Below are 56408 nucleotides of genomic sequence, written 5' to 3'. Positions count from 1 at the left end.
CGGCCGCCGCGAGCATCGGGCCGACCGACCAGGCCGGCGCCACGCCCACCACCAGGCACAGCAGCACCAGAAACTCGACCGGCACACGCATCCAGTGCGGCGGCTCGTGCGGCGGCTTGGGCACGTCGGGGCCGCAGGGCGGACCGAAGAACACGTCGAACACGAAGCGCGCCGAATACGCCACGCTGAAGATGCCCGCAAGGGTCGCGATGACCGGCAGGCTGAAGTCGATCCAGGGCGTGGCCTGGATGAACACCGTCTCGGCGAAGAACATTTCCTTCGAGAGAAAACCGTTGAGCAGCGGCACGCCGGCCATCGAGGCGCTGGCGATGATGGCCAGCGTGCCCGTGATGGGCATGAGCCGCATCAGGCCGCTGAGCTTACGGATGTCGCGCGTGCCGGTCTCGTGGTCGATGATGCCGGCCGCCATGAACAGCGAGGCCTTGAAGGTTGCGTGGTTCATGACGTGGAACACCGCCGCCACCGCCGCGAGCGGGCTGTTCAGGCCCAGCAGCAGCGTGATGAGGCCCAGGTGCGAGATGGTCGAGTAGGCCAGCAGCGCCTTCAGGTCGCGCTGGAACATGGCCGCGAAGCCGCCCAGCAGCAGCGTGATGGCGCCCGCGCCGCCGACCATCCAGAACCACTGCTCGGTGCCCGAGAGCACGGGCCACAGGCGCGCCATCAGAAACACACCCAGCTTCACCATGGTGGCCGAGTGCAGGTAGGCCGACACCGGCGTGGGCGCGGCCATGGCGCGCGGCAGCCAGAAGTGGAACGGGAACTGCGCGCTCTTGGTGAACGCGCCGAGCAGGATCAGCACCAGCGCCACCGGGTACAGCGCATGCGCGCGAATGATGTCGCCCGAGACCAGCACGATGTCGAGCTCGTAGCTGCCGACGATGCGGCCCAGCACGAGCACGCCGGCCAGCAGGCACAGCCCGCCCGCGCCGGTGACGGTGAGCGCCATGCGCGCACCGCGCCGCGCGTCGCGCCGGTGGTGCCAGTAGCCGATGAGCAAGAAGGAGAAGAGGCTGGTGAGCTCCCAGAACAGCACCATCTGGATGAGGTTGCCCGAGAGCACCACGCCCATCATCGCGCCCATGAACGCGAGGAAGAACGAGAAGAAGCGCGGCACCGGGTCGGAGGCCGACATGTAGTAGCGTGCATAGAGCACCACCAGCGCGCCGATGCCCAGCACCAGCATGCAGAACAGCCACGCGAAGCCGTCGAGGCGGAACACGAGGTTCAGGCCGAGGGCGGGAAGCCACTCGATTTCCTGACGCAGCACATTGCCGTGTGCAATCTGCGGAAAGAGCCATGCGACCTGGATGGCGCAGCCCAATGCCACGAGCCCTGCAAGGGTCGACTCCCGGTTGCGCGCGTTGGACGGCATCAACGCGGCCAGCACGCTGGCAAGAAAGGGGAGTGCGACGAGAAGGGCGAGGGGCATTGGGGGTCGATTCTATCGACCGACCCTCTGCGAAGCCCCTGTCTATAACCGCAGGAGGACGGGCAGTTTTTTCGCTGTCACGAAGCCAGCACGAGCTGCACGCTGCGGATGCCCAGCCAGGTCAGCACCAGCGAACCGCACAGGTGCAGCAGGCCGGTGCCCAGGGCCAGCACCGGCCGTCCGCCGAGCAGCAGCGCGACCACTTCGGCCGAGAAGCTCGAGAAGGTCGTGAGCCCGCCGAGGAAGCCGGTGATGAGCAGCAGCCGCCACACCGGGTCGAGCTGCGGCATCGCCTGGAAGACGGCCACGGCCACGCCGACGAAGTAGCCGCCGACCAGGTTGGCGGCCAGCGTGCCGTAGGGCACCGGGCCGCCGGTGTTGAGCCAGAGGCCGAGGCCCCAGCGGGCGAGGGCGCCGCAGGAGGCGCCGAGACAGATCGCAAGAGCCGGAAGCAGCATGGGCCTATTGTCTGCTGGTCGGTCGCCACCCCCGGGGATTCAAGGCGCCATCTGCTGCGGGAGCCACGTCACCAGCTGCGGCACGAAGTAGATGAGCAGCACCGCGGCCACCATCAGGAAGAACATCGGCAGCGTGACGCGTGCGATGTAGAGCAGGTCTTTCCCGGTCATGCCCTGCAGCACGAACAGGTTGAAGCCCACGGGCGGCGTGATCTGCGCCATCTCGACCACCAGCACGACGAAGATGCCGAACCACACCGGGTCGATGCCGGCCGCGGTGACGGTCGGCATGATCACGCCCATGGTGAGCACCACCATCGAGATGCCGTCCAGGAAGCAGCCCAGCACGATGTAGAACGCGGCGAGCATCAGGATCAGCTGGAACTTCGACAGCCCCAGCGAGCCGATCCACTCGGCCAGGTGACGTGGCAGCCCGATGTAGCCCATGGCCAGCGTGAGGAAGGCCGCGCCCGCGAGGATCAGCGCCATCATGCAGTACAGGCGCGTGGCGCCCAGCAGCGCTTCCTTGAAGCTGTGCCAGGTGAGCGAGCCCTGCGCGGCCGAGATGACCATGGCGCCGACCACGCCCACGGCCGCCGCCTCGGTGGCCGTGGCAATGCCGGCGTAGATGGAGCCCAGCACCGACAGGATCAGCAGCGCCACCGGGATCAGCGACATCGAAGCCCACAGCTTCTCGACGAAGGGCAGCTTCGCGTCGGCGGGCGGCACCTTGTCGGGGTTGCGCAGCGCCCAGACCACGATGTAGCCCGAGAACAGCAGCGCCAGCAGGATGCCGGGGATGACGCCCGCGATGAAGAGGCGTGCAATCGACACGTCGGCGCTCACCCCATACACGATCATGATGATCGAGGGCGGGATCAGCAGCCCGAGCGTGCCGGCGCCAGCCAGCGTGCCGATGACCATGTCGTCGGGGTAGCCGCGGCGCTTGAGCTCGGGCAGGCTCATCTTGCCGATGGTGGCGCAGGTGGCCGCGCTCGAGCCCGACACCGCCGCGAACACGGCGCAGCCCACCACGTTGGTGTGCAGCAGCCGGCCGGGCAGGGCCTGCATCCAGGGCGCGAGGCCTTTGAACATGTCCTGCGAGAGCCGCGTGCGGAACAGGATCTCGCCCATCCACACGAACAGCGGCAGCGCCGTGAGCGTCCAGCTCGAGGCCGATCCCCAGATGGTCACGGCCATGGCGTCGCCGGCGGCGCGCGACGAGAAGATCTGCATGGCGATCCACGCCACGCCGGAGAGCGTGAGGCCGATCCACACGCCGCTGCCCAGGATGAGGAACAGCGCGGCGATCAGCAGGCCGGCAATGGCGATGTCACTCATGGCGCAGCGCCTCCGTTTCGGCGGCCTTGGCCGGGCGGCCGCGCCACTCGATCACGAACTCGTCGAGCGACGCGATCGCGAAGACGATGGCGCCGAGCGCCATCGACAGCTGCGGAATCCACAGCGGCGTGGCGTCGTTGCCGGTGGAGATGTCGTGGTAGTCGAGCGATTGCCAGACCAGGCGCACGCTGTACCAGGCAAAGAGCAGGGCCAGCAGCGCTGCCGCGCCCATGGCCCAGCGTTCGAGCCAGCGCTGCGCCGCGGGCGGCAGGTTCTGCATCACCAGTGTCACGCGGATGTGCTCGCCGCGCTTGAGTGTGTGCGCCAGCGCCAGGAAGCCCGCGCCGGCCATCAGGTAGCCGGCGTAGGCGTCGATGCCGGGAATGTTGAAGTGCAGCTGCCGCCCGAGGATGGAGAGCAGCACCATCGCCAGCAGGCCGATCATGAAAAGCGCCGCCAGGGCGGCGGCGCTCAGGTAGAGAAAGTCCAGCGTCTTGCGCATCGGGTGCCGTGCGTGCGAAGCCGGGTCACATCTTCTTGTAGGCGTCGACGACGGCCTGGCCTTCGGGGCCGGCCTTCTCGGTCCACTCCTTGATCATGGTGTCGCCGACCTTCTTCATGTCGGCCTTGAGCTGCGCCGAGGGCACGTGCACCGTCATGCCGTTTTTCTTGAGCAGGTCGAGGTACTCGACGTTCTTCTTCTTCGAGGTGTCCCAGCCGCGCTTCTCGGCATCGGCCGCGGCCTTGAGCAGCGCCTGCTGCACGGGCTTGTCGAGCGCGTCGAAGGCCTTCTTGTTCATGAGCACCGCGTTCTTCGGCAGCCAGGCCTGGGTGTCGTAGAAGTTCTTGATGTACTCGTAGGTCTTGGTGTCGTAGCCGGTGGAGCCCGAAGACATGTACGACTCGATCACGCCCGTGGCCATGGCCTGCGACAGCTCGGCCTGCTGCACGGTGACGGGCTGCGCGCCGACGAGTTCGCCGATGCGTGCGGTGGCGGGGCTGTAGGCGCGCCACTTCACGCCCTTCAGGTCGGCGGCCGAGGCGATTTCCTTCTTCACGAAGATGCCTTGCGGCGGCCATGCCACGGCGTAGAGCAGCTGGATGCCCTGTTCGCCCAGCTTCTTCTCGAGCGCGGGCTTCTGTGCCTGGTAGAGCTTCCAGGCGGCGTCGTAGCTGTCGGCCAGGAAGGGGATGCCGTCGGCACCGAACATCTGCCATTCGTTCTGGTAGTTCACCAGCAGGATCTCGCCGAGCTGCGCCTGGCCGCCCTGCACGGCACGCTTGATCTCGGGCGCCTTGAACAGCGACGCGTTGGCATGCACCGTGATCTTGAGCTTGCCGCCGCTGCCCTTGTCCACATCGCTCGCGAACTGCGTGATGTTCTCGGTGTGGAAATTGGTCGTCGGGTAGGCGGTGGGCAGGTCCCACTTGGTTTGCGCGAAGGCGGCAGCGCCAAGGGTGAGGCCCGCCAGGGCAATGCCGAACTTGTGATTCATGGACGCGCTCCGGAATGTGGTTAAAGCTGGATGAAAGAAAAGCATACGTGCAAATTCCGGGCCATTCGCTGAGGCATTTCCCTGCCATGTGGTGTCGATGCGGCAGAAAGTGCGGACGTAAAAAAACCGCCTCGGGGGCGGTTTCTTCGTTTCAGCGTGGTGTCACTGCTTGGCGGGTTTCGCTTCGGCCACCTTGGCGGCCTTGCTTGCCTTGGCCGGGGCCGCCGCACCGTTGAAGCTCTGGCCGTTGACCGTCAGGCCCTCGGCCGACAGCTTGGCCGCGCTCTTTTCCTTCACGCCTTTCACGCGCTGCATGAGGTCGGGCCAGTCCTTGAACTCGCCTTCCTTGCGGGCGTCGAGGATGCGCTTGGACAGCGAGGGGCCGACGCCCTTGAGGCCGTCGAGGTCGGCGGCACTGCCCTTGTTGGCGTCGACGGCAGCGAACGAGATGGCCGCGAAGCACATGGCGAGCGTGGCGATGATTTTCTTGATCATGATGAAAACTCCCTCTTCAATTGTTGGTATGGCTAAGCCGACAGGAATATCGGCTTCGGCTCAACGAGAGGGCGAGTGCAGCAGTTGACGTGAAAACGGGGCCAAAGGCCCCGTGTGACGATTGTTCAGAACCGTGGTCAGAGTTCTTCCACGCGACGCGGCGGATAGCTGTCCCAGGCCTGGCAGCCGGGGCAGTGCCAGAAGTACTGGTGCGCCTCGAAGCCGCAGGCCGCGCAGCGGTAGCGCATGAGCGGACGGGTGGCCTGGTCGAGCGCGCGTTGCACCTGCGGGTGGAACTGCTCGTGCTCGAAGCGTTCGCCGGCCAGCCAGCGCGAGGCGGCGACCAGCGACGGCTGGTGCGCGAGGTGGGCGATGTAGCTGTCGCGCGGTGAGGGGGCTTCGGTGGGCGTGTCGGTCGCGTCCGATGGCGTGGCATCGGGCGTGCCGCCGAGCGCGATCATCGCTTCGAGCACGTCGATCGACGGCGACTCGGCATAGCGTCGTTGCAGCAGCGCCAGCGCCCCGCCTTCGCGCTGCGCGGCCACGGCCGCCTTCTGCAGCGCCGCGGCGTAGAGCGGCAGCGCCAGCGGCGCCGTGTCGCTGAGCCCTTCGAGCGTGTCGAAGGCCGCGGCGGCTTCGCCGTTGCGCAGTTGCAAGGTGGCGGTGTCGATGGCCGGCCGCGGGGCTTGCGGCGCCAGCGCGCGGGCCTGCGTGAGTAGGTCGCCGGCGCCCGTCGGGTCGCCCACTGCGACGCGTTCGTTGGCCTGCTCGCACAGGTGATGGGCGCGGCGCGTGGCGTAGCTGGCCTGGTCGGACTCGTCGAGCTTCTGCGCCACGTCGGCGGCTTGGGCCCATTCACGCGAGCGTTCGTAGATGGCCAGCAGCGAAAGACGCGCTTCGTTCTCGTAGCGCGTGCCTTCGAGTTTCTGCAGCGCGGCTTCGGCGCGGTCGAGCAGGCCGGCGCGCAGGAAGTCTTGCGCCAGCGCATGCTGTGCGCGCTCGCGGTCGACACGGCTCAGGTCGCCCCGGCCCAGCAGGTGCTCGTGCACGCGCACGGCGCGCTGGTACTCGCCGCGGCGGCGGAACAGGTTGCCGAGCGCGAAGTGCAGCTCCTGCGTGTCGGGGTCGTTCTGCACGGCCTCGATGAAGGCGTCGATGGCCTGGTCCTGCTGCTCGTTGAGCAGGAAGTTCAGGCCGCGAAAGTAGGCCTTGGGCGCCTGCCGGTTCTCGAGCTTGAGCTGGCGGATGTCGAAGCGCGATGCGAGCCAGCCCAGCACGAAGGCGACGGGCAGGCCGATCAGCAGCCAGCTGGGATCAAAGTCCATGTTGACGTACGGCGGGAAGGTCGGTGGCCGAGATGGACGGCACGGTCGCGGAGGCGGTGGCGGCAGCCAGCGGCGCGGGCGAAGGGGTTTCGGAAACCGCGGGCACTTGGGCTGCTGCGGCGCGGTGCTTCCACCAGCCGGGCAGCATGCCCAGCGCGCCGACCACGAGCCCGCCGGCAAAGGCCGCAAGCACGACGAGCACCAGCGGCGCACGCCAGTGGGTTCCGAAGAAGAAGTAGACGGTCGCGTCGTGCTGGTTGTTCAGCGCGAAGGCGAAGAGCGTAAAAAAAATGGCTGCCTTGAGCAGCCACAGGAGGTATTTCATAGCTGTTCCCGTTGCCGGTGGATTATTGCTCGCCCCCAGGCTGCGCGCACTTCGTGTCGCTTCGCCAACCCCCTACCGGGGGCGGGCCGGCCGCTTCGGGCGGCCGTGCGCGGCGGCCCCCTGGAAGGGGCCGGGGCGATTGTCACCGGAGTTGGCCTTGGGCTTCCTTGCCTGCATCGAGCTCGGCGGTCTTCGCGTCGACGGCTTCGCGCAGTGCCTTGCCCGGCTTGAAGTGCGGCACGCGCTTCTCGGGGATCTGCACGCTCTCACCCGAACGCGGGTTGCGGCCGATGCGCGGCGGACGGCGGTTGACCGAGAAGCTGCCGAAGCCACGGATCTCGATGCGGTGGCCGCGCACCAGCGCGTCGCTCATCGCGTCCAGGATGGTCTTGACGGCGTATTCGGCATCACGGTGCGTGAGCTGCGCGAAACGGGCGGCGAGTTCTTCGACGAGGTCTGAGCGGGTCATAGGCCAAACATAAACGAAAAACGTGGACGAAAAAAAAGACAGAGCGGCCCCGGGGGCCTGCCTCTGTCTTCGGACTCAGCTTACTTGTTGTCGCTGTTGTCGAGCTTGGCGCGCAGCAGGGCGCCCAGGCTGGTCGTGCCCGCGTTTTCGCGTGCCGACTGCTGGCTCAGGTTGGCCATGGCGCCTTGTTCGTCAACCATGTCCTTCTGCTTGATCGACAGCTGGATGTTGCGGGTCTTGCGATCCACATTCACCACGATGGCCGTGACTTCGTCGCCTTCCTTGAGCACGTTGCGGGCATCTTCAACGCGGTCGCGCGAGATTTCCGAAGCACGCAGGTAGCCGATGATGTCTTCGCCGAGGTCGATTTCAGCGCCGCGGGCGTCCACGGTCTTGACCTTGCCGGTCACGATCTGGCCCTTGTCGTTCACGGTGGTGAACGTGGTGAACGGATCGCTGTCGAGCTGCTTGATGCCCAGCGAGATGCGTTCGCGGTCGACGTCGACAGCCAGCACGATCGCTTCGACTTCCTGGCCCTTCTTGTAGTTGCGAACGGCGGTTTCGCCGGTTTCGTTCCACGAGAGGTCCGAGAGGTGCACCAGGCCGTCGATGCCGGCAGCCAGACCCACGAACACGCCGAAGTCGGTGATCGACTTGATCGGGCCCTTGACGCGGTCGCCACGCTTCGTGTTCTGAGCGAACTCTTGCCACGGGTTGGCCTTGCACTGCTTCATGCCCAGGCTGATGCGGCGCTTGTCTTCGTCGATTTCGAGAACCATGACTTCGACTTCGTCGCCCAGCGAGACGATCTTGTTCGGAGCGATGTTCTTGTTGGTCCAGTCCATTTCGGAGACGTGCACCAGGCCTTCGATGCCGGGTTCGAGTTCGACGAACGCGCCGTAGTCGGCAATGTTCGTGACCTTGCCGAACAGGCGGGTCGATTGTGGGTAGCGGCGCGAAACGCCCATCCACGGGTCGTCACCCATTTGCTTGAGACCCAGCGAGACACGGTTCTTTTCGGTGTCGAACTTGAGGATCTTGGCGGTGATTTCCTGGCCGGCCTGAACGACTTCGCTCGGGTGGCGAACACGGCGCCATGCCATGTCGGTGATGTGCAGCAGGCCGTCGATGCCGCCGAGGTCCACGAACGCACCGTATTCGGTGATGTTCTTGACCACGCCGCGGACAACAGCGCCTTCCTTCAGGGTTTCCATCAGCTTGGCGCGCTCTTCGCCCATGCTGGCTTCGACCACGGCACGGCGCGACAGCACGACGTTGTTGCGCTTGCGATCGAGCTTGATGACCTTGAATTCGAGGGTCTTGTTTTCGTACGGGGTCAGGTCCTTGATCGGACGCGTGTCGATCAGCGAGCCCGGCAGGAATGCGCGGATGCCGTTGACCAGAACGGTCAGACCGCCCTTGACCTTGCCGCTGGTGGTGCCGGTGACGAAGTCGCCCGATTCCAGGGCCTTCTCGAGGGCGAGCCACGAAGCCAGACGCTTGGCGGTGTCGCGCGAGAGGATGGTGTCGCCGTAGCCGTTTTCAACGCTGCCGATAGCAACGGAAACGAAATCGCCGGCCTGGACTTCGAGTTCGCCCTTGTCGTTCTTGAACTCTTCGATCGGCACATACGCTTCGGACTTCAGACCGGCGTTGACGACGACGTGGTTGTGTTCGACGCGCACGACTTCGGCCGTGATGACCTCGCCGCTGCGCATTTCGGAACGCTTCAGGGACTCTTCGAATAGGTCGGCAAAAGATTCAGACATTTATGGTTCCTTCCGTCAGGCAGGGTTGGCAGGCGCTCTTGCGAAATTGCGTGCGGCTGCTGGAGGTCTGTAGACGGCGGTTAGGTTGTGGGCGTGAGCCCGGTTGGTTGAACAACCAGCAGGCCAGTGCGCTGTCGCGCGGAAGGAGCCTGCTGGAGCGGTAGGCGCCACCCGGAACACCCGGGAGACGCAAGCCCTTCAAGCGGACTTGAAGGGCTGCACTTGCTGCCACCAGTTCAACACCGTGTCGATCGAGTGTTCGATGGACAGCTGGGAGTTGTCGAGGTGGCGAGCGTCCTGCGCCGGCTTCAGAGGGGCGACGCTGCGGGAAGAGTCCCGGGCGTCACGTGCTTCCAAGTCGGAGCGAAGACTGTCGAGTGTAGTCGAAATACCCTTTGAAATCAACTGCTTATGCCGCCGTTCGGCGCGCTGGGCGGCACCCGCCGTGAGGAACACCTTGAGCGCCGCGTCGAGGAAGATCACGGTGCCCATGTCGCGCCCGTCGGCCACGAGGCCGGGCAGGCGCCGGAAGCGATGTTGCAGGTCTTGCAGCGCCTCGCGCACGGCCGGCAGCGCGGAGACGCGCGAGGCGTCCATGCCGGCGGCTTCGGTGCGGATGTCGTCGCTGACGTCTTCTCCGGCCAGCAGCACCTTGCCCTCGGTGAACTGCAGGGGCAGGGCGGAGGCGAGGGCGGCAATCTGCGCCTCGTTCGCGGCGGTGGCCTCCAGGCCGGCGCGGCGGGCGGCCAGCCCGGTCACGCGGTAGAGCGAGCCCGAATCGAGGTAGTGGTAGCCCAGCAGGCGCGCCACCTCGGCGGCCAGCGTGCCCTTGCCCGAGGCGGTCGGGCCGTCGATGCAGATCACGGGCACATCAGCAGCCTCGGCCACCGAGAACAGGGTTTCGAAGTAGTCGGGGAAGGTCTTGGCGACGCAGTGCGGTTCGAGGATGCGCACCGGCACGCCGGCCGGATTGAAGGCCGCGAGCGAGAAGCACATGGCGACCCGGTGGTCGTCATAGGTGCGGATGCTGGCGGGCCGCCAGCCGGCGGCGGGCAGGGGGTGGACGCGGATGAAGTCCGGCCCGGCCTCGACCGTGGCGCCGAGCTTTTGCAGCTCGTTCGCCATGGCGTCGATGCGGTCGGTTTCCTTCACGCGCCAGCTCGCGATGTTGCGCAGCGTGCTGGGGCCGTCGGCGTACAGCGCCATGACGGCCAGCGTCATGGCGGCATCGGGGATGTGGTTCGCGTCGAGGTCGATGGCCTTGAGGGGCCAGGCGCCGCGGCGGATTTCGAGCCAGTTCGGGCCGCTGTCGACCAGCGCACCCATTTGCGCGGCGGCATCGATGAAACGGATGTCGCCCTGGATCGAAGCCGCGCCAACGCCTTCGATGCGGATGCCGCTCTGGCCCGAAACGCCCGTCGCGATGGCGCCAAGCGCTATGAAATAGCTAGCAGATGAGGCGTCCGCCTCGACGTGGATCTCGCCCGGCGAGCTGTAGCGGCTGCCGGCGGGGATGGTGAAGCGCTCCCAGCCGTCGCGCTGTACCGTGATGCCGAAGCGCGCCAGCAGGTTCAGCGTGATCTCGATGTAGGGCTTGGAAATCAGCTCGCCGACGACCTCGATCACGATGTCGTTGGCCGCCGCGAGCGGCAGCGCCAGCAGCAGGGCGGTCAGGAACTGGCTCGACACGTCGCCGCGTACGCGGATCGGCGCACCGAGCGCCAGCTCGTCGTGCGACACGGGGTGGATGCGCAGCGGCGGATAGCCAGGGTTGCCGAGGTAGTCGATGCGGCAGCCCAACTGCGTGAGCGCGTCGACCAGGTCGCCGATCGGGCGCTCGTGCATGCGCGGCACGCCGCTGAGCTCGAACTCGCCGCCGAGCAGCGACAGCGCTGCGGTCAACGGACGCATGGCCGTGCCGGCGTTGCCCAGGAACAGCGGCAGCAGCGTCGCGCCCAGCGCCGACGGCAACTGGCCGCCCAGGCCCGTGATGCACAGCGAACTGCCGGTCGGCTCGATGCCGCAGCCCAGCGCGCGCAGCGCGTCGAGCATCACGCGCGTGTCGTCGGAATCGAGCAGGTCGTGGATCGTGGTGGTGCCGCTGGCGAGCGCGGCCAGCAGCAGCACGCGGTTGGAAATGCTCTTGGAGCCCGGTAGCCGGACCGTGCCGGCGGCGCCTACGAGGGGCGGGAGGTCGAGGAAGGCAGTTGAGAACATGTCAGCTGTCCTGCTGGGCCAGAGCGTCAGTGCTCGAATTCGGCCGCCAGGCGGCGCGCGCCTTGCTGGCGGCGGCGATGGATTGCTCCAGGCCTTGCAGGTCGCCCGCGGTCATCAGCGCCTCGAGGTCTTCCAGCGCCTTGCGGAAGGCCTGCGACTGCTGCAGCACCTGCTCGCGATTGGCGAGCAGCACGTCGCGCCACATGACCGGGTCGCTGGCGGCGATGCGCGAGAAATCGCGAAAGCCCGGGCCCGCGAGGCTCAGGAAGCGGTCGCCCTGCGGCTGGCCGGTGAGGGCGTTGGTGTAGGCGAAGGCCAGAAGGTGCGGCAGGTGGCTCACGGCAGCGAAGGCGGCGTCATGCTCTTCGTACGTCATGGTGACGACGTTGGCGCCGATGCCGCTCCACACCTGCGACGCGCGTTGCACGTTCGAGCGCAGCGTGGTCTTGACGGGGGTCAGCACGACCTGGCGGCCAGTGAACAGCGAGGCTTCGGCATGCTCGATGCCGGAGACTTCCTTGCCGGCGATCGGATGGGCTGGCACGAAGTTCGCGAATTGCTTTTGCAGGCCGTTGCGCGCGGCTTCGATCACGTCGCCCTTGGTCGAGCCGACGTCCATCACCAGCGTGTCGGCCGAGATGCCGTGGCGAATGGCCTTGAAGGTGGCCTCCGACGCGGCCACCGGCACCGCCAGCAGCACGAGGTCGGCGCCCGACACCGCCAGCAGCGCCGACGGCGCCGCCACATCGATCACGCCGAGCTGGCGCGCGCGCTCAGTGGTGGAGGGCGACTTGCTGTAGCCGACCACGCGTTTCACCAGCTTCGCGCGTTTGAGCGCGAGCGCAAAGGAGCCGCCCATGAGGCCGCAGCCGATCAATCCCAGTTGCTCGAACATCGCGTCGGTCCGTTCGGCTCAGGCTTTGATCGGGTAGGCGCCGAGCACCTTGTAGAAGGCGCAGAGGCCACGCAGGTCGGCCAGCGCCGCCGCCACGTTGGGCTGCGAGGGGTGGCCGTCGAGGTCAATGTAGAAGTAGTACTCCCACTGGCCGGTGCGCGCGGGGCGCGACTCGAAGCGCGTCATCGACACGTTGTTGGCCTTCAACGGCACCAGCAGGTCGTGCACTGCGCCTGGCCGGTTCGGCACCGAGACGATGAGGCTCGTGCAGTCCTTGCCCGAGGCTGGTGGCATGGCCAGCGTTTGCGGCAGGCAGATCACCGAGAAGCGGGTGCGGTTGTACGAGTCGTCCTGGATGGCGTGCGCCACGATGTGCAGGCCGAAGCGGGTGGCGGCGCGTTCGCCGGCCAGCGCGGCCCAGGCCGGATTCGTGGCCGCGAGCCGCGCGCCCTCGGCGTTGCTCGACACGGCGCGCCGCTCGGCATTGGGCAGGTGCTTGGACAGCCAGGTCTGGCACTGCGCCAGTGCCTGCGGGTGGGCCAGCACGGCCTCGACGCCTTCGAGCGAGTTGCTGCTGCGCATCAGGTGATGACGTACCAGCAGGCTGACTTCGCCGACGACATGGGTGGGCGAGTGCAGGAACAGGTCGAGCGAGCGTGTGACCACGCCTTCGGTCGAGTTCTCGACGCCGACCACGCCGTACTGGGCGCTGCCCGCGGCCGTGGCGTGGAACACCTCGTCGAAGCTGGCGCAGTAGATGAGGTCGGCGGCGCCGCCGAAGTACTCAATGGCGGCCTGTTCGCAGAAGGTGCCTTCGGGGCCGAGCACGGCCACGCGCTGGGGCGATTCGAGGGCCAGGCAGGCCGACATGATCTCGCGCCAGATGGCCGCGACATGGAGGTCCTTGAGCGGACCGCCATTGCTGCTTTGCATCTTGTTGATGACCGCGGCCACGCGATCGGGGCGGAAGAACGGCGTGCCTTCGCGCTTCTTGACCTCGCCGACCAGCTCGGCCACATGGGCGCGCTCATTGAGCAGGCTCAGGAGCCGTTGGTCGAGCGAGTCGATCTGCACGCGCAGATCGGCCAGGCTTTCGGAATTGTCGGGGGAGGTGGGTGGTGTGGGGGCAGAGGCGGTCATCGGTGCGAGCAACAGGGCATGCGCCTACGCATGCGATCGCTCGAATTCTCTCATGTAGGCCACCAAGGCCTGCACCCCTGCCAGCGGCATGGCGTTGTAGATGCTCGCACGCATTCCGCCGACCGACTTGTGGCCCTTGAGTTGCAGCAGCCCGGCTTCGCGCGCACCGGTCAGAAAGGCTTCGTTGCGGCTTTCGTCGGCCAGGAAGAACGGCACGTTCATGCGCGAGCGGCAGCTTGCATCGATGCGGTTGGCGTAGAAGTCGGAGCCGTCGATGAAGCCGTACAGCAGCGTGGCCTTCTCGATGTTGCGCTGCTCCATGGCGGCGATGCCGGTGAGCGCGCCTTCGGTCTGCTGCAGCAACCACTGGAACGTGAGCCCCGCCATGTAGATGCCCCAGGTCGGCGGGGTGTTGTACATGGAGTGGTTGTCGGCCACGGTCTTGTAGTTGAACGCGCTCGGGCAGATCTCGAGTGCGTGGCCCAGCAGGTCGTCGCGCACGACCACGATGGTCAGGCCGGCGGGGCCGAGGTTCTTCTGGGCGCCGCCGAAGGCCAGGCCGACGCGGCTCCAGTCGACGCTGCGCGAAGCGACATGGGAAGAAAAATCGATGACCAGCGGCGCCTTGCTGCCGAGCGCGGCCAGGTCGGGGAGTTGCTGGAACTCGATGCCGTTGATGGTCTCGTTGCTGCACACGTGCACATACGAGGCATCGCCGGACAGCTGCCAGCTTGCGGGATCGGGCAGCTTGGTGTGTTGGTTGTCAGCGTTGCTCGCGGCCACGCGGGCCGTGCAGTAGCGCTGCGCTTCCTTGAGCGACTTGGCGCTCCAGCTGCCGGTGACAACGAAGTCGGCGGCAGCGCCGCGCGACAGGTTCAACGGCACGATGGCGTTCTCGCCAAGTCCGCCACCCTGCATGAACAGGATGTGAAAGTGCGAGGGGATGGCCAGCAGCGTGCGGATGTCGGCTTCGGCTTGGGTGCAGATGGCACCGAATTCCTTGCCGCGATGGCTCATCTCCATCACGCTCATGCCGCTGCCCTGCCAATCGAGCATCTCGGAGGCGGCGCGTTGCAGCACCGCCTCCGGCATGGCAGCCGGACCGGCCGAAAAGTTGTAGGGGCGCTTGCCGGCCGGCGTCTGCTGCTGGGTCACGGTGCTTTACTTTGTCTTGGCGGGAGCCTTGGCGGCGGGCGCCTTGGCGGGAGCTGCGGCGGCGCCGTCGGTCGGAGCTCCGAGGGCCTTGGCGACGTTGGTGTCGAGTGCGCGCATCTTGGGTTCGATGGTGGCGCGGGTGTCGGTCACCAGCTTTTCCGTCAGAGCGGTCTGCATCTTCGGGTTCAGTTCCTGGTACTTCTTGCTCAGGGGCGAGTTGATCCAGGCCAGCAGTTGCTTGAGCTCTTCTTCGGTGAAGTTCTGCTCGAGGATGGGCGTCAGGGCGCCAGGGGCGATCTGCACGGCCTTGTCGCGCACGACCGGGTAGGCGTCGTCGAAGTACTTCTTCAGTTCGGCGTCAGCGGCCTTGGCGGCGGATTCGCGCTTGGCTTCGGGCACTTGCGTCTGCAGGTACTGCGAACCGGCTTGCGCGATGGGGGCGCTCGACTGCTCGATCAGGCCGCGTGCCAGCGACTCGATGCCGGGGCGCTGGATCTCGATGAACTGCTTGATCAGCGTGGCCTTGTCCTGGGCCATGGCGGCCATGGACGAGCCGGCGAGAGCAGCGGTCAGGAGTGCGAGCTTGAGTTGTTTTTTCACTGAGGATTCTCCGTTGAAGATGTGGAAGTGTCGTCTGCGTCCGGCTCGCTTTCGCCGACCGCGTCGTTTTCGACGATGCGTTGAAGCCCGCTGAGTTTGGCGCCTTCGTCGAGCCCGATCAGCGTGACGCCTTGCGTCGCCCGACCCAGTTCGCGAATCTCGGCCACACGGGTGCGCACGAGCACACCCTTGTCGGTGATGAGCATGATCTCATCGTCCGCATGAACGAGCGTGGCGGCAACGACCTTGCCGTTGCGCTCACTCTGTTGAATCGCGATCATGCCTTTGGTTCCGCGGCCATGACGGGTGTATTCGGTAATGCTTGTACGTTTTCCGTAACCATTTTCGGTGGCGGTGAGCACGCTTTGCTGTTCGTCCTCGGCCACCAGCATGGCGATCACGCCCTGGCCCGGTTCCAGCGACATGCCGCGCACGCCGCGGGCGTTGCGGCCCAGCGGGCGGACGTCTTCTTCGTCGAAGCGCACGGCCTTGCCGTTGTCGCTGAAGAGCATCACGTCGTGCTTGCCGTCGGTGAGCGCCGCGCCGATGAGGTAGTCGCCTTCATCGAGGTTCACGGCAATGATGCCGCCCTTGCGCGGGTTGCTGAATTCGTCGAGCGCCGTCTTCTTGACCGTGCCCATGGAGGTCGACATGAACACGTACTGGTCGGCCGGAAAGTTGCGCTTCTCGCCGGTGAGGGCGAGGGCGACGTTGATCTTCTCGCCTTCCTGCAGCGGGAACATGTTGACGATGGGACGCCCGCGCGAACCGCGCGAACCCGCAGGCACTTCCCACACCTTGAGCCAGTACAACCGGCCGCGGTTGGAGAAGCACAGGATGTAGTCGTGCGTGTTGGCAATGAAGAGCTGGTCGATCCAGTCGTCTTCCTTCGTCGCCGTGGCCTGCTTGCCGCGGCCGCCGCGTTTTTGTGCGCGGTATTCGCCCAAGGGCTGGCTCTTGATGTAGCCGCTGTGCGAGAGCGTGACGACCATGTCGGTCGGCGTGATCAGGTCTTCGGTCGAGAGGTCGTAGGCGCTGTGCTCGACCAGGCTGCGGCGGGCGCCGAGCTTGCTTTGACCGAACTCCTGCTTGATCTCGCCGAGCTCGTCGCCAATGATGATGGAGACGCGTTCGGGCTTGGCCAGGATGTCGAGCAGGTCGTCGATCTCGGTCATGACTTCCTTGTACTCGGCGACGATCTTGTCTTGCTCGAGACCGGTCAGGCGCTGCAGACGCATCTGCAGGATTTCTTGCGCTTGCGTTTCCGACAGGCGATACAGGCCATCGCCGCCCATGCCGAACTCGCGCTCGAGGCCTTCGGGGCGGTAGTCGTCGGCGTTGATCACGCCGCCGTCGGCGCGCGAACGCGTGAGCATCTCGCGCACCAGCTTGCTGTCCCAGGCCCGGGTCATCAGCTCGGCCTTGGCGACTGGAGGGGTGGGCGATTCGCGGATGATGCGAATGAACTCGTCGATGTTGGCCAGCGCCACCGCCAAGCCTTCGAGCACGTGGCCGCGTTCGCGGGCCTTGCGCAGCGTGAAGACTGTGCGGCGCGTGACCACTTCGCGGCGGTGCTGCAGGAAGACCTGGATCAGGTCCTTCAGGTTGCACAGCTTGGGCTGGCCGTCGACCAGCGCCACCATGTTGATGCCGAAGGTGTCCTGCAGCTGCGTCTGCTTGTAGAGGTTGTTGAGCACCACCTCGGGCACTTCACCGCGCTTGAGCTCGATCACCAGGCGCATGCCCGACTTGTCGGACTCGTCCTGGATGTGGCTGATGCCTTCGATTTTTTTCTCGTGCACCAGCTCGGCCATGCGCTCCTGCAGCGTCTTCTTGTTGACCTGATAGGGCAGCTCGTCAACGATGATCGCCTGGCGCTGGCCGCGGTCGATGTCCTCGAAGTGGCACTTGGCGCGCATCACGACCTTGCCGCGGCCGGTGCGGTAGCCGTCCTTCACGCCGTTGATGCCGTAGATGATGCCGGCGGTGGGGAAGTCGGGCGCCGGCACGATCTCCATCAGCTCGTCGATGCTGGCTTCGGGGTTGCGAAGCAGGTGCAGGCAGGCATCGACCACTTCATTGAGGTTGTGCGGCGGGATATTCGTGGCCATGCCGACCGCAATACCGCCGGAGCCATTGACCAGCAAATTCGGCAGCTGGCTCGGTAAAACTTTCGGCTCTCTTTCAGAGCCGTCGTAATTGTCCTGAAAGTCGACAGTTTCCTTGTCGATATCGGCCAGCATTTCATGCGCAATTTTGGCCAGCCGGATTTCCGTATAACGCATTGCGGCCGCGTTGTCGCCGTCGACCGACCCGAAGTTGCCCTGGCCGTCGACCAGCATGTGGCGCATCGAGAAGTCCTGGGCCAGCCGGACGATGGTGTCGTAGACCGACTGGTCGCCGTGCGGGTGGTACTTACCGATCACGTCACCGACGATACGGGCCGACTTCTTGTACGGCCGGTTCCAGTCGTTGTTGAGCTCGTGCATCGCGTACAGCACGCGCCGGTGCACCGGCTTGAGGCCGTCGCGGGCGTCGGGAAGGGCCCGGCCAACGATCACGCTCATGGCGTAATCGAGGTAGCTGCTGCGCATTTCCTCTTCGAGACTGATGGGCAGGGTTTCTTTGGCGAAGGAGGTCATGAGCTAGAGGCTGGCGGCAGGAAGGCGAAATTTTACGCTGTGAGGGGTGTCGCACCGCCGCAACACAAGGGCTCTATTCCGCCTCCGTCCTACGCTTCGGGGGCGTCCAGCGGCCTGTTTGCCAAAGACCCTATGGCACAATCGTCTCAACGTTTTGGGTGGTGGTCACTTAAAGCGTCCTTGATTCGCAGCGCGGCTGCGGCTTTTTCCCCAAGAGGAGAACCATGAAGAAACTGAATAAAGTGGCGATGATGTTTGCAGTCGCTGCGCTCGCCACTGCCGCCGGCGCGCAGACCCGTGTCACCGCTGCGAACGGCGGTCCTACGATCGACAACTGGCAAAACGGCACCGGCGAACTCGTCTGGAAGAACGGCACGAACGAACTGTGCTGGCGCGATGCCAACTGGACGCCCGCAACGGCTGCCGCCGGTTGCGACGGTGCTCTGGTTCCGGCTGGCCCGGCTGCTGTGGCTCCTACGCCTGGCGCTCCGGTTGCTCCGCCTCCCGCACAAGTCGCTGCTTCGAAGGTCACCTTCGCTGCTGACGCCTTCTTCGACTTCGACAAGTCGGTTCTGAAGCCTGAAGGTCGCGCCAAGCTGACCGACCTGGTCGAGAAGATCCGTGGCGTGAACCTCGAAGTCATCATCGCTGTGGGTCACACCGACTCCATCGGTACCGACGCATACAACCAGCGTCTGTCGGTGCGTCGCGCCGAAGCCGTCAAGGCCTTCCTGGTCTCGAAGGGCATCGAACGCAACCGCGTCTACACCGAAGGCAAGGGCGAGAAGCAGCCAGTGGCTGACAACCGCACCAAGGAAGGCCGCGCCAAGAACCGTCGCGTGGAAATCGAAGTGGTTGGCACCCGCGCCAACTGATCGATCGATTCCATCGACGAATGAAAACCCCGCTTCGGCGGGGTTTTTTTATGCCTGACGAAATTGCAGTCGGGCCTGACGCAAGCCCATTGCTTTCGAGTCGGGCTTTGCTCGCTTCATAATTGCCGTATGACAGAACACGTGAATGCAGACCCGGCCGAACTGGCCAAGTTTTCAGAACTTGCACACCGGTGGTGGGATTTGGAGAGCGAATTCCGCCCGCTGCACGAAATCAATCCATTGCGACTCGATTGGATTGACGGTATTGCGCCTATTTCGGGCCAACGTGTAGTCGATATCGGCTGTGGCGGCGGCATCCTGGCCGATTCGATGGCGCGTAAGGGTGCCGACGTGCTCGGCATCGACCTGGCGACCAAGGCGCTCAAGGTCGCCCAACTGCATGCGCTTGAAGCTGGGACGCGTGGCGTCAAGTACCGCGAAGTCAGTGCCGAAGCGCTGGCGGCCGAGCAGCCCGGCAGCTTCGATGTCGTCACCTGCATGGAAATGCTGGAGCACGTGCCCGATCCGGCGTCGGTGATCCAGGCCTGCGCCACCTTGGTGAAACCAGGCGGCTGGGTATTCTTCTCGACCATCAATCGCAACCTGAAGTCCTTCATGTTGGCGATCGTGGGCGCCGAGTACGTCCTGGGCATGCTGCCGCGCGGCACGCACGAGTACCCCAAGCTGATCCGTCCCAGTGAGCTGGCCGGCTACTGCCGCGCTGCCCGCCTGGACCTGCGCCACACACGGGGCATGGAACACAACCCGCTGACCCGGCGCTACTGGCTCAGCGCCGACACCAGCGTCAACTACCTCTTCGCGACCCAGAGGCCCGCGCTGCCGGAGGCGCACCGATGATGGGGGGAGAAAAGATGCAGGCAGTCCTGTTCGATCTCGACGGTACGCTGATCGACAGCGCGCCCGATCTCGGCGCCGCCGCCGACAAGATGCGCACCGACCGCGGCCTGGCCCCGTACCCGCTGGAGCGCTACCGCCCGCTGGCCGGTGCCGGCGCGCGCGGCATGCTCGGCGTGGCGTTCGACATCACCCCTGACGCCCCCGAGTTCGACGCGCTGCGCGAGGAGTTCTACGTCGCCTACGAGCGCCGCATGCTGCTCAACACGCTCGTGTTCGACGGCGTGGCGCCGCTGATCGAGGCGATCCGCGAGCGCGGCCTGCGCTGGGGCGTGGTCACCAACAAGTCGGCCCGCTTCACCGACCCGCTGACCGGCGCGATGCCGCTCTTCGCGAGCGCGGGCGCCATCGTGAGCGGCGACACCACGCCGTTCTCCAAGCCGCACCCCGAGCCGCTGCACGAGGCGGCGCGCCGCCTTGGCGTGGCGTCCGAGGCTTGCATCTACGTGGGAGACGACGAGCGCGACATCGTCGCGGGCCGCGCCGCGGGCATGCGCACGGTCGCCGCCACCTACGGCTACATGGGCTCAGAGGCCGATTCGACCCTGTGGCGGGCCGATGCTTCAATCTCTTCACCCCTTGAGCTCTTGAAGTTACTCAATAGCGCCTAAAATGAGTCGCTTGGGGCTGCACTGGTTTCGACGTGGGTTCGGAGTCGCAGCGGGGCATGTCGAGCTGAATGCGCTCGTAAAACAGATTCAAACAAACTAACTGCAAACGACGAACGTTTCGCACTCGCTGCTTAATTGCCAGTGAGCTTTGCAACAGCAGGCCGATGGGCTGGGCAAGGGGGTCTGGAGCAATCCTGACCTCCCGGCTGCAAAGATAATTACATGGGCTGGCTCCGATCCGGGTACCTTGGGTCGGGGCGAGAAAATAGGGTGCTGGCGTCCGGTTTAGCGTGTGACTGCGCGACTCCGGAAGCGAGACTCAAATCAGATCACTAAACATGTAGAACTGCGCGATGAAGGCTTGCGGACGGGGGTTCAAATCCCCCCAGCTCCACCAACATGACGTCCAAGGGCGTTCACTGAAGTTCAGTGAACGCCCTTTTTCATTGGGAAACCGGTTGTCTATCGTGCGAGGACGGCCGACGATATTTGCTGGCAGCCAAGGCTGAATCGGGGAACAAGCCGGGGAACAGTCGGGGGGAAGGTCGCTGCGATGGGGTATCGTTCCCCGGTTGCTACTTATTTCCCGCCTCGGAGCCCTGTCCATGCTGACTGACAAGCACTGCAAGAACGCCGCCTGCCCGCCCGACAAGAAGCGAGCTCGCTTCACTGATGCGCTGGGCTTGTATCTGGAGGTTAGTCCGACCGGCTCGAAGCGATGGTTCTGGAAGACCTACTCGGACGGCAAAGAGGGGCGGATGGCCTTGGGTAGCTATCCGAGTACAAGTCTGGCTGACGCTCGCAAGGCTCGAGACGCAGCGAAGATGCAGAAGGCTGGAGGCATTGACCCAGTCCAGGCGCGCAAGCTTCAGAAGCTCAAGTTCAGTAATCCGACTGGGGACACGTTCAAGGTCGTGGCCTTGGAGTGGTATGCGAAGCAAGAAGACCAATGGAGTCTCGGTCACGCTGAGCGGCTGCGGCGACAGCTCGAGCGCGACTTGTTTCCTTGGTTGGGGGAGCGGCGATTGTGCGAAATCGAACCCGTGGAACTGCTTGCTACCCTGCGCAAGGTGGAGGAGCGCGGTGCCATTGAGACCGCCGATCGCGGCTTGATGTTGGCTCGTCAGGTCTGGTGCTACGGTGTAGCGACGGGCCGAGTAGAGCGCGACATCACTGTGGATCTGAAAGGCGCGCTGCAACCTTATCGAGGCCGTCATTTTGCGGCTATTACCGAGCCGGCCCGATTCGGCGAGCTGCTTCGGGCGATTCGGGTCTACAAGGGCGGACCCATTGTTCGCGCGGCGCTCCAACTCGCGCCCATGCTGTTTCAACGGCCGGGCGAGCTGCGTGCTGCTGCTTGGGCGGAAATTGACTTGGATGCGGCCCTCTGGACGATTCCTGCCGCCAGGATGAAGCGTGAAAAGGAAGGCAAGGAGCACGGAGGTCCTCACCTAGTGCCGCTGCCGACGCAGGCCGTGGCTGTGCTGCGTGACTTGCACCGATTGACCGGTCATGGGGTCCTTGTGTTCCCTGGTGAGCGCAGTCATGACCGTCCTATTTCTGAAAACTCCGTTCGCACTGCGCTCATCACAATGGGCTACACGCCGGAAATTCAGACTTGGCACGGCTTCAGGGCGACAGCCCGCACCATGCTGGCCGAGGTGTTGGAGGTCGATCCGCTGGTGATCGAGGCCCAACTGGCGCATGCAGTAAAAGACGCCAACGGCCGAGCCTACAACCGTACGCAGTACGTCAACCAGCGTAGGCAAATGATGCAGCGGTGGGCTGACTACCTCGACGCGTTGCGGGAGCAGAATTGCGCGGCTGCTGAGTCGATTGCGCCGCGTCCTCAGGACGCGGAAAACCGTGAGAGCATGGTGAGCTTAATGCGTGAGTTCCTGCGCGCAGCGGGTGAATTGGATGGTGTGCCTGATGCTGCTGCGGGGGGCATTCAGCCAAAGGAAAAGCGCATAGGTGGGGAGACGATGGCGGAACTCTTCGCTCAGGCGGTTGCTTCAGGTGCCGCTCGTTCGAGATAGCTTTTCAAGGCGCGCGGACGGACGCGTATGCGACGCTCCGGCATGGCTGCGATGGCACGCCATTCTTGATGACGGTCGCAACATCAAGGAGGCGTGATGCCGTGCTAGTCTCAACGTCCATTTTTAAAGCGCCCGAGGCCGAAGTTATCCAATGAACACCGAGAGTGACCAAAACGTTCCGGAAGAATTTCGTCGAATTGTGCACCGGGCTCACCGCCTGTTGGACACATTGGAGCGTGAGTATCTTGAAATCAAGCCGGAGCACGGAGCGACCGGTTTCAGAGAGCGAGTGTTCAACAGGATGAACGACTTGGCGATCACGAAGCCGGGCGAACTGATCCTCTCCACAGGTGAGGTTTGCATGGAAAAAGTCGCCGAGTTGATCAAGGTTGAGGGGGATGCCATCTCGTCCGATCTTTGGTGGATTTACGGCGCCTGCGCGAACGTTGTGGCGTCCTCCAGAGCCCTAAGTGCCAGCGACCTAGACCGTGCATGGGAATTCATGTGCGATGCGCATACCCCGACCGGCGCGATGTTGGTGACGAACCGAGCGGAAGAAGTACTTACCAAGCACGTCTTTGACGCTGTTAACAAAGAGAGGGCCGGCAATGGGGCCAAAGCTCGTCACCATAAGTCAGGAGTGATGAAGGCGAAGACCCATGAAATCGTGCGCAGCCGTAGTGATTGGGCCAGTCAGTCACGGGCGACACGAGCGGTCATCTCAAAGCTCAAAGCAGAGTATGGACAGGACGCGCTCAAGAATTTCGAGGAGACGGTCGGAGGCTGGATCAAGGCCATGCCAGATCGCCTTGATCTCATTCCGTCGCTCAAGGAGCGCCTGAGTCGGTCATCGCCAGGGATCGTCCCAGTTCAAGCCCAGAATTAACTCCTCGTGATCCCCTTCCACTGTAAATAGTGTGGGGTCTACTGAGCAGACAAGGGGTGGTCTGCCCAGCTGGGGGGAGATTACAGAAAAGGGTCCCGTTGAGAAACTTGATCCCGTCGCAACCAACCACTACCGACGGAGAACCAAGATGTCCAACACGAACCAAACGCCAATCCTGGCTGGTCAGAACTACCAACTCATCCGCAAGAAGCGCTTGCTTGAGAAGGTCCCCTTCTCGAAGAGCACGCTCCACGCAAAGATGGCGAAGGGCCGGTACCAGGATACTACCTTCCCCTTGCCGATTTACTTTCCCAACAGTCGCATCCCGTACTGGCGCGAGGCCGCGATCGACAGCTGGATCGCCTTGGCCGAGAGTCACTCCCGCCAAGGGAGTGAAGCTCTCGGCGAACTGGTGCACACGACTGCGCCGCTGTCCTCGTCGTTGACTGCGCCCCAAACGCAGCCCGAGAACCCGTCTGTGCAAACCACCACGCCGGACCGCGACGTTGTGCGCGGTGTGCTTTCCGCCACTGGCTTCGACGGCCGCCCGAAGCAGATCTCTGTCGTGATGCGCCGCAAGCGTGCAGCAATGCCCATCAACGCTGCGCCCGTCGCCCAGTCCCTGCCTGATACGCGGAATGACGAAGTGGCGGCAAGTCAAGTCCCGGATTACTGGACGTACACGTCCTGCATGGAAAAACCCGCGCCGGAGCAGCCGAAGCACGCACTCCCCATCCCGCGCGACGTGACCCCCGTGTATGCCGAGTACGCCGCGCCCCCCCGCACGCACCAGTTTGCACCGGAACATCCGTCTGTGCTGTCCATGTTCCCTACGGGCCGGATCTGAGTATTTCTCACTCGACGGCGAACTAAACCGCCAGCGGACAACTATCGGACACACGCCCGACGATGGTTGTCCGACGGCGGACTATATGCCGCCGGTGGAGCCAAAACGCCAGCACGTCGGTTAGTGCCGATTTGCGGGAGCGCTGCGCATTCGAGTCACGTTGATGCCGAGTCCATCGGCCTTGTCGTATTCGAACTGCGTCGTTACCACTAACACTATTGCAAACCCTCCTTCTCCCTGGGGGATACGAGATCTGAAGCCTCCTTCCATTGGAAGGATTCAACGTCCTCAAAGCAATTGTTAGGTCAATCTATTTTCACAGATCGCTGCCATTGAAGGCAGCGTGAACAGGTGTATTCCAAATGAACCAGCCCAAGCATGAAGCGCGTGATCAGATCACGCGCCCCTCCGAAGATGCGGATCTCAACAGCATGGCCAGGCTCGCTCTTCGCCAGCGAGCAATTGAATGGACCTCGAAGAACGATGAGCACCCCGAGCAGGGGCTCCAAGTCGGGCGTGCCAACGTCCACGACCGGATCATCTCGCTCCTGCATGAGTTGGCCAAAGAAGTCATGCGCCCCTCAGATCCGCCCTTCTTCGCGGAGCACGGAAAAACCAGCAGTTTCGTGCGCTGCACGCCGCTCGGTCAGCAGTTGCTGGACGCAGCGTGCGCTGATTTCTATCAGATCGAAGCGGACTACCCGCTGCACGACTTCTCCCCGGTCTACAAGGTCTTTGCGCGCCTGCGCCGCCTCATGCCTGGCTTTCCGTCCTCGTACTTCAACCGCTCGGTTTCGGTGCACGATGCCAATCAAACCGTGGTTCAAGCACTCTGGTTCGTGAAAGCATTGCGTCGAGCGCTTGGCCGTGAGTCGGTCAAGACGGCGAACGAAAATTTCCGCCGAGGTGCGATGGACAACTTCAAAGGCTTGAGCGACTCGGTGGGCTGGCTGGCCCAGCGTCGCAAGGACGTGATCGGCTTGCGCTTCGATTTGTACGAACGTGCAGCCGGGTCTGAGCCAGTCAAACTGGGCGACACGGCCAGCTTGGATGGTTTGGATGAGTTCATGGCCTGTCGCGAGCGCTTCCATCGTTCGCTCCATCGCCGCTTCGGGAAAAAGCTGTTGGGGTACTTCTGGGCACTCGAATACGGACGTGAGAGCAAATATCACGTGCACTACTTCGTCATGCTCGATCCTCGCGGGAACGAGGATCATGTGGGCCTGGTCGAGATGCTGGGCGAGAAGTGGGTGTCCCTGACCGAAGGACGTGGGTACATCTACAACGGCAACGCGCACGCCGATCACCAAACGTATCCCGTGCTCGGCCGCGTGAATCTGGATGACCCGCAGACGATCACAGGTTTGCAGTTCCTCATGAGCTACTTGACGCTCGCCGGACTGTTCGTGAAGCTGGACGTGAACAAGCGGTTCCGTACCTTCTCCAAGGGACGCTTTCCGAAGGGGCCGCCGCGCAAGGCAGGACGCCCAGCCGATCGCGTGGCTGGCTCACGACTGAAGATCACGGTCGCCGAAGCGCGCGCGAACTTCATGAAGTTCATCTAAGGACAAGCACCCATGTTCCCGTTCCCTCAGAACACGCATGGGGGCTTGCCCCCTCAGGAGCCCAAGGCAGGTAGCCGTTCGCATGCCTCCCGGGGCCGGCCGCCAGCGCAGGCCGTGCCTCGGTTAGCGAAGAGCCAGTCGCTGCGCCGGGCGCTCTCCGAGCGCATGTGTGATATCGAAATTCAGCCTGCCATGCCCTTCCGCGCTCCTGCACGAGGCTGGCAGCCTGCCTATGTGCCTCAAGGAGGCGTCATAACGCCTCCGGCGGCTCGCTCGTTTCCGCGCTGGGACACGATGGGCTACGGTGATCACCTGTTGCTGATCAAGGCCTTCGCGAAGGCCTGCATCGCCGCGAGCACTGCGACGGCGTCGGCCTTCGACCACACGGCACGCGGATGGAAGGCCAATCGCTTTGGAAAGTGCTTCATCGAAGTGGCACCTGTCATCGAATTCTGGAGCCGCGCTCGGCGTGACGACGCGCGTTTTGATCCGCAAGTGCAACTTGCAGTCGATGTGTTTCAACAGGTTGGCCTTTTGGAGGGGACGGCTATGGGGTCGCTGGGGCAGGTTGAGTGCTGGTTCGCCGAGGGCTACGCCGTCGCATCGGTCGCCGTCCGAGTGAATGCGTTTGTCGTTGAACTGCGCAAGCGTGGACAGCAAGTCAGCATGGGCCGGAAAATGCTGCGTCACGAAGACATGCATGCGGCTCGAGGGCGTGAGGTGCGCTCGTCCCTTTCGGGGGTGCTCAAACGCCACCCAAGCAGCTCTATTCTGCGATTCGAGCTGTGCATGGGCCGCAATTCCATGGCGAGTAAGCAAGACGAGTATGGTTTCATGCTGGACGCCAGCGCCCGCTACTTGCGCGATCTTCGCCAAGAGTTCGGTGCGGCCATCGTGTGCGACATCCGCAAGGCCGATCGCGGAAGCACGAGCGACTATCTTGTCCACGTCGTGCTTGCGATCGATGGTCCTAGCCCGCACGAACTGTTCGCGATGCGACAGACCCTCTCGGAGGGCTGGACGGCCCAGACGCAAGGGCTGGGATACCTGATCGACTGCAGCGCAGTCGAGATGTTCATGTACCGGGGCGCCGGCAGCCATTTCAGTCAACACGAGTCGAATTCAAGCCTGCTAGACAAGGCGGCCGTCTTCCTGGCTGACACTGATCGCATCATCCATGTTGGGTATGACGAGGGGCGCGATGGCCTGCTGATCGGAGCCCCTTGACGCCGTAGCTGAGCGACCTGTGCGGCAATCGTGTTCGTGTCTTAGTTCAGAAGCTGATTCCAGGCAAAAAAATAAAGGCGGCTGAATCGCAGAGGTTCAGCCGCCTTCTCATCACCCGTACTGGTCAAAACGCAGCGTCGATCCTGGCCTCTACGCCGCCGGCTTCGCGCTTTTGTACCTGTAAATGCGCGAGCCAGGATAGGCGCCAGGCACGGATTCGATCGGAAAGCGCTCGTCGAACAGGTCAGGCGCCTTCATCCCCAGCCCGTACTTGGTCATGTAGGTGAGGTATTCCGCCATGCGCTTCGGATCCATCAGGTACACCGGAATCGTGCCCTGAGATTTGACGTCGTCCACCATGAACGTGGAGCTGAGCAGCTCGGCATTTCCACCCTCTCGGTATCGAAACGATGTTTTCACCTTCACGTCGTGGCTCTTGTCGTAAAACACATCCACATCCTTGACCACGGCTGCATGCGTTTGGGCGGCCTCACGCTCGAACTTTTCACTCCACTGCGTTGCTTCGTCGATTTCACGCTGGGCGGCCTGGGCCGCCTCAGTGCTCTTTTGCCTTTCGACCTCAACGGTCGCGAGCAGCGCTTCCTTTTGCTGCGTCAGAGCGACAACGTCAGCTTGCCGTTTGGCCTCCCAGACGCCTGGGTCCGGAGGCGCGCTGGGGCGCGTTAACGGGGCCCCCGTCAAGGAGATCCACGGGCTCCAGGTTGCATTGGCGACACGCTCGATGCCGCGGTCCATCTCGGCCAGCTTCTGGGCGGCCTGGGCCGCGCTCTGCTCGGAACGACGCCCCGCTTCTGCCTGTGCGTTGCGTGCTCCGCGCAAATCAGTGGTGATCGAAATATTGGCCAGGCTCGCACGGGTCTTCAGCGCGGCGAGCTCCGCTTCCTTGGCCTTCCCGCGGAGATCTTCACTCAGCTTGACCGTGCACGTGTGCGTCACGATCGTGGCGTTGTTCACGATCTCGCTGGCCCAGTCTGTGCTCTTGCACTCCTTGATCTTGCCCAGCGTTTCGCCGACAGTGAATTCATCTCCGTGCAAGCGCGTGTCCTTGACGGCGGAAATCTTGCTGTCGCCGCAGGCTCCCAGGAAGGCCAAGGAGAGACTGAGGCCGATCAACTTGATGGCATTGAGGGGAATCATCTGAAAGTTTTTCTGTAAAAAATAGTTGTATGGGAGATGGATATGGAGAAAGCGGATGTGCTTCGCCGCTGTCTCGTCCGTCTTCGCCGTTGTTGTCCGTGCTCGCCTAGCAGCGATGCTTCGGGTTCCGCGGCCTACGCGGATCGGTACCAAGCACGACGCCCTCCTGGGTCATGCACACGCCATCGGCGCAGGCATAGCCCGGTGCTTTCAACACGGCGCGATCGGCGTCACCGATCTCGCAGCGCAGTTCGTCGAAGTCGAACTCTTTGTAGGTCTTCACGCGCTCGGTGGTCGTGTAGTACACGCCGCTGCCGCCTGCTTGGACCTGGATCGAATAGACCGGGTACTTGAGGTCGCGGCTCCAGCCCTGGATCTGAATCTCCATGGCCGACCGGTCGATCTGGTGCCTTACGGCATCGGGGTTGATGAGTGGATCGATGCCTTTGGCAAGCGCCAACGGTGTCAAGACGATCGCGGTGAGCACCGCGAAGGCGGTGCCGAGCATGGTTTTCATCAAAGGCCTTGAAGGAGGTGAATTTGAAGCGAAGCCGTCCGTGCAGCAGCGCCGGTCGGAGGCCATTCAACCGAGCTTGGTGTCGGCAGGCTTAGGCGCAATCAGCTGCGGGATATTCCAGTCGGGCGGGAAGGTATCGACCGGCATCCAACCGTTCTTCACATAGGAGCGCGCCGAGATCCGGTTCCCGAAGTGACCGACCAGACCGCAGGCGATGAGGATCCCCCAGGTCTGAGCCACCCAGTCTTCGGCCGGCTCGAGCACCAGCAAGATGGCGAGACCGACGACGAAGAAAGTCGCATACAGGAAGACTGCGCACAGCAGCGCCAGCGGCCACTGTCCACGCATCAGGAATGCGATCGGGCCGAAGAAGAAGAGCTGCCACGAGTAGCCGTGCTTGACGAAACGGGTTTGGTTGTTCTTGTGGAAATAGATGTTCATGACTTGGTTTTGAAAAATGGAGGCGGCTCTCTGGAGCCATAGAGCGGCATTGCTTTGCCTTCAGCGCCTGGTCTGCCTGGCTCAGTAGGGCGCCATCTCTCCTGTCGGGGGTGTGTCGTGGCCAAAAACGTGTTGAGCCTCCTCAGAGTCAAGAGAAAACGAGCCGATTTGCATCCTGTGTCAGAGCGGTCGGCTGGCCGACGAACGCGGCGCGGGGTTGTGGTGGAGACCGACCTCTCGTGTGCAGGCGTGCCAACATCGAAAAATTCTACGTTAAACGTAGAGACGGGGCCGCTTCTTGTTACGAATATCGTAGGAGTGCCTTCCCTTCGTCCCGCCCGTTCTGTTTTTGGAGCACGCCTTCGCATGGCGAGGCTTGCGGCGGGTTTGCCGCAGGATCGGCTAGGAGTGAAGGCCGGGTTGGACGAAGGGACTGCGAGCGCGCGCATCTCCCGCTACGAGAGCGGCATTCACGAGCCCAACATGGCATTCGCTCAACGATTGGCCTCCGAACTCAACGTGCCGGTCGCATATTTCTATGCTCCGGACGACGACTTGGCCAAGCTGATCTTGTGGTTTGGACAGCTGAACCAGAAGCAACGAAAGTCGCTCGTCGAGTGTGCGAGCAAGCTCTCGCAAGCGCAGTGAGCAGCTCCGTTCGGGAAATAGTCACTCGGCTTCAGCGATAAGCGTGCGATGCGCTCCAGCGGAAGTACCCGCAGAAATGCCACCCCAGCCCGAAGCCAAAGAAGATCCCGGTGGCTAGCACCAGCGCGAAGGCCCTCAAGTACTCGATCGGCCCGTAGAAAATTCCCATGGCGATGTCCTTTCTCTTTCTTCATGGTTGGTAGTTCAGGTTTTTGAGCCCCAAAAAGAACAAGCCCCGGCCCCTTCAAGGGGCCGGGGCTTGTGCTGTCGGGAGAAGGCCGTGGGAGCGAGAGGAGCCCCTGCGATGGGTGGATCGCCATTCAGCGCAGCTCGCGACGGACAGGGGCCTCGCGCCGCGGCTGAAGTCGTTTCACCCGCACCTCCTCTTCGGCGGCACGCCAAGCCGCTTCCCGTTGAAACGGATCGGTTTGCTTTCGCTTCAGCATCACGCGATCCACGTGCTGAAGAAACGCCTCGTCGAGCACGAGCGTCTCGCTATGGCAGGTAGTGACCGTTGCTGTGACTTCGTCCGGCAGTCTTTTCATGAGGGCCTCCCCTCGAAGAAAATCGTCTGCACGCGCCTGGCACCTGCCCCGTGGGCCGGGAAGCCCACGATGGCCACCCGATCGCGTTGCTGGCAGATGCCGCAGTTCAGGCAGTCGGTGTTGCCGACACTGGCAGGGCACACGATGACCAGCCGGCCTTCGGGCGTCCTGACCGCTTTCGTGGCCCCCACCGGCAGAACCACCACCACCGGCGCCACGCTCAGTGCCGCATAGGCATCGGCCTGCGTCAATGTCTGGGCGCTGAAATTTACCGTGAACCCGAGCTCGTTGGCGCTGCGAATGGCAGCCCGGTTGGCCAGCGTCGGCCGGTAGTGCGTATACGTGAACCCGCGCCGCCCACGATTGGCCATCGCCAGCCTTGTGAGCAGACGAGCGTCAATCGTTCCTGGTGCGCAAGGCGTCAGGTCTCCTGCCTGGTTGTGCCGCCACAGTGCCCCGCGCCGCAGCGTGCGAATCTGCGCCAACAGCTCATCGAAGGTGCTGCCTCGGACGCCGGCGGACACGGCGCGCCAATGCAACGCCAGCGGTCCGCTCTCCGCATAGCAGCCGTTGCGTTGAAACCCGCAATCCGGCGGACAGGAGTTCGCGCTTGTCGTCGTGACCGCCATCGGGCCGGTCTTGGCGTTGCGGCTGACGCGCGTGAAGTGATACGTGAAAGGTGCTGAGAGTGGTTCCGAGGATGCTGCCGACGCGGCGTGCGAGGTCGAAACACCGCGCGAGATCGTGGTGATCAAGTTGTTCTCCATCTAGGGGTAGGTGCTGCCATCGCGAGCACGAGGCGCGCTGCCTTCCCCCGCCCAGCCCCTTGGGCTCAGAGGGGCGTGGCGCGCGGAAGTGGATGGGCTTTGAGAGCCCAGGGAAACCCTGGCGGGTTTATTCGTCGAAGCGTTGCTTGAGCTTTTTCTGCACCTCGATGGCACAGCCATGCCAGGCGTGCCCGCTGACCAGGCTGGTATCCAGCGATTCGGGATCGGTGGCTGCCACCTTCTGCGCGAACTGAGTCAGCGCCTGCAGCACGAAGGCCTGGATCAACGCTCCATGCGCGCTGAACTCCATCAAGTCCACAACGAACTCGACGTTGGTCTGGGGGCGGGCTGGTTTCATGCCCGTACCTCCTGCTTCGTCGCCATCGTGATCGTTGGCGCCACAGCCGTCGCTGGCAACACCGTCGCCTGCCGCAACTGCCTGGCCTTCATCCGAAAGATCAGCCCGTCCTCGCGTTGCACCTCCCATCCACGGCGACCCAGGCTGTGCCGCAGCTCGTAGATGCATCCGTCGTACGACACGCGTAGGCCTTGGCGTGTCGCTGCTCGCTTGGCTGCTCGATTCGCATGAAACTCGCGCACCTTCTCGCGCCAGGGACCCGCGTAGGGCCCGACTGGGGGATCGGCACGATCGAGAAAGGCCAATGGGCAATCGAAGTAGTACGGACCACAGCTCTCGTCCATGTTCTTCACGGCTGCTTGGCCATTTCTGCAATCGATGAGGGTCAGGCCGATCCAGATCCGTCCGGCGTGTTCACCCGAGCGGGTCTGCGCAAGGAACCACAGGCGGTTGCCGATCGAGCGGTGAGCGAGCACCACGGCGAAGCCCTCCACGTTCTGCAGCTCGTCATGGACGGCCTGCTCATTGGAAGCTCGGTAGACGATGCTTCCCATATCAGTCGCTCCTGTTGGATGGGCGAAGCGTGGCGACCCTGGCAGAAAGTCGGCGGAAGGAGGGGCCGGGCGCAAGCCCGGCGTTGGTTGTCGTGAGATAGATGTGGTTAGGCATGAGGCAGACGTAAAAAAGCCCGCGCAAGGCGGGCTCGTGGGTTGAATAGGGAAATTCCGGACATGGCCGCCGGCCATTGGAGGTGGGCTGTCGCGCGCGTTGTCATGCAAGGGCGGGGGGCGGCACAATTGCTCCATGAAGACCGCTGAGATGCTGACCGACGAGGAGCTGGGAGCCCTTGCGAGTGAGTGGCGCAAGAAGGCGCTGCAGGGAGACTTCCACGCGCGCGGCATTGCTCACGAGTTCGAGACAGAGATGCGCCGCCGTGTTGGGGCACCGTCCACGAACTACGACACCTTGGACCTGCGGCCTCTGGACCTACGGACAGCAACGCAGCCCCGGTGGTGGCGGTTCTGGCGTGTCGAGGGATCACGGGCCTCGACCACGCACCGCGCTAGGGATTGAGGATCAAGGCGTGGCCTCTGCACCCTGAGCAGCCGGCGCCTGATCAAGCTCGACGCAATGCCAGAACTCACGTTCGGCGTCGACGAGCCGGGAGATCTCGACCTCGTCGCGTTCAACGCGATGAATCTGCAGATCCTGCCCGCAGATCAACGCCACGACATCGACGGCCTGGGCGCCGATCACGGCCAGTTGATGCAGCATCTGGATCAGAACGTAGGCAGGAAGACCTTCGACCCACAGCGCAGCCGCATCCATGCCGACGCATCGACATTCCAGAAGCTGGACCTCGGGAGCGCCGACCACTTCGCGGCCGGGATGGGCAAACATCCAAGGATGCTGCGGGTGCCGTAGCAAGGTGCTGGTGCGCCGCACCTGACGCCCAGTGCGCAACGTGTAGTGCGCTGCCACGATGGGGTCGAGCAGTCGGCTCCAGTAGGCAGCATCATCGGGCACCGGCACAGCTCCCGGCCTCGGCTGTAGCAGCTCTACGCGTTCGGTCTTCTCCATCCAGAGCCGAACCGGAGACTTGAAGGGATCGCGACCTACGGCCGCAGCGGCATCCTGACTTCCGATGCCAGCCTCGTACACGTTCGACCAGTGCTCGGACAATGGAGCATGCGCGCGACTGGCCTGGACCAGTCGCAACGCCGGGGCGCGCGAATGCGAGGGGGTTGTCGGGGCGCGCTGCGAACTGCCCGTATCAGGGGTCAGGTTCATCATGGTTTCTCCTTGATGGGTTGGAATCGATCTCCATCCAACAAAAAGCCCCGCTCTCTGAATGCAGAGGCGGGGCTTCGATGGGGGAGGGGGTGAGGTCAGAAGCGTGGTCAGCGGCGCGAGGCCGAGAAGGTCTGGTCACAGGCCAGGCAGCGGCGGTTGCGCAAGATCGCGTCGTCGACAGCCTCGCCCAGCGCCGCACCGACAGTGCAGCCGGCGATGGCTCCGCTCAGGCCGCCGAGGATGGCGCCGGCGACGATGCCAAGTGGCGTGCTGGCCGTCGCGGCCGTAGCCATTGCCATGCCGATCTCGGCGCCTGTGATGACGCCGGACAGGGCTCCGGAGATGCCGCCGGCCGCGCCTGCTACGGTGCCGATGGCAGCACCAGCCTTCTTTCCGGTGTCGCGGGGAATGGTCCGTCGCGACTTGCAGGCGGGGCAGGCGAAGTTAGATGACTGTGTGAGGGGTTCATGGTCGGGAAAAGGTTCATCTTCGAACGGAGTGGATGTGAAGTTGTGGTCCATGGGGCTCGGGATGCACAGGGGCATCCCCGGAAAGGACAGAACACACGTCTGGCAGGGCCTGACGGCACAAAGCCCAGCGCGGCGGAGACCGGGCTGGGCTTTGCTGGAGGCGGATGGACTCTCTACTGTCTATCCGGTGTAGTCATATGGGGCTGAAAATTTCTGGAATCGCTGCGACAGCCGCATTTGCAAGTCGAAGCGATGTCCGTTTCAGACTGATCTGAGTCATTCGCGGTTCAATCCGTGAACGACTGAATCCACGAACACCAGTCATTGAATGACGCCGACCTTGACCGACAGCTTGAATCGGGCAAGTGGCTTTCACTGCAAGCCAAGGCCGTACGCAAGCTGCGGCTGGAAAAGAGGACAGCGGTCAGCTGGGCTATTCGGCCTACGTACGAGAGCTCTTTGACATACAGTGTCAAGTCCGAGGGCGGGGGGCACAGCACTGATACTCACGCCTCAACCTAGGAGCGTGTTCCATGCCGCTGGACTACAAGCAATACCAAGAAGAGGTCACCGCTGATGTTGCAAAAATCATTGCTGACGCGAGTTGTCAGCCGATCTTGTTTATCGGTTCTGGATTCACGAAGCGCTACGCCAAAGGTCCGAACTGGGAAGAGCTGCTGGGTTTGCTGGCGAAGAACTGCCCGCTGATCGACAAGGATTTTGCTTACTACAAGCAGGCTCATGGAAATGACCTGACGAAAATCGGCACGGTCTTTTCGCAGCTCTACCACGAGTGGGCTTGGAACGCTGGCAAGAAGAACTTCCCTCAAGAATATTTTGCGGCGAACACGTCGAGCGACATCTTCATCAAGCATGCTGTCTCCGACATTCTTGCGACGCTCGGCCCTGACGCGAAAGGCTCGTACGGTTCGCCCGAACTGGACGCCGAAATCACCGCACTGAAGGCGATCAGTGCCCATGCCATCGTCACCACAAACTACGACGAGGTGATTGAGCCGCTGTTTCCCGACTATGAGCGGGTCATCAGCCAACAGATTCTGCGTAAGCCCTTCCTCGCCATCGGCGAAATCTTCAAAATTCATGGCTGCCGCTCGCTGCCTGACACCATCGTCATCAACGAAGCTGACTACCAACGCTTCGAGGAGGACCACAAGTACCTTAGCGCGAAGCTGCTGACGTATTTCATTGAGCACCCGCTGGTTTTCATCGGCTATCGAGCCAACGACCCGAACATCAAGAAGATCCTTTCCGACGTTGACCGCATGGTCAGAGCTCAGGAGTATGAGCTTGTGCCGAACATCTACATCCTCGAATGGGATGAGGCTCAGGACGAAAATTCCTACCCGCCGCGTGACAAGGTTTTGGCGGTCACCCCTGACCGCAATATCCGCATCAAGAGCATCACGGCGAAGTCGTTCGAGTGGGTGTTCAGAGCGTTCGGTCAAGCTGGCAATCTCGAAAAAATCGACACCAAGCTGCTTCGAGCCTTGATGGCCCGTGCTGTGAGCCTGGTTCGTTCCGACATCCCGAAGAAGCAAGTCGAGATCGATTTCAAGATGCTGGAACACGCCGTCGAGTCTGGCGAGAACTTCGCCAACCTGTTCGGCGTGACTTCGGTCGGTGACTCTTCGAAGATCAACCTCACACACAGGTATGTGATCACGGAGGTCTACAAGTTACTCGGCCTGAAGAGCTGGAAGAGCGTCAACGACCTTATCAAGCGGATCGAGGACGAGAAGGGCGTGAACATCAAGGGCTTCGACAACAAGTACCACGTGAATGTCAAGTTCGGGGTTGCCGAGACCAGCAAGTCGCACAAGTATTCCGACGCCTTCGTGGACCTCTTGAAGAAGCTCATCGCTGGCGAGGACTACAAGGTCGACACCGAGGAAATCAAGGTCGCGCCCGCCGCGAAATAGGCGTCCTGCGCCGTGTGAGGATTTGAGCACCCGTGCTACAGAGCGTTCTATAGTTTACGCAGCGAATTGACGAGGATTGTTCCGCGTCAGTCAGTCGGAGCCGACGCCCGGTCCTGAACCCCTCAAGCCTCACGCAGGCTTCGAGGCTCGCTTTCTCCGGAACACTGAGCATCTGCCAAGCCACAGGTCACGGAGGTCTGCGCCTAGCCGCTTCGTGCCATCTGGCGAGGGAAGACTGGTTGCAGTCGTTCGTTGCAGCGTGGCTGAAGGCTGCTGTTGGTACGAGACCGTGAGTTCAACCGCGTTCCGGGAACTTAACCCCGACCGTCGCAGCGAGCGCGATCCGGAGGACACATGAACTTGATGTGAGACCATCACGGGTATTCTTGGATCATGTCTCGGCGGAACGGGCAATGGCTATGGCGACGAAGAAATCCACGGCGACGCGCACGACGGTAACCCCGCGGAAGGCCATGCCGAAGCCCAAGGCGTCGCCCAATTCCCAGAGGATGGTCAAACCCCGAACGCGCCCGGCGGTAGACGCCGTCCGCGCCTCCCGCGACGGCCACGAGTTCCACGAAGCCTGGGTCGCTCGAAAGTGCCTGGGCTTGCTCTTGCCCGGGGCCGAGTTGGTCGGCATTGCGGTGGAAGGTTTTGCCAACGAGGACCAGCGCGGGGTCTCGAACGAAGGCAATGAGATCGCCGACGCGGTCCTGTACTTTGGAGGCCGGGCCAACCTGCAGCACGCCAAGCGTGTGGTCGTGGTCCAGGTGAAGTACTCCAAGGCGGCCGAGCACAAGCCGTTTCGGGCGGCGGATGCGAAGAAGACGATCGGCAAGTTTGCACGCACGTACCGCGCCTGCAAAACGTCGCTTGGGACCGACAAGGCGCGGGCAAAGTTGCGGTTCGAGTTGATCACCAACCGACCCATCGAGCCTGCGCTGCTCGAGGCCATCGGAGGTCTGGCGTCGCAAAGCCCGCTAAAGGGCGATGCGAGAACGCAGGCGAAGCAGGTGGCGGACGCCTGCAAGCTGACGGGCAAGGATCTTGCCGAGTTCGCAGCGCGGCTGGAAATGATTGGCCTGACCGGTGACCTGCGCGAGAACAAGCAGCAGCTCGCACTCACTCTGGTGGATTGGTCAGACGCGCGGGACCACATGGCCCGCCGCCGTCTAGCGGATATCCGGGAGATGGCACGCGACAAGGCCGGTTTGATCAAGCAGCACCGCAACGTCATCGTGCGCACCAACGTGCTGGCTGCATTGGGCCTGTCCGACGATAAGGACCTGCTCCCGGCGCCGGCGAGCTTTCCGCCGATCGGAACGGTGGTTGATCGCGTGCAGTTGGACGACACCGTCAATCGCATCCCGCGGCTCACCCGGCCGTTGGTCGTGCATGCCGAAGGCGGGTTCGGAAAGACGGTCTTCATGAACTCGCTGGCCGCCCGCCTGGATCATGAGCACGAGTCGATCCTGTTCGACTGCTTTGGCATGGGCCAATACCGGGCCTCCGACGATAGCAGGCACCTGCCAAGCCGCGGTCTGGTACATATCGCCAATGAGCTCGCCTGTCGAGGCTTGTGCGACCCCATGCTGCCCTCGACCAGCAACAGCGAAGACATCCTTCGCGCATTCCGCGTGCGCCTGGAGCAAGCCGTCGCGACCTTGCGCCGCGGCTCGGCGGACCGGCAACTGATCCTGCTGCTCGACGCGATCGATAACGCCAGCGAGATCGCTCGCGATCGCAATCAGGATTCGTTTCCCCGTCTGTTGCTGCAGAGCTTAGAGCACGGCGGAGCAATCGCCGGCCTGCAGGTGGTCGTCAGTGCCCGAACGCACCGGCGGCTCGCCGCAACCGGCGAGATCTACGCCGAGGAGCTCGAATTGGCGCCGTTCGTCGAGCGAGAGGCAAGTGCGTTCTTGCGGACTCGCGTGGACAAGCTGACCGAGACGATGGTCCAGGTGGGCCAGGCACGGTCCAAGGGCAATGCTCGTGTGCTGGAACACTTGGCCACGGAACCTGGCCTGCTGGCGCCGAGCGAGATCGACAAGCCGATCGCGCTGGACGATCTGATCCAGCACCGCATTGACCAGGCCTTGGTGGAGGCACGTAAGCTGGGCAATGCCGATCGCAGCATCCGCGCTTTCCTGGCGGGTCTGGCCACCTTGCCGCCGCCCGTGCCGCTCAAGGAATTCGCACAAGTCAACGGCATGGCCGAAGGTGCGGTCGTCAGCTTCGCGGCGGACCTGTCGCCGTTACTGGAGCAGACCAAGCATGGCCTGATGTTCCGCGATGAGCCCACCGAAACCCTCATTCGGCGCAACTACGCTTGCGACGCGGCGCCGCTGCGTGAGCTGGCGACGAATCTGTTCGCCATGCAGGGCGATTCGGTCTATGCCGCCACAACGCTTCCCGACCTGCTGCTGCAGTTGGAGGATGGCGAGAAGCTTTTCCAGCTGGCCTTCGACGAGCGGCTGCCTGCGAGCATCACCGGCACCGTGGGCCAGCAGACAATTCGCCATGCGCGACTTCGCGCCGCCGTGGCGTACGCCGTTCGCGTCAACGACCTCGACCACCTCGTGCCGTTGCTGGTCGAGTTATCAACCTTTGCCGCGATGGACCAGCGAGGAACGACGTATCTGCTGGACTATCCCGATCTCGTGGTCGCCTCGGCCGATCCGGATTCGCTTCGGCGCATCTTCGAGGCACGAACCCTGTGGCCCGGCTCTCGCCACGCCCGCCTGGCGATCGCGCATGGGCTGATGGGTGATACCGCCGAGGCAATCTGGCACGCCCGGTGGGTCGATGAATGGCTGCAGCACTACTTCGAGCAGAAGAGCGAAGCACATGACCGCGCGCACCCAACGGTGCTGGATTTGGCGGCGCTCCCGTTATGCTATCTGCTCAAGGGCGACGGCAAGGCGGCGGCTCGAGACCTATCAGGATGGGTCAGCGCCGAGCACGGGTACAGCATCGCGAAGGCGATGTTCCAGCTGGCGCGCCGGCCCGGGGCCACGCCCTTGCTGGAACCCGAGGTGATGCGGGCCTGTGTCGATGCGCTGGCGTCGATCGGGCCGATCGCCGCGGCAATTCGTTATACCGCCGGCAACCCGGAGCAGCAACGCTCCCAGCTCGAGTCGCTCGCCGCAGCATGCACGGCGAACGGGCCGGTGAAGCTTCGGGATCACTACCGGCCCGACGAACGCCCGTTGGTACAGGGCATGGTGGAAGCCGCGGCAAAGGCGGTGAGGTTGGGGATGCCCGCACAGGCCACCGCGATCCTCGCGGCGCTGCCCTTGTCGCCGCCGGGCCTGCACGTGTTCATGGACTCGTCGTACTGGATCGGTGAGGTCGCCACGTACATTGCGCGGCAGGGCATCGCCTGCTGCGCGTCCGGCACACCGATTGGTCCCCGCGACCTTCTGCCTCGCGAACTGGCCGAGCACGCTGCGACCTTGGCCGCGAATCTGCCGGACGCGGAGTTCCTCACAGCCCTCAAGGAGGCACTGGATGCGGACTACCAGGCGAAGGCCCAGGCCGCCCGAGACGCGAAGGAAGATGCGCGCCACGAGTACAGCCACCACGCATCGGCCGTGCAATTCCTCAAGGAGCGAATGCCGCACTGGCTCGATATCGCGCGTGACTTCACAAAGGCTGTCGTCGGTTCCGGTGCCGCGGCACCTAGCTTGGCGCCACTGACGGGCCGCTGGATCACGCTGCGCAATACCGACGATTACTACTCTGGCGGCCGCTCCGCGCAACGGCAGCGCAACACGGTCTGCGAGCGCTTGCTGGCGTTCGCTCTTGCGGCGAGCGACGCATTTTCCGCGAGCGAAGTCGCCGCACACATCGAAGCAGCCAGCGAACCGGACGCCGCCACGCCCGTGTCGAGCCTGATCGGGCTCGTCGCCTTGCTGGCGTCTCGGCCGGCGTTCCATGCCATGGCCGGCACGCTCGCTATTAGGGTGAGCGCGGCCACAGAGAGGGAGCAAGATGTCACCGATCGCGCCGCACACTTCGCGCGACTCGGGCAGGCGATCGCGTTGGCCAGCCCCGCCGAAGCGGTCGTGTACTTCCGCAAGGGGCTCGAGCAGATGGACGCGATCGGCTCGGGCGACTACCGCTTCGTTGAGGGGCTGATGCACTTCGCCGGCGCGTTGATCAGCGAAGGTCTCGGCCAGCACGAGAGTCACACCTTGTCCAACATCTGCGAGCTCAACTTCGGCGAGGAGCAGAAGTTCGACTGGGGTTCCTACGGCGCCGCGATGAGCCGGGTATCTGGTGTGGCCGGGCTCGCGAGACTAGCGCGGTGGCAGGACCGCGGGCGAATCTCGTTGGACTACACGCTGTTGCCGTACGTGCGGGCCTTGCTGGAGGACGACAAGCTCGACGCCGAGCTCGCCCTGACGCTTCTGCGACTGTCGAATCCAGCCGAGCTCTACGTGTGCGGGACCAAGCAGCTAGTCGCCACGCTCGAATCCAAGCCGTCTGCACGCGTGCCTGTCGTGGCCACTGAGCTGGTCGCGCAATACTTGCAGAACAACCCTGGTTCACTGGGCTCGGAAACGCCCCGCGCACTCGCCCGCTTTGCCGGCGCGGTGCTGGGCCAGGACGCATGGCAGCGGCAGTACCTGGATGCGGTGGTGGATCGGATAGACGTCAAGCGCGATGACCACAACAGGCGCGCCAACTGGCGCGCGCCTGGAGCCGAAGCCGCGCCTCGAACCTGGGAGGACGAGCAGACCGAGGCGAAGGCGCACGTACTGCAGCTCGCCGCGGGCATCGATCCGCTCGATGAGGTCGCGGTGGGGCGCGTCCTCGATGTGGCCCACACGCAGCACCGGAACATGCGCTTCTCGGGCGATGTCCTCGATGCGCTGCGAGCGAAGGTGGCATTCAAGGAATGGCCTGACTATCTCGCCCTGATTGCGCGGCTCGAGATGTTGGACCTGTACGAGAAAGAACGGGAGCTGCGCACCTGCAAGGAGCAATGGATCGGCTCCTCGCTCGCCGTAGCCGAAGCGCTCAAGGCATGCGCACCGGTCATTGCACGGGTGAATGCACGCGAATACATCTCCTACGACTACCTGTCGGGCTCACACGTCCGCGCCCTCGAGGATATCTGTGGTGTGGCGCGCCGTGACGTGCTGATGTTTCTCATCCACGAATTCACCCGTCCCAAGATGCCGGTGCCGGCCTCGGTGTGGCTCAACTTCGCTGCGGAGTTCAACGGGAAGACGTCGCACGGCGTGGGCGAGGCGGCGCTGACCCGCCTGCTGCAGAGCGGACCGGCGAAGCTTGCGTCCAACACGGAGGACGGGGCCTGGCAGGACGCGATGACCTTTACTGGGGATGTGGTCGAGGCCGTCGCAGGAATGACCTGGTTCCAGCTTGGTTCGCCCATCACCCGGCAGCGCTGGTTCGCCGCCCATAGCCTGCGCACAGCGGTCCGCCTGGAACGCGCCGAGGTGCTGGATGGGATCGTTGCAAAGTATCGGCGTCGCGACGCATTTCCCTTCCAGGCGCCGGAGTTGCCGTTCTTCTACCAGCACGCCCAGCTCTGGTTGTTGATCGCAATGGCACGCATCGCACTAGAGGCACCCGAGACCGTCGCTCGGCATGCCGATTTCCTCGAAACGATCGCCTTGGACGCCGTCGACCGCCATGTGCTTCGGCGGCATTTTGCGGCGCAGGCCCTGCTGGCCTGTGTGAATGCAGGTGAGGTGCGTCTGTCGAAGGCACGGGTCCAGAAGCTGCAGCGCGTCAATCGATCGAGCTTCTCGGCCCGCAAGGATAAGGACTACTACGGGAGTGACTTCTCCCCCACGCGCCCCAAGGGCATGGCCGAACCCCAGCCCGAACTGCATCTGGACTACGACTTCAGCAAGGACGACGTTGCGCAACTGGCGAGCCTGTTCCGACGGCCGCATTGGAAAACGGTGGATGCTCTCGTCGCCAAGGTGCGTGAACACGACGCCGATATCGAGTTCATGAGCGATCGCAAAGGGCGGTCGCGACCGGGGCGTGACCACTACACGCGCGGCATCGACGCCGAGTACCAAGCTCACGGCGAGCAGCTGGCTTGGCACGCCTTGTTCTCGGTGGCCGGCGATCTGCTCGCCGCGCACCCGGTGGTCTGGCGCTGCTACGAGCAGGAAGATCCGTGGGAGGACTGGCTCTCGCGCGAGATCGTGACGCATCCGGCGGGCTTGTGGCTCGCGGACGGCATAGACCGCCAACCCCTGGACTCCTGGGTCTCCTTGATGGCCATGGGCGACACTGCGATGGACCTCACCGCGGATCCGGCCGCGCTGCAGTCGTTGCTCGGTATCGGCGATTCGGTGGGAGACTGGCTCACTGTCGATGGCAGTTGGCACTCCAACGAGAACGTCGAGATCCGGGTGATGTCGGCGCTGGCGCCGCGGGACCAGAGCGCCGCATTGGCAAAGGAGGTGGCCGCTCAGGGCCCCTTCCAAGCCTATGTGCCGCAGCTGCAGATGTACGAAGACGACGGGGTGGCCTCGACGCGCGATGCGCCCTACCTACCGTGGATCGTGCGCAAGGAGGCCTATGCACATCTGGACGAGACCGACGCCCTGGGCGCCGACGGCGCGGTGCAGCGCCCGCGCTTGAGCCAGGACGCCACCGCGTTCGCAAAGCTGCGAACTGCCGATGCGTTCGACCGAACGTGGGAAAACGCCGCCGGCGAGACCGTGGTGCGGGCCGACGCGTGGATCGAATCCGGCCGACATGAGGAAGGTGCGAGCGAAGGCTCACGCCTGTGGTGCCGCACTGACGTCTTGCGTGCGTACCTGGAGGCCCGCGACGTCGACCTGATGTGGCTGGTGCGCCTGCGCCGCCGCGACGCAGGCTACGGCAGAGAGCGCAGCCGCTACTGGCATACCACCGCTGTCATCCGGATGAGTGCCGCGCTCGAGGTGAGTTACACCCCGGGCCGGTCGAACGAAATGGAAGAATCGGTGTTCTAGCGTGCTTCCGACGCGGTAGCGCGTATCAGCGCGCAGCAACGAAGTAGGGCCGTGGGAATGACCGGATAGCGCTGGCCTCCAGTCAATCCCATCCGCGGGGCTGAACGACCGCAAACGCTGCAAAGCGGCCTTGGCTTCTACTGTTGGATTTCGTCGGCCATTGACTCTGGATTGGACTGAACCCGATCGACTGGACCAATGGGGTCATCAGAACTAAACCGCCTGCTGAGCGAATTGGGATTCGAATTCGTTGGGTGCACGGTAGCCGAGCGCCGAGTGCGGCACGGCAACGCAAAGCATCGACACGCTTTGGCAGCACGCGCTCCAGATCAGCCTCAAGCGGTAGCCGGAGCAGTTGATGGCACAACAAGATGGCCCCAAAGGCTCTGAAATCGAACTTGAAGCGATCAGGCCCTTGCAACCTTCTGGGCGCGCCACCGCCACCCCGAGATCTCAGGCATGTCCTCGCCCTTCGTGGTGATGTAAGCCCGATGCGCCAGCAACCGGTCGCGCAGGTACTGCTGCACATGCGCGGCGCTGTTGGTCATGCGTGGCACGCGGTCGATCGCATCGGCGGCGAGGTGGAAGCGGTCGAGATGGTTCAGCACCGTCATGTCGAAGGGGGTGGTGGTGGTGCCTTCTTCCTGGTAGCCGTGCACATGGAAGCCCCGGTGGTTGGCACGCTTGTACGTCAGTCGGTGGATCAACGCCGGATAGCCGTGGAACGCGAAGATCACCGGCTTGTCGATCGTGAAGATCGAATCGAACACCGCGTCCGCCAGGCCATGCGGATGCGCTGACGGCGATTCCAGCGCCATCAGGTCGACCACGTTCACGACCCGCACCTTGAGATCGGGCAGGTGCGTGCGCAGCAGATCGACCGCCGCCATGGTTTCGAGCGTGGGCACGTCGCCGGCGCAAGCCATCACCACATCGGGCGCGACACCGGCATCGTTGCTGGCCCAGTCCCAGATGCCCAGGCCGACACTGCAATGCCGCACGGCGGCCTCGATGTCGAGCCACTGCGGCGCAGGTGCCTTGCCGGCGACGATCACATTCACGTAGTCGCGGCTGCGCAGGCAATGGTCTGCCACCGACAGCAGCGTGTTCGCGTCCGGCGGCAGATAGACCCGCACCACCTCGGCCTTCTTGTTGACCACATGGTCGATGAAGCCCGGGTCCTGGTGGCTGAAGCCGTTGTGATCCTGCTGCCAGACATGGCTGGTCAAGAGGTAGTTGAGCGAGGCGATCGGGCGCCGCCAGCCGATCTTGCGCGTCACTTTCAACCATTTGGCGTGCTGGTTGAACATCGAATCGATGATGTGGATGAAGGCTTCGTAGCACGAGAAGAAGCCGTGGCGCCCGGTCAGCAAATAGCCCTCGAGCCAGCCCTGGCAGAGGTGTTCACTGAGCACTTCCATCACGCGGCCGTCGGGTGCAACGTGGTCGTCGGTCGGCTCGACGCGTGCCGTCGAAGTTCGGTTGGTCACTTCGAAGAGCGCACCCAGACGGTTCGACACGGTCTCGTCCGGGCCCATCACCCGGAAGTTTTGTTGTTCGTCGTTGCGCCACATCACGTCGCGCACAAAACCGCCGAGCACGCGTGTGGCTTCGCCTTGCAAGGCGCCGGGAGACTCGACTGCCACGGCATGGTCGCGGAAGTCCGGCAGCTTGAGATCGCGAAGTAAGGCGCCGCCGTTGGCGTGCGGGTTTGCGCTCATGCGGCGCAGGCCCCGCGGCGCGATGGCCGCGATATGGGCGTGCAGGGTGCCGTGGGCATCGAACAGCTCCTCGGGCCGGTAGCTGCGCATCCAGTCTTCGAGCAGGCCGATGTGCGCCGGATGCTGCGCAAAGCCGGTCAGCGGCACCTGGTGCGCGCGCTGCGTGCCTTCGATCGGCACACCGTCCACCACCTTGGGCCCGGTCCAGCCCTTGGGCGAACGCAACACGATCATCGGCCAGCGGTGTCGGCGGGTGAACCCGTCTGCGCGCGCTTCGGTCTGGATCGCGCGGATGACGTCGAGTACCGTGTCGAGCGCCAGCGCCATCGCACGGTGCATCGTTTCGGGGTCGTCACCGGAAACGAAATGCGGCTCGTGGCCGTAGCCGCGCATCAGCTGCGTCAGCTCTTCGTCGCCGATGCGCGCCAGCACCGTGGGGCCGGCGATTTTGAAGCCGTTGAGGTGCAGGATGGGCAGCACAGCGCCGTCGCGCGTGGGATTGAGAAACTTGTTGGAGTGCCAACTCGCCGCGAGCGCGCCGGTCTCGGCTTCGCCGTCACCGATCACGCAGCACGCGATGAGCTCGGGGTTGTCGAACACGGCGCCGTAGGCGTGCAGCAGCGAGTAGCCCAGCTCGCCGCCTTCGTGGATCGAGCCCGGCGTTTCAGGCGCGACATGGCTTGGGATGCCGCCGGGAAAAGAGAACTGGGTGAAGAGCCGCTGCATGCCGGCCGTGTTGAGAGCGACGTCCGGGTAGACCTCGCTGTAAGTACCTTCGAGCCAGGTGTTGGCGACCACGCCGGGACCGCCGTGGCCGGGGCCGGCGATGAAGAGCGCATCGAGGTCGCGTGCGACGATCGCGCGGTTCATGTGGGCGTAGACGAAGTTCAGGCCCGGTGTCGTTCCCCAGTGGCCGAGCAGCCGCGGTTTGATGTGCGCAAGTTCCAGCTTCCGATGGAGCAGCGGGTTGTCCATCAGGTAGATCTGGCCGACCGACAGGTAGTTGGCGGCGCGCCACCAGGCGTCGAGCAGGTTGAAGTCTTCGGGCGGGGCGCGTTCAAGTGGGCGGGTCATGGGGCGGCTCCGGTGGTTTGATAAAGGGAAAGAACTTGGCAGGCCTCGTCGGCGATCACCTGCTCTTCGTCGGTGTGCATGACGAGCACGGCGACCTGACTGGCTGCGGGATCGGGCGTCACGCCGAGCCAGGCGAGGTGGCGACACACGGCGTCGCGCACAGCCGGCTGGTTCTCTCCGATGCCGGCGGTGAAAACGAGCGCGTCGAGCCCGCCGAGCGTGGTGGCGATGGCGGCCACTTCGCGCGCGATCCGCAGTGCATACAGCGCCAGCGCTTCGCGTGCCTCGGGCGCATCACTCGTGAGCAGTTTGCGCACGTCGCCCGAAACGCCGGAGAGGCCGAGCAAGCCTGAGCGGTGATAGAGCATGTCTTCGACCGTGTCGATGGACTGACCCGGTTGCTTGAGCAGATAGAGCAGCGCGCCGGGGTCCAGCGCGCCGCTGCGCGTGGCCATCGGAATGCCGTCGAGCGTGGAGAAGCCCATGCTGGTCTCGCGGCTGGTGCCATGCAGCAAGCCGCAGAGGCTGGCGCCACTGCCCAGGTGCGCGACCACCACGCGGCCCGCGGCAATCTCGGGGTGCTGCTGGCGCAGTTGCGACGCGATGAATTTGTACGACAGGCCATGAAAGCCGTAGCGCTTGATGCCTTGGTCGAACAGCACGCGTGGGAGCGCGTAGCGGCGCGATGCAGCGCTCTGACTGCGGTGGAAGGCCGTGTCGAACGAGGCCGACTGCGGCAGCGCTGGTGCGGCGTGCCGCACCGCATGGATCAGTCGCAGGCTTTGCAGCTGGTGCAGCGGCGCGAGCGGTGCCAGTGCCTCGATGGCGATGAGCGTGTCTTCCGTAATCGCCACCGGGCCGCTGAACTCGTCCCCGCCGTGCACGACGCGGTGACCCACCGCCACGAGCCGTGCGCCCGGCGCTGCGTCGCTCACCCAATCCAGGGCCTTCGCGATCACGCCGGACAAGGCATCGGGCGTTGCATCGACCGTGCGGCGGGCGAGGGCGCGCGTCGCGCCTGCGTCGATCACGAACAGCCCGAGCTTGATCGACGAAGAGCCGGGGTTGAAGGTGAGCATCACATCGCCTGTCATGCGACCATCATGCGCCGCTTACCCCGTCCAAGGTGTCATGAATGGTCTCGCTCGCGCAAGTGCCTGCGTGTCGAATACTTGGGCGGGCGGGCTGTGCGGCTTGCAAGGCCTCGCCAAGGGTCGGTGTCCGAAGTCACGCTGGCCCCGGTCGGCTTGAGCCATCAATGCGTGCTTCCAAGCTGTTGTGGTACTTGCAAAGATGGCGCCTGGGCTGCCGCCGCCGCAGGCTCACTTGCGTCGATGATTTTTGACGGTGCGAATCTTGACCGGGCCGAAGCCGTTGTAGACCGCCTCGTTGGTTTTCAGCGAGGCTACGATCTTGCGCGTGCCGCGACTCGCGCGCACAGTGCTGAAATGAACCAAGCCGACGTACTGCTTCAGATCGTAGCGATGGCCAAGTTGGGTGGCGCTTTGCCACCCGAAGAGGCGATGTGCATGCTGGCATCGATGATCGACAAGCTGGACATGCACAGCGGCAGCTATGAAACAGACGTCGCGGCGCTGGTGAAGGTCGGCGCGACCATCTGGAATCTCTCCAGCGGGCCAGATGGGGCGCACGACCCGCATTGGGTGCCGCCGTTCGTGCGCCATTGAAAAAGCCCGCTTGAGGCGGGCTTTGATATTTGGTCGTGAACTCTTACGCGGTCCACGCTACGGCAAATGTTCGTTTGCGGAAGTCATTGTTGTTTTTCTCGTCGTAGTGACTTCGACGCGCTGGTATGAGATTCAGCTTGCCTGGCCAGGCAACGCTCAAGAATGCATGAGCGAGCCTGAATTGTAGCAGGCAGCCTCCTACGAAAGAGTCGGGGCGAGGATTCGTTTCGCCGGATTCGGCCGGTCAAGCTGAAGCTCCAGGGGGTCGCACGGTACGGAAATCTGTTGTCCGTCGAAGCGCACCCGGATGTGGGAGTAGGTCGCTCCTGTGATGGAGCCAAGCCGACCTTCGGAGGCGACTCGATCGCCTCGGTGGAACGTTCGACCAAACTGCGTCCTGATCTGCTGAAAACTCTTGGGGAGCTTCGTGCCGGGCATTCTTGGCTTCTTTCGCGGTCGCTGGGACATCCACAACGCGGGATGCGGGTCGATGGACTACAGCGCGGGAGAAGAAGGGGAGCGAGGCACGTTCGGCGTGGTGGCGCGGATCACTCCGTTGAGATGGGCGACCTTAAGCAGTTGTGCGAAAGCAGGAACGAAAAGCCCGGACGAAGGCGGGCAGGTACGGCGCCGGGGAGGGGGAATTGCGCCGCCGGCGCAATGCATCCAAAACGAAGAGCAAGTTCATTTCCGCTGCGAGCGAGTTTTTTCGTCAGCGATAGCCGAGGCACCATTTCGTGTGATCGTGCGAACATGCACTGATTCGCGTCCAAATGTCTTTGCGTTGCCCGGCAACTCCAGAGTCATCTCGATCATGCCGTCGGCAGCCAGCCGCTTCGCGGCTGAAACATCCGCCGACAAAGTGAGCCACCGAGGTGGTGGCATGCGGCCGATCCGCATCAGCAATTGGATGTCCATGATGAGTCCTTGGGATGGAGAAAGCCTAGGTGCTTGTCATTCGAGGACGTGCAATGGCAAGCGAATGGTGAAAACACAACCTGTTCCCGGAACATCTCGAGCAGTCAACGTGCCGAGATCGGCCTCAACGCTTTGGCGTGCGATGGAAAGGCCCAGGCCGAGACCGGATTTGTCATGACTGTGTTGATTGAAGGGCTCGAACATCCTGGAAGCGCTTCCGGGCGGCAGCCCTCCACAGTGGTCTTCGACATCAATCAAGACATGGTCGTCGAGCGCATGAGCTTTCAAGGCGACAGTGGTGTGCGGGTGCGTGAACTTGAACGCGTTTTGCAAGAGATTCTGTAAGGCGGCAAGCAGCAGCTCGCGATTGCCATGGATGGCCAGCAAAGGGTCGACCGAGGCCGTTTCGAAGGAACAGCGTGCAGCGCCAGCGACGAGCTGCGCGGCGGTTTCGGCATCCTTGATGAACGCGGCGACGGAAAACGTCTGGCGCTGTTCCTGCACGCTGGCGCGCACCTCGGCGAGCGCCCGATCGATCAGGGTGACCATCGCCGCAAGGCTGCGCTTCAATACGCTTCCCGTGGCACCTCCCACTGTCATGTTGCCGAGTTCGAGGGCATGGATGGCAAGAGTCGCCGTGCCCAGACAGTTGCGTAACTCGTGAGCGAGGAAACCGACACGCTCGGTGGAGTCAAGGCTCTGCTGGCGGGCGATCTGTGTATCGCGCTGATAGCTGAATTCCGTGACGGCATCAGCAATGGCGTTGTCCAGGCATCGATTCAATGTGCGGAACTCCCCGACAGCAAAGGGGGCATCGCGCTCGAAGGCCATGTCCGTGATCGCTTGGCAAAGGTCGCCATAGTCGTGGACGACTTGATCTACCGTGTACCCCAGTTTGAGCAACTCCTTGCCGTGGGCCGTGGCGGCTACCCCCATCTCCGACAAGGCCTGTGAATCTCCGCCTGAGGGGCCCGAAATTCGGATGCTGTCCGCCGGCTTGTCATCTTCTTCCGCGGCAAACGTCTGGATCAATTGATCAAGGAACAGCGGAATTCCGTTGGCCAACTGCTGTTCAGTTGCTGCGCGCCGGGGCCTTCGCGCAACTTTTGACTTGCACCGTGAGATCAGTTCATCACGGTTATTGGTCAAGAAGTTGCGCATGTTCAGACCTCGATGGCGTTCGCCTGGTTATTAATGAGCGCCGTCGGCGGTGTTTTCGAGACGCATTGCTCAATCGTCATTGATGCGAAAAGCCCAGTCTGTGCGGTAGCGAACGTAGTGACGATCGAGCGCCAGGATCGTTTTGCGAGGCAGCGGGAAGCTTGAGGCCGCGAGTGATGCTTGGTGCATTCGTCACTGAGCTTTGGGACGAGCTCGGGGCTTCAGTGCAGGGCCGGGGGGTAGCCTGCCAGTGGCAGAAAAATCTGCGCCATCTGGAAACCACTGGTGCCATTCGACCCCGGCGTAGAGGTCAACGTCGCCTCTCAGGGCTCCGAAGACTTCTGCTCCAACCTGTTGGAAAACCATCGGAAGATGTTGTCGCAGCGGTTGTTGGAGAGCCTCACGAACAGGTAGCCAGACTCTGCGTTACCGAGCGCATCAACGGGGATTCCCGCGCAGCGAAGGGCTGTGACTTCGGCTTCCGAGTCAATGTCAAAGGGCAAGCAGAGGGTCACCGTCGCCATGTGCATGAGAAGCTTGGCCATGCTGCGCGGCTCAATGCGCTTGTCCGGATGCGGCATGCCCTTTGGGCGTCACGCGCATCACGGTGGCCTGGCCTGAATAGACGACTCGCCCACGCTGGTGCAGCAAGGGCGGAAGCTCAGCCTCGATCAAGCCCGCGCTGCGCAGCACGTCGCACATTTGAATCTCCGCCTGATCATCGATCAGCAGGGGCAGTCGCGCGCAGCAAAGGCGGCTCAGCAGATGCATGGGCATTGGATCTCCCGGGGTGGCGTCGGCCGGCGACGCCGGTGAGGTGGTTTGATAGTCGATGCCGGAACGCAAGGCGGCGCTGGCTGTCGAGAACTTGGGGACGCCCCACCGTGTGCCCGAAACCCACGCCGCCGCTCGGTTCAGGATTCGCGGCAATTGACGGCCGTACAGATAGGTGCGTGCCAGGTTCTCGGTGTCGATTCCCGTGGGGTTCATGGCGTACGTTGGGTTGCTTTCCAAAGCGGAGCTCTGGGTGCCCCACGCTAACCAGAAAGTGAGTCCGTCACCGTTCGCTAGCGCACCGACGCTCCCCAAATTAAAGTCTCGATGATTGGTGCGGCAGCGCACAGACGCCGGCTTTCAGCCTCAGAATGATGAGAATTTTGGAAGCTGATCCCATCCATGGCATTGCCTCCGCGTTCGTCCTCGTTGCGTCGGGCCTCCGCACACAACGAACTTCTGGATGCCATCCCTCTTGAGGTGATGGCCCGAATGGAGCCGTTCCTCGAGGTTGTGCCGCTGCGTCTCGGAGAGGTTCTCTACGAATCGGGTGTGGTGCAGCGGCACGTCTTTTTTCCGGTCGATTGCATCGTCTCGCTGCTATATGTGCTGGAGAACGGGCAATCGGCGGAGATCGCGGTCGTCGGCTTCGAAGGCATGGTGGGCGTGTCGCTCTTGATGGGCGGAGGTAGCACCCCCAATCGTGCCGTGGTGCAAAGCGCAGGCAACGCCTTCAGACTGAGTGCCACCCACATTCAGGAGTTGACGGAAAAGGGGGGGCCGCTGCTTCACCTCTTGCTGCGCTACACGCAGTCGCTCATCACCCAGATGTCGCAAACGGCGGTGTGCAACCGGCACCATTCGCTCGAACAGCAACTGTGCCGCTGGCTATTGTTGAGCCTTGACAGATTGCCGGGCAATGAACTGATCATGACGCAGGAGCTGATCGCCAACATGCTCGGCGTGCGACGCGAAGGCGTCACGGAGGCGGCAGGCAAACTGCAGCGTCTGAACCTGATCAAGTATGCGCGAGGTCACATCACGGTACTTGACCGCCCGGGCCTCGAACAGCAGGTCTGCGAATGCTATGAAGTCGTGAAGCGCGAAACGGATCGACTGCTGCCTCGACCAGTGGCGACCTGATTCGTCGCGGCGATAGCCAGTCTCGGTGCGCCGCCGCACAGACGTGAACAATCGCATCAGCAACAATGCGACCGGTAGCGCACTTCCGCGCTAGCTCTTCTCAACAAGCGGCTCTGTGACATCCCACTCGACCCGCCCCATCCACAACCGTCTGCTCGAAGTGCTGCCGCCGATGGTCAGGGCGCGCCTGCTCGAAAAATGCGAGAGTGTCCTGTTGACCGCGGCACAGACCTTGTATGAGCCGGGTGATGCCATCCGCCACATCCACTTTCCCACGAGTGCCTTCGTCTCCCTGGTTTCTACTGCAGATGGTCACGACGGCCTGCAAACAGGTCTGGTGGGCAACGAGGGAGCTTTGGGCTACGAACTGTCGTTGGGCGTGCAAAGCGCACCGTTGCGAGCGTTCGTACAGGGCGGCGGCTTGGCCTGGCGCCTGACAGCGCAGTCGTTTGCTCAGGAGCTGGAGCAGAACACGCTGCTCCAGCGGGTTCTCAATCGCTACGTCTGTGTGCTGCTGATGGAGCTGGGGCGGTCGGGCCTGTGCAACCGCTTCCATTTGATCGAGGAACGCCTGGCGCGCTGGTTATTGACGACACAGGACTGCGCGCACTCCACACACCTCGCACTGACTCATGAAGTGCTGGGCCGTATGCTGGGGGTGCGCCGGGTCGGCATCACCAATGCCGCAACCGCGCTGCACGAGCGCCGACTGATCGACTACCGCCGTGGCGCCGTCACGATCACGGATCGCCAGGGACTGGAGAATGCGGCGTGCGATTGCTATCGGGCCAACCGGCGCAACTACGCGCGGCTGATCTCATAACGGGGGAGTTTCCCGCAGTTCAAAGTGCGGGGGCATGAAGATCGTTCTCCCGAAGCATCACCGGTTCCATTGCCCCTTGTGAGAGACGACGCCGCACCGCAGCTTCGATCTCTTCGACATGGTGGCTGAACGTTTCAAGTGGGTCGGCATTCTCGGTCGTGCGAAAGTGATAACGCAGTGCTTCTCTCCCGATACTGGCGCTCACGAACTGGGTGCCTTCCAGGCCCACCCAGAAGCGGACAGAGCCAGAGGCATCATGAAAGTAGGGAGCGTCGGACATTGCGGGAGTCTTTCTTGGGGGCGGCTGCCCACTGTCACAGGGATTGCACGTCGTGTCTGTGCGATAACGGGCGTTGATCGCTCCACAGGCCCGCGCGCTTGGCGTTTTGCCGTGAACGCCGGCGAGGTGACGGCCCGCCGGCATCGAGGGCCGCTCTTGATGGGCGGGTGCTTAAGCTTCCTCTACCAGCGCCGGATGGCCGTCCACCAGATCATGGTCCGGCTTTTGTTTTCGGTCTGTGCGACAGCGCACGGTCGAAACACCTCCTGCGAAGTAATGTGGCCGCTTCAACTTCCTCAACGGAGGGATGCCATGACGCCGTCCCAGTTCACTGCCGAGTCGCTGCTTCGGACTTACCTCACTGGGCGCAGCATGCCGAAGATCCTTCGTGATGCAATGGTGTGGGCGATCGAGGTTCGGCTGGCCAGAGGCGATACGCCGACGCTCGATGAGACGCTGCGAGCAGACATCGACAACCACGCGGTAGAACCTCCTGAGCAACCGATCGCATGCGCCTTGCTGCGTCGCTCTGATGAGATTGAAGTCACAACGCATGCGAGCGCGAGTCGTCCAAATCACAGAGTGTTTGGAACCTCCGTGTATTGACGCGTGTGCTTAGATCAGCCGACCGGGTCGACGTTTTCGTCTTCCGCGGTCTCGCGCGGCCCGACGCGCTCGTCCGGCGCGTAGCCCGTGAGTGCGCGCACACCGGCTTCTAGGGCGTCGAGCCACAGACTGCAGGGTTCTTCGGAGGATTCAAGTTTGTCCCAGCGCCTGGCGGCGTCGCTTTTTTCCATGAGCACCCAGTAGAACTGGCCGGGGGCCGGCTCGTCAACGTGGACGGCGATCCGCCGAATGGGGGGCATCAGCGTTTCTCCTCGAGGTACTCGCGCACAGCGTTGGCCGAATTTCCAACGGCCTTCATTGCATCTCGCAATTGCATCTCTGTGCACCTGAGTGATTCCATCCACGAGCGCACTTCGTGCGGCTCCTCTAGCGAGATCAGCTTGGGGTCTATTCTGGTTTTGTTGGTGTCGTCAGCCATGTCGTTCTCCAGTTCGCGCGAGGAAAGGCCCGTCGCGTGGTCAAGATGACAGGATTGCGGGCAGGGGCGCGTGTCCGTTTACCGTCTTCTTCTGACGGCGGATCGCCTACGCGTGTCACCTTCCAGAGCTGGCCTTCGAATCACGCCCTGTGCTGCGCAGACCGGACTGGACGGCGACGCCACATCAGGCTTTGTGGTACCGGTGGAAAAGCATGCGGGCTGCCTTGGGTACGGCCAGGGCGGTGCGCGCGTCACCCATCCGGTGGGGCCGAGCAACAAGCTGACCGGCAGCGCGCTGGGCGCGTTGACCGTGCCGGTCGCCACGCGGATCGCCAACCATCTGGCCATCTCCTGCGGCCAATTCAAGGCAGACGACATCGTTCTGGTGATGCCGGCGGCAACGACGTGCTGTTCGAACTGACCGCGTTGACCGCGTCCGCCGCGGGCGCGGGGGAGAACGCCGGCAGCACGGCGTACGTCAACAGCTTCGTGCCCTTGCTGGCGGCGGGTGCCACCGATCCGACGACGGCTGCGCAGGCGATCAGCGCGGCCAGCTCCGCCGCGCTTGTTTTCATGCGCGCTATTGTCTTCAGTGTCGGGGGCAAGTGGCCCACAGGAGCATCCGGCGCTATCTCGGTTGCTCGCAATCAGCTGCGGCCCGGCAACAAAATATCTGCCCTAGCTCTTGCCGATGCGGGCAGCTTCAGATTCGAGGACGAGGTGTTCAATTCGTGCGTCCGGCAGTGCGACCAGAAGGTCGATGTGCCGGCGGATCGCATACATCGCATGAACGAAAACATCGGGATCCCTTTGCGCATCCAATGCGCGTGGATCAGGATGCGACCAATGCGCGGTCGCAGGGCGGCCAGGCCAGACGGGGCATGTTTCACCTGCGGCTTCGTCGCAAAGCGTGACGATCAGGTCCATCGAAGGCGCGGATGCAGAGGCGAACTCGCCCCAGCTTTTGCTGCGCAGCCCCTCTGTGGCAATACCTCCCTCCTGAAGGACCTTCAGGGTACGTGGGTCAGGCTGGCCATCAGGTGCCGGAGTGCTGCCGGCGGAGTAGGCGTGGAACCGCTCGCCAGCCAGTTGGTTGAGGAGTGCCTCAACCATGAGGCTTCGGGCGGCGTTGCTGTTGCAGATGAACAGCACATTGGTGGTGTGGCTTGAAGTCATAGCGAAACGAAGTGACGGACCCGACCGATTGACCCCTTCCACGATTACCTGCGCATGACACCGCGCTATAGCGATGCGCCCCTGTTTTCCGACCGGGCAGCATGCCTGGCGGGCGCGGGCCAGGGCGCAGGTTGGTTATAGAGACGGTCGCGGACATCGGGAACCTCGGGATTCGAGGCGCAATTTGCATTCCCTACCAGCGTCCCACGGCCGTCACTGCATATCCTCGCATTGCACTCTGACACGCACGTGACTTCACGTGTTCAGGCGGCAACGATGCAAATCAGATTGCCCGAATCACTTGGTCACGGGGCAGCCCCCCGGGCCGACCGATTCAATGCGCAGCTTGCAGTTGATCGGGGGCCAGCAGAAGATACTTCGCAGATCGTTCTGCCTTCCGATTCCCGTCATCGCTGACGATGACGATTCGGGCGACGCCGTCGATGACGGCCGGGCTCACGCCTTCTGCGCGCTCCAGGCCCTGAAGACCCGGGACCGTGACACTGCGCGCTGCGCCACCTGGCTGTCCATTCCAGAGCCAGAGGGCGAACTGGCCTGGCTCGCGAGAAACCGGCCCACTGATGACCAAGTATTCGCCGATGGAGGAGACGTAGGACAACCCGCGAATTCCGTGGCCGCCCAGGTCCAGCTCATTGAGATCAGCCGCCACCCGGGGTACCTCGTCCGCCTCGAAGACGCCATGCGGATTCTCGACGCTGGCGATGATCGCGCGGCCATCGCGCAACGGGCTGCGAAAGCCGATCAGCAATCGTTGCTGGTCTGGGCTGATCTCCAACGCTTCGATGTTGAGCCCACCGCCGGCCTTGACATCCCGGATCGTGGCTGCCGAGGCCAGTTCAGGATGAGTCGACGTCAGGGCGCGCTTCAATCCGTCGACGACCTTGGCCTCCGCCACCCGACTCCCCTCGACCCGGAACCGAACCAGTCGTTCGCGGGACTTCTTTTCGCGGCCTTCGTCGTCTCGGGAATGCGAAGTGATGGCGTAGACAAAGCCTGCGCGGTCCAAAGCAAGGCCTTCGAGATCATCGAGTTTCCAGAAGTCACTGAAGATCTGAAACAGCCCGGCAGTGAGCTCGGTACTCTGGACACTTCCGTCGGCGCCGATCACCATCAAACTGAAGGGATGGCTTTTTTCGTCCTCGACCACAAGGAAGCGCCCGTCCGGCAACTGCTGGATCGCCGACGGCTCATAGATGCCGGTCAAGGGCTGGAAAGCGGGAAGTCTGTCGTGCATCACGGCCGCATTGTCTGGCTTACTTCTTCGGGCGCCCAGCCTTCAGCGGCGCCAGCGAATCCAGCGCACCGCGCAGTTGGGCATCGGTGAGCTGTTGGAGCGCGTGCAGCCCGGCTCGTAGAAGCTCGCTCTTCTTGGCGGGGCGCTTGAAACCCAGCGCGCGGTCCTTGAGAACGGCAATCAGACCGAAATCCTGCTGGGGCATCGTGAAGCTGTCTCGCACAAGCTTGGCTTTGGTTTTGGCTGCATCGCGCACGGACTCGGAGGGTGCGGCCTGGACAGACGTCGCCCGTTCCTTGCGGGGAGCCGCAGGCTTTGCGACCCGAGGCGGCGCGGCCACGGCCTTCACCCCCTTGGTCTTCAGTGGCCCCGTCTTTTTTGCCGCTGTCGTCTTCGTTGTTGCCTTTTTCGCTGATGCCTTCTTCGCCGACGTCATCTTTTTGGATGAGAGGGTCTTGGCGCCGACCTTGGCCGACGCCGCCTTCTCGGTCACCGCTGCCTTGTTTGCCGAGGATTTCGTGGCCACGGGTTTTGCCGGCTTGGCCTTCCGAGGCGAGACCTTCTTGGCGGCCGCCTTTTTGGTCGCGGCTACTTTGGGCTGACGCACTGGTGCCTTCTTGGCCGACGGCCTTTTGCGTGCAACCGGCTCCGCAGCTGGAGAGTTCGATGGCAGCTGCGTTGCGGCAGGAGTTGTGGACGCTGCCGGCGGCTGGACCGCGGAGGCAACCACTGCCGGGTCTGCTGCGTCGCTGGGTGCGGAGGTCATTTCGTTGCTGGGAAGGCCGGAGTCAGTCATTGAGGATTTTTAAGTATGGTGTAAATGATTTACACCATTATTTTGAACGCAACGGGAGTCTTCATCAAGGACCTCTGTGCGATCCGGTGAAGCGGCGGGCATCAGCACCCGCATCTTTCCTCTTGCCTTTCTCTATGCGCATCTGCACTCTCCACCACGCGTCCTGCGGCTTATGAACAATCTGG

Annotated in this window: 55 protein-coding genes and 1 other RNA gene (2 of these 56 cut by a window edge); 18 read left to right on the top strand and 38 right to left on the bottom strand. The window is 63.4% G+C overall.

Annotation, left to right across the window (positions count from 1 at the left end; genetic code table 11):
* The 16 genes from CY658_RS23600 to gyrA form a co-directional block, all read right to left on the bottom strand.
* Positions 1-1450, bottom strand: the start of a protein-coding gene (locus CY658_RS23600; RefSeq protein WP_101492510.1) for a monovalent cation/H+ antiporter subunit A. 1526 nt of this gene lie to the left of the window's left edge; 1450 of the gene's 2976 nt are visible here — the first part of the coding sequence; the start codon lies at positions 1448-1450; its stop codon lies beyond the left edge, outside the window.
* Positions 1451-1527: 77 nt separating this feature from the next.
* Positions 1528-1908, bottom strand: coding sequence for a fluoride efflux transporter CrcB (gene crcB / locus CY658_RS23595; RefSeq protein WP_180839038.1), 381 nt, complete (start codon positions 1906-1908; stop codon positions 1528-1530).
* 39 nt (positions 1909-1947) lie between these two features.
* The gene (locus tag CY658_RS23590) at positions 1948-3249 is read right to left on the bottom strand and encodes a TRAP transporter large permease (protein WP_101492509.1); all 1302 of its coding nucleotides are present in this window, start codon (positions 3247-3249) and stop codon (positions 1948-1950) included.
* Positions 3242-3751 carry a TRAP transporter small permease gene (locus CY658_RS23585; protein ID WP_101492508.1) on the bottom strand — a complete coding sequence of 170 codons (510 nt, stop codon included), beginning with the start codon at positions 3749-3751 and terminating at the stop codon, positions 3242-3244. The genes CY658_RS23590 and CY658_RS23585 overlap by 8 nt, the downstream gene beginning before the upstream one ends.
* 25 nt (positions 3752-3776) lie before the next feature.
* The gene (locus CY658_RS23580; protein ID WP_101492507.1) at positions 3777-4745 is read right to left on the bottom strand and encodes a TRAP transporter substrate-binding protein; all 969 of its coding nucleotides are present in this window, start codon (positions 4743-4745) and stop codon (positions 3777-3779) included.
* 162 nt (positions 4746-4907) lie between these two features.
* Positions 4908-5240, bottom strand: coding sequence for a ComEA family DNA-binding protein (locus tag CY658_RS23575; protein WP_101492506.1), 333 nt, complete (start codon positions 5238-5240; stop codon positions 4908-4910).
* A 137-nt stretch (positions 5241-5377) separates the two neighbouring features.
* The gene (gene lapB, locus CY658_RS23570) at positions 5378-6565 is read right to left on the bottom strand and encodes a lipopolysaccharide assembly protein LapB (RefSeq protein ID WP_101492505.1); all 1188 of its coding nucleotides are present in this window, start codon (positions 6563-6565) and stop codon (positions 5378-5380) included.
* Positions 6555-6890, bottom strand: coding sequence for a LapA family protein (locus tag CY658_RS23565; RefSeq protein ID WP_101492504.1), 336 nt, complete (start codon positions 6888-6890; stop codon positions 6555-6557). The genes lapB and CY658_RS23565 overlap by 11 nt, the downstream gene beginning before the upstream one ends.
* 142 nt (positions 6891-7032) lie before the next feature.
* Positions 7033-7359, bottom strand: coding sequence for an integration host factor subunit beta (locus tag CY658_RS23560; RefSeq protein ID WP_070064000.1), 327 nt, complete (start codon positions 7357-7359; stop codon positions 7033-7035).
* A gap of 80 nt (positions 7360-7439) precedes the next feature.
* Positions 7440-9128: a 30S ribosomal protein S1 gene (gene rpsA / locus CY658_RS23555; protein ID WP_056582667.1), complete on the bottom strand. Its 1689-nt coding sequence runs from the start codon at positions 9126-9128 to the stop codon at positions 7440-7442.
* Between the two features lie 198 nt (positions 9129-9326).
* Positions 9327-11345: a bifunctional 3-phosphoshikimate 1-carboxyvinyltransferase/cytidylate kinase gene (locus tag CY658_RS23550; RefSeq protein ID WP_101492503.1), complete on the bottom strand. Its 2019-nt coding sequence runs from the start codon at positions 11343-11345 to the stop codon at positions 9327-9329.
* A 1-nt stretch (position 11346) separates the two neighbouring features.
* The gene (locus CY658_RS23545) at positions 11347-12240 is read right to left on the bottom strand and encodes a prephenate dehydrogenase (protein WP_101492502.1); all 894 of its coding nucleotides are present in this window, start codon (positions 12238-12240) and stop codon (positions 11347-11349) included.
* An 18-nt stretch (positions 12241-12258) separates the two neighbouring features.
* Complete coding sequence (gene pheA / locus CY658_RS23540) at positions 12259-13380, bottom strand: prephenate dehydratase (protein ID WP_101492501.1); 1122 nt, start codon at positions 13378-13380, stop codon at positions 12259-12261.
* A 24-nt stretch (positions 13381-13404) separates the two neighbouring features.
* On the bottom strand, positions 13405-14535 hold the full coding sequence (gene serC / locus CY658_RS23535) for a 3-phosphoserine/phosphohydroxythreonine transaminase (protein WP_101492500.1): 1131 nt from the start codon (positions 14533-14535) through the stop codon (positions 13405-13407).
* Positions 14536-14541: 6 nt separating this feature from the next.
* The gene (locus CY658_RS23530; protein WP_225616959.1) at positions 14542-15135 is read right to left on the bottom strand and encodes a DUF2059 domain-containing protein; all 594 of its coding nucleotides are present in this window, start codon (positions 15133-15135) and stop codon (positions 14542-14544) included.
* On the bottom strand, positions 15132-17777 hold the full coding sequence (gyrA, locus tag CY658_RS23525; RefSeq protein WP_101492499.1) for a DNA gyrase subunit A: 2646 nt from the start codon (positions 17775-17777) through the stop codon (positions 15132-15134). Before gyrA ends, CY658_RS23530 begins: the two co-directional genes overlap by 4 nt.
* A 224-nt stretch (positions 17778-18001) precedes the next feature.
* Here gyrA and ompA point away from each other — a divergent pair, with 224 nt between their 5' ends.
* From ompA to CY658_RS23480, 9 genes are all read left to right on the top strand, one after another.
* The gene (gene ompA / locus CY658_RS23520) at positions 18002-18652 is read left to right on the top strand and encodes an outer membrane protein OmpA (RefSeq protein WP_101492498.1); all 651 of its coding nucleotides are present in this window, start codon (positions 18002-18004) and stop codon (positions 18650-18652) included.
* Positions 18653-18781: 129 nt separating this feature from the next.
* Positions 18782-19510, top strand: a complete 729-nt coding sequence (gene ubiG / locus CY658_RS23515; protein ID WP_101492497.1) for a bifunctional 2-polyprenyl-6-hydroxyphenol methylase/3-demethylubiquinol 3-O-methyltransferase UbiG — start codon at positions 18782-18784, stop codon at positions 19508-19510.
* 14 nt (positions 19511-19524) lie between these two features.
* Positions 19525-20178, top strand: a complete 654-nt coding sequence (locus CY658_RS23510; protein ID WP_374221131.1) for an HAD family hydrolase — start codon at positions 19525-19527, stop codon at positions 20176-20178.
* 12 nt (positions 20179-20190) lie between these two features.
* Positions 20191-20575, top strand: a transfer-messenger RNA (tmRNA) gene (ssrA, locus tag CY658_RS23505).
* A gap of 208 nt (positions 20576-20783) precedes the next feature.
* Positions 20784-22217, top strand: a complete 1434-nt coding sequence (locus CY658_RS23500; protein WP_257884977.1) for a tyrosine-type recombinase/integrase — start codon at positions 20784-20786, stop codon at positions 22215-22217.
* Between the two features lie 151 nt (positions 22218-22368).
* Positions 22369-23103, top strand: a complete 735-nt coding sequence (locus CY658_RS23495; RefSeq protein ID WP_101492496.1) for a hypothetical protein — start codon at positions 22369-22371, stop codon at positions 23101-23103.
* A 148-nt stretch (positions 23104-23251) separates the two neighbouring features.
* Positions 23252-23950 (top strand): helix-turn-helix transcriptional regulator, encoded by a 699-nt coding sequence (locus CY658_RS23490; protein WP_101492495.1) that lies wholly within the window; start codon positions 23252-23254, stop codon positions 23948-23950.
* Positions 23951-24312: 362 nt separating this feature from the next.
* Positions 24313-25515 (top strand): inovirus-type Gp2 protein, encoded by a 1203-nt coding sequence (locus CY658_RS23485; RefSeq protein WP_101492494.1) that lies wholly within the window; start codon positions 24313-24315, stop codon positions 25513-25515.
* A 12-nt stretch (positions 25516-25527) separates the two neighbouring features.
* A complete protein-coding gene (locus tag CY658_RS23480; protein WP_143713777.1) occupies positions 25528-26742 on the top strand; it encodes a hypothetical protein in 1215 nt (404 codons plus the stop codon).
* Positions 26743-26892: 150 nt separating this feature from the next.
* On the opposite strand, the gene CY658_RS23475 is transcribed toward CY658_RS23480, so the two are convergent.
* From CY658_RS23475 to CY658_RS23465, 3 genes are all read right to left on the bottom strand, one after another.
* The gene (locus CY658_RS23475; protein ID WP_101492492.1) at positions 26893-27900 is read right to left on the bottom strand and encodes a hypothetical protein; all 1008 of its coding nucleotides are present in this window, start codon (positions 27898-27900) and stop codon (positions 26893-26895) included.
* Positions 27901-28006: 106 nt separating this feature from the next.
* The gene (locus tag CY658_RS23470) at positions 28007-28417 is read right to left on the bottom strand and encodes a hypothetical protein (RefSeq protein ID WP_143713775.1); all 411 of its coding nucleotides are present in this window, start codon (positions 28415-28417) and stop codon (positions 28007-28009) included.
* Positions 28418-28483: 66 nt separating this feature from the next.
* Positions 28484-28858: a hypothetical protein gene (locus CY658_RS23465; RefSeq protein WP_101492490.1), complete on the bottom strand. Its 375-nt coding sequence runs from the start codon at positions 28856-28858 to the stop codon at positions 28484-28486.
* A 366-nt stretch (positions 28859-29224) separates the two neighbouring features.
* On the opposite strand from CY658_RS23465, the gene CY658_RS23460 reads away from it, so the two are divergent.
* Entirely contained in the window at positions 29225-29506 is a 282-nt protein-coding gene (locus CY658_RS23460; protein ID WP_374221130.1) for a helix-turn-helix domain-containing protein, read from the top strand.
* 31 nt (positions 29507-29537) lie between these two features.
* On the opposite strand, the gene CY658_RS32540 is transcribed toward CY658_RS23460, so the two are convergent.
* The 7 genes from CY658_RS32540 to CY658_RS23425 form a co-directional block, all read right to left on the bottom strand.
* Complete coding sequence (locus tag CY658_RS32540; protein WP_143713773.1) at positions 29538-29675, bottom strand: DUF3300 domain-containing protein; 138 nt, start codon at positions 29673-29675, stop codon at positions 29538-29540.
* Positions 29676-29826: 151 nt separating this feature from the next.
* A complete protein-coding gene (locus CY658_RS23455) occupies positions 29827-30051 on the bottom strand; it encodes a hypothetical protein (RefSeq protein WP_101492488.1) in 225 nt (74 codons plus the stop codon).
* Positions 30048-30806, bottom strand: a complete 759-nt coding sequence (locus CY658_RS32535) for a DUF7227 family protein (RefSeq protein ID WP_143713772.1) — start codon at positions 30804-30806, stop codon at positions 30048-30050. The genes CY658_RS23455 and CY658_RS32535 overlap by 4 nt, the downstream gene beginning before the upstream one ends.
* Positions 30807-30945: 139 nt before the next feature.
* Positions 30946-31176 (bottom strand): hypothetical protein, encoded by a 231-nt coding sequence (locus tag CY658_RS23445; RefSeq protein WP_101492486.1) that lies wholly within the window; start codon positions 31174-31176, stop codon positions 30946-30948.
* Positions 31173-31730, bottom strand: coding sequence for a hypothetical protein (locus CY658_RS23440; protein WP_101492485.1), 558 nt, complete (start codon positions 31728-31730; stop codon positions 31173-31175). The genes CY658_RS23445 and CY658_RS23440 overlap by 4 nt, the downstream gene beginning before the upstream one ends.
* A gap of 523 nt (positions 31731-32253) precedes the next feature.
* Entirely contained in the window at positions 32254-32970 is a 717-nt protein-coding gene (locus tag CY658_RS23430; protein ID WP_101492483.1) for a YqaJ viral recombinase family nuclease, read from the bottom strand.
* 107 nt (positions 32971-33077) lie between these two features.
* Positions 33078-33491: a hypothetical protein gene (locus CY658_RS23425; protein ID WP_219589611.1), complete on the bottom strand. Its 414-nt coding sequence runs from the start codon at positions 33489-33491 to the stop codon at positions 33078-33080.
* A 482-nt stretch (positions 33492-33973) separates the two neighbouring features.
* On the opposite strand from CY658_RS23425, the gene CY658_RS23420 reads away from it, so the two are divergent.
* The gene (locus CY658_RS23420; protein WP_101492482.1) at positions 33974-35380 is read left to right on the top strand and encodes an SIR2 family protein; all 1407 of its coding nucleotides are present in this window, start codon (positions 33974-33976) and stop codon (positions 35378-35380) included.
* 473 nt (positions 35381-35853) lie between these two features.
* Positions 35854-42369, top strand: a complete 6516-nt coding sequence (locus CY658_RS23415; RefSeq protein ID WP_180839037.1) for an NACHT domain-containing protein — start codon at positions 35854-35856, stop codon at positions 42367-42369.
* A gap of 407 nt (positions 42370-42776) precedes the next feature.
* Here CY658_RS23415 and CY658_RS23410 read toward each other — a convergent pair whose 3' ends face one another.
* Positions 42777-45164, bottom strand: coding sequence for a phosphoketolase family protein (locus tag CY658_RS23410; protein ID WP_101492480.1), 2388 nt, complete (start codon positions 45162-45164; stop codon positions 42777-42779).
* The gene (locus tag CY658_RS23405) at positions 45161-46258 is read right to left on the bottom strand and encodes an acetate/propionate family kinase (protein WP_101492479.1); all 1098 of its coding nucleotides are present in this window, start codon (positions 46256-46258) and stop codon (positions 45161-45163) included. The genes CY658_RS23410 and CY658_RS23405 overlap by 4 nt, the downstream gene beginning before the upstream one ends.
* Positions 46259-46381: 123 nt before the next feature.
* Here CY658_RS23405 and CY658_RS33075 point away from each other — a divergent pair, with 123 nt between their 5' ends.
* Positions 46382-46852 carry a hypothetical protein gene (locus CY658_RS33075; protein WP_225616977.1) on the top strand — a complete coding sequence of 157 codons (471 nt, stop codon included), beginning with the start codon at positions 46382-46384 and terminating at the stop codon, positions 46850-46852.
* Positions 46853-47536: 684 nt separating this feature from the next.
* Here the strand turns inward: CY658_RS33075 and CY658_RS23395 are convergent.
* From CY658_RS23395 to CY658_RS23380, 4 genes are all read right to left on the bottom strand, one after another.
* Positions 47537-47770, bottom strand: coding sequence for a hypothetical protein (locus tag CY658_RS23395; RefSeq protein WP_101492477.1), 234 nt, complete (start codon positions 47768-47770; stop codon positions 47537-47539).
* A gap of 36 nt (positions 47771-47806) precedes the next feature.
* Complete coding sequence (locus tag CY658_RS23390; protein WP_101492476.1) at positions 47807-48931, bottom strand: sensor histidine kinase; 1125 nt, start codon at positions 48929-48931, stop codon at positions 47807-47809.
* A gap of 323 nt (positions 48932-49254) precedes the next feature.
* A complete protein-coding gene (locus CY658_RS23385) occupies positions 49255-49476 on the bottom strand; it encodes a hypothetical protein (protein ID WP_101492475.1) in 222 nt (73 codons plus the stop codon).
* A 10-nt stretch (positions 49477-49486) separates the two neighbouring features.
* Positions 49487-49921, bottom strand: coding sequence for a hypothetical protein (locus CY658_RS23380; RefSeq protein WP_101492474.1), 435 nt, complete (start codon positions 49919-49921; stop codon positions 49487-49489).
* Positions 49922-50107: 186 nt separating this feature from the next.
* On the opposite strand from CY658_RS23380, the gene CY658_RS23375 reads away from it, so the two are divergent.
* On the top strand, positions 50108-50848 hold the full coding sequence (locus CY658_RS23375; RefSeq protein WP_101492473.1) for a Crp/Fnr family transcriptional regulator: 741 nt from the start codon (positions 50108-50110) through the stop codon (positions 50846-50848).
* Between the two features lie 115 nt (positions 50849-50963).
* Positions 50964-51671: a Crp/Fnr family transcriptional regulator gene (locus CY658_RS23370; protein ID WP_101492472.1), complete on the top strand. Its 708-nt coding sequence runs from the start codon at positions 50964-50966 to the stop codon at positions 51669-51671.
* A 19-nt stretch (positions 51672-51690) separates the two neighbouring features.
* On the opposite strand, the gene CY658_RS23365 is transcribed toward CY658_RS23370, so the two are convergent.
* On the bottom strand, positions 51691-51951 hold the full coding sequence (locus CY658_RS23365; protein ID WP_101492471.1) for a DUF1488 family protein: 261 nt from the start codon (positions 51949-51951) through the stop codon (positions 51691-51693).
* 312 nt (positions 51952-52263) lie between these two features.
* On the opposite strand from CY658_RS23365, the gene CY658_RS23360 reads away from it, so the two are divergent.
* Complete coding sequence (locus CY658_RS23360; protein ID WP_143713768.1) at positions 52264-52557, top strand: hypothetical protein; 294 nt, start codon at positions 52264-52266, stop codon at positions 52555-52557.
* Positions 52558-52571: 14 nt separating this feature from the next.
* On the opposite strand, the gene CY658_RS23355 is transcribed toward CY658_RS23360, so the two are convergent.
* Together CY658_RS23355 and CY658_RS23350 are read right to left on the bottom strand one after the other, a co-directional pair.
* Positions 52572-52817 carry a hypothetical protein gene (locus CY658_RS23355; RefSeq protein WP_101492469.1) on the bottom strand — a complete coding sequence of 82 codons (246 nt, stop codon included), beginning with the start codon at positions 52815-52817 and terminating at the stop codon, positions 52572-52574.
* Positions 52817-52996 (bottom strand): DUF3606 domain-containing protein, encoded by a 180-nt coding sequence (locus tag CY658_RS23350; RefSeq protein ID WP_101492468.1) that lies wholly within the window; start codon positions 52994-52996, stop codon positions 52817-52819. Before CY658_RS23350 ends, CY658_RS23355 begins: the two co-directional genes overlap by 1 nt.
* Before the next feature lie 70 nt (positions 52997-53066).
* On the opposite strand from CY658_RS23350, the gene CY658_RS23345 reads away from it, so the two are divergent.
* On the top strand, positions 53067-53417 hold the full coding sequence (locus CY658_RS23345; RefSeq protein WP_180839036.1) for a hypothetical protein: 351 nt from the start codon (positions 53067-53069) through the stop codon (positions 53415-53417).
* A 257-nt stretch (positions 53418-53674) separates the two neighbouring features.
* Here the strand turns inward: CY658_RS23345 and CY658_RS23340 are convergent, their stop codons facing one another.
* The 3 genes from CY658_RS23340 to CY658_RS23330 all read right to left on the bottom strand — a co-directional run bounded on the left by CY658_RS23340 (position 53675) and on the right by CY658_RS23330 (position 56034).
* Positions 53675-54172 (bottom strand): arsenate reductase ArsC, encoded by a 498-nt coding sequence (locus CY658_RS23340; protein WP_101492466.1) that lies wholly within the window; start codon positions 54170-54172, stop codon positions 53675-53677.
* Positions 54173-54506: 334 nt separating this feature from the next.
* On the bottom strand, positions 54507-55427 hold the full coding sequence (locus CY658_RS23335) for a DUF3616 domain-containing protein (RefSeq protein WP_101492465.1): 921 nt from the start codon (positions 55425-55427) through the stop codon (positions 54507-54509).
* A 19-nt stretch (positions 55428-55446) separates the two neighbouring features.
* The gene (locus tag CY658_RS23330; protein ID WP_257884976.1) at positions 55447-56034 is read right to left on the bottom strand and encodes a hypothetical protein; all 588 of its coding nucleotides are present in this window, start codon (positions 56032-56034) and stop codon (positions 55447-55449) included.
* Between the two features lie 361 nt (positions 56035-56395).
* Between CY658_RS23330 and CY658_RS23325 the strand changes: the two genes are divergently transcribed.
* A protein-coding gene (locus CY658_RS23325; protein WP_101492464.1) for a SulP family inorganic anion transporter crosses the window boundary here: on the top strand, positions 56396-56408 show its 5' portion. Its footprint extends 1778 nt past the window's final position; the window shows 13 of its 1791 coding nt (coding positions 1-13); the start codon lies at positions 56396-56398; its stop codon lies beyond the right edge, outside the window.

This window comes from Variovorax sp. RO1 (genome assembly GCF_002849325.1).
In the GTDB taxonomy this organism is placed as follows: domain Bacteria; phylum Pseudomonadota; class Gammaproteobacteria; order Burkholderiales; family Burkholderiaceae_C; genus Variovorax.
This window is presented reverse-complemented; position numbering and strand designations above follow the sequence as displayed.

Coding starts and splice junctions, on each gene's coding strand:
- crcB (WP_180839038.1), bottom strand. CDS start 1,908: ATGCTGCTTCCGGCTCTTGCGATCTGTCTCGGCGCCTCCTGCGGCGCC.
- CY658_RS23590 (WP_101492509.1), bottom strand. CDS start 3,249: ATGAGTGACATCGCCATTGCCGGCCTGCTGATCGCCGCGCTGTTCCTC.
- CY658_RS23585 (WP_101492508.1), bottom strand. CDS start 3,751: ATGCGCAAGACGCTGGACTTTCTCTACCTGAGCGCCGCCGCCCTGGCG.
- CY658_RS23580 (WP_101492507.1), bottom strand. CDS start 4,745: ATGAATCACAAGTTCGGCATTGCCCTGGCGGGCCTCACCCTTGGCGCT.
- CY658_RS23575 (WP_101492506.1), bottom strand. CDS start 5,240: ATGATCAAGAAAATCATCGCCACGCTCGCCATGTGCTTCGCGGCCATC.
- lapB (WP_101492505.1), bottom strand. CDS start 6,565: ATGGACTTTGATCCCAGCTGGCTGCTGATCGGCCTGCCCGTCGCCTTC.
- CY658_RS23565 (WP_101492504.1), bottom strand. CDS start 6,890: ATGAAATACCTCCTGTGGCTGCTCAAGGCAGCCATTTTTTTTACGCTC.
- CY658_RS23560 (WP_070064000.1), bottom strand. CDS start 7,359: ATGACCCGCTCAGACCTCGTCGAAGAACTCGCCGCCCGTTTCGCGCAG.
- rpsA (WP_056582667.1), bottom strand. CDS start 9,128: ATGTCTGAATCTTTTGCCGACCTATTCGAAGAGTCCCTGAAGCGTTCC.
- CY658_RS23550 (WP_101492503.1), bottom strand. CDS start 11,345: ATGTTCTCAACTGCCTTCCTCGACCTCCCGCCCCTCGTAGGCGCCGCC.
- CY658_RS23545 (WP_101492502.1), bottom strand. CDS start 12,240: ATGTTCGAGCAACTGGGATTGATCGGCTGCGGCCTCATGGGCGGCTCC.
- pheA (WP_101492501.1), bottom strand. CDS start 13,380: ATGACCGCCTCTGCCCCCACACCACCCACCTCCCCCGACAATTCCGAA.
- gyrA (WP_101492499.1), bottom strand. CDS start 17,777: ATGACCTCCTTCGCCAAAGAAACCCTGCCCATCAGTCTCGAAGAGGAA.
- ompA (WP_101492498.1), top strand. CDS start 18,002: ATGAAGAAACTGAATAAAGTGGCGATGATGTTTGCAGTCGCTGCGCTC.
- ubiG (WP_101492497.1), top strand. CDS start 18,782: ATGACAGAACACGTGAATGCAGACCCGGCCGAACTGGCCAAGTTTTCA.
- CY658_RS23510 (WP_374221131.1), top strand. CDS start 19,525: ATGCAGGCAGTCCTGTTCGATCTCGACGGTACGCTGATCGACAGCGCG.
- CY658_RS23500 (WP_257884977.1), top strand. CDS start 20,784: ATGCTGACTGACAAGCACTGCAAGAACGCCGCCTGCCCGCCCGACAAG.
- CY658_RS23495 (WP_101492496.1), top strand. CDS start 22,369: ATGAACACCGAGAGTGACCAAAACGTTCCGGAAGAATTTCGTCGAATT.
- CY658_RS23490 (WP_101492495.1), top strand. CDS start 23,252: ATGTCCAACACGAACCAAACGCCAATCCTGGCTGGTCAGAACTACCAA.
- CY658_RS23485 (WP_101492494.1), top strand. CDS start 24,313: ATGAACCAGCCCAAGCATGAAGCGCGTGATCAGATCACGCGCCCCTCC.
- CY658_RS23480 (WP_143713777.1), top strand. CDS start 25,528: ATGTTCCCGTTCCCTCAGAACACGCATGGGGGCTTGCCCCCTCAGGAG.
- CY658_RS23475 (WP_101492492.1), bottom strand. CDS start 27,900: ATGATTCCCCTCAATGCCATCAAGTTGATCGGCCTCAGTCTCTCCTTG.
- CY658_RS23470 (WP_143713775.1), bottom strand. CDS start 28,417: ATGAAAACCATGCTCGGCACCGCCTTCGCGGTGCTCACCGCGATCGTC.
- CY658_RS23465 (WP_101492490.1), bottom strand. CDS start 28,858: ATGAACATCTATTTCCACAAGAACAACCAAACCCGTTTCGTCAAGCAC.
- CY658_RS23460 (WP_374221130.1), top strand. CDS start 29,225: ATGGCGAGGCTTGCGGCGGGTTTGCCGCAGGATCGGCTAGGAGTGAAG.
- CY658_RS32540 (WP_143713773.1), bottom strand. CDS start 29,675: ATGGGAATTTTCTACGGGCCGATCGAGTACTTGAGGGCCTTCGCGCTG.
- CY658_RS23455 (WP_101492488.1), bottom strand. CDS start 30,051: ATGAAAAGACTGCCGGACGAAGTCACAGCAACGGTCACTACCTGCCAT.
- CY658_RS23445 (WP_101492486.1), bottom strand. CDS start 31,176: ATGAAACCAGCCCGCCCCCAGACCAACGTCGAGTTCGTTGTGGACTTG.
- CY658_RS23440 (WP_101492485.1), bottom strand. CDS start 31,730: ATGGGAAGCATCGTCTACCGAGCTTCCAATGAGCAGGCCGTCCATGAC.
- CY658_RS23430 (WP_101492483.1), bottom strand. CDS start 32,970: ATGATGAACCTGACCCCTGATACGGGCAGTTCGCAGCGCGCCCCGACA.
- CY658_RS23425 (WP_219589611.1), bottom strand. CDS start 33,491: ATGGACCACAACTTCACATCCACTCCGTTCGAAGATGAACCTTTTCCC.
- CY658_RS23420 (WP_101492482.1), top strand. CDS start 33,974: ATGCCGCTGGACTACAAGCAATACCAAGAAGAGGTCACCGCTGATGTT.
- CY658_RS23415 (WP_180839037.1), top strand. CDS start 35,854: ATGCCGAAGCCCAAGGCGTCGCCCAATTCCCAGAGGATGGTCAAACCC.
- CY658_RS23410 (WP_101492480.1), bottom strand. CDS start 45,164: ATGACCCGCCCACTTGAACGCGCCCCGCCCGAAGACTTCAACCTGCTC.
- CY658_RS23405 (WP_101492479.1), bottom strand. CDS start 46,258: ATGACAGGCGATGTGATGCTCACCTTCAACCCCGGCTCTTCGTCGATC.
- CY658_RS23395 (WP_101492477.1), bottom strand. CDS start 47,770: ATGGACATCCAATTGCTGATGCGGATCGGCCGCATGCCACCACCTCGG.
- CY658_RS23390 (WP_101492476.1), bottom strand. CDS start 48,931: ATGCGCAACTTCTTGACCAATAACCGTGATGAACTGATCTCACGGTGC.
- CY658_RS23385 (WP_101492475.1), bottom strand. CDS start 49,476: ATGGCCAAGCTTCTCATGCACATGGCGACGGTGACCCTCTGCTTGCCC.
- CY658_RS23380 (WP_101492474.1), bottom strand. CDS start 49,921: ATGAACCCCACGGGAATCGACACCGAGAACCTGGCACGCACCTATCTG.
- CY658_RS23375 (WP_101492473.1), top strand. CDS start 50,108: ATGGCATTGCCTCCGCGTTCGTCCTCGTTGCGTCGGGCCTCCGCACAC.
- CY658_RS23365 (WP_101492471.1), bottom strand. CDS start 51,951: ATGTCCGACGCTCCCTACTTTCATGATGCCTCTGGCTCTGTCCGCTTC.
- CY658_RS23360 (WP_143713768.1), top strand. CDS start 52,264: ATGACGCCGTCCCAGTTCACTGCCGAGTCGCTGCTTCGGACTTACCTC.
- CY658_RS23355 (WP_101492469.1), bottom strand. CDS start 52,817: ATGCCCCCCATTCGGCGGATCGCCGTCCACGTTGACGAGCCGGCCCCC.
- CY658_RS23350 (WP_101492468.1), bottom strand. CDS start 52,996: ATGGCTGACGACACCAACAAAACCAGAATAGACCCCAAGCTGATCTCG.
- CY658_RS23340 (WP_101492466.1), bottom strand. CDS start 54,172: ATGACTTCAAGCCACACCACCAATGTGCTGTTCATCTGCAACAGCAAC.
- CY658_RS23335 (WP_101492465.1), bottom strand. CDS start 55,427: ATGCACGACAGACTTCCCGCTTTCCAGCCCTTGACCGGCATCTATGAG.